At 62.5% G+C, this 57,239-nt stretch carries 53 protein-coding genes, 3 tRNA genes and 3 rRNA genes (1 of these 59 running past the window's edge); 49 read left to right on the forward strand and 10 right to left on the reverse strand.

Annotation, left to right across the window (positions count from 1 at the left end; all coding sequences use genetic code 11):
• The coding region (locus tag ACSJJT_RS00005; protein ID WP_435916370.1) for a hypothetical protein at nt 1–217 on the reverse strand (217 nt) is incomplete at its 3' end.
• Nucleotides 218–317: 100 nt separating this feature from the next.
• On the opposite strand from ACSJJT_RS00005, the gene ACSJJT_RS00010 reads away from it, so the two are divergent.
• The 3 genes from ACSJJT_RS00010 (at nt 318) to rrf (ending at nt 5,404) form a co-directional block, all read left to right on the forward strand.
• Nucleotides 318–1,843 (forward strand): 16S ribosomal RNA (locus tag ACSJJT_RS00010).
• A 263-nt stretch (nt 1,844–2,106) separates the two neighbouring features.
• Nucleotides 2,107–5,189: ribosomal RNA gene (locus tag ACSJJT_RS00015) — 23S ribosomal RNA — on the forward strand.
• 98 nt (nt 5,190–5,287) lie between these two features.
• Nucleotides 5,288–5,404 (forward strand): 5S ribosomal RNA (gene rrf / locus ACSJJT_RS00020).
• The 16S, 23S and 5S rRNA genes sit together here, the layout of an rRNA operon.
• Before the next feature lie 233 nt (nt 5,405–5,637).
• Here the strand turns inward: rrf and ACSJJT_RS00025 are convergent.
• Nucleotides 5,638–6,297: a class I SAM-dependent methyltransferase gene (locus ACSJJT_RS00025; protein ID WP_435916371.1), complete on the reverse strand. Its 660-nt coding sequence runs from the start codon at nt 6,295–6,297 to the stop codon at nt 5,638–5,640.
• Between the two features lie 152 nt (nt 6,298–6,449).
• Between ACSJJT_RS00025 and ACSJJT_RS00030 the strand changes: the two genes are divergently transcribed.
• From ACSJJT_RS00030 to ACSJJT_RS00100, 15 genes are all read left to right on the forward strand, one after another.
• Nucleotides 6,450–7,787, forward strand: a complete 1,338-nt coding sequence (locus ACSJJT_RS00030; protein ID WP_435916372.1) for a heme biosynthesis protein HemY — start codon at nt 6,450–6,452, stop codon at nt 7,785–7,787.
• Nucleotides 7,784–8,782, forward strand: a complete 999-nt coding sequence (locus ACSJJT_RS00035; RefSeq protein WP_435916373.1) for an HAD-IIA family hydrolase — start codon at nt 7,784–7,786, stop codon at nt 8,780–8,782. The genes ACSJJT_RS00030 and ACSJJT_RS00035 overlap by 4 nt, the downstream gene beginning before the upstream one ends.
• A 70-nt stretch (nt 8,783–8,852) precedes the next feature.
• Nucleotides 8,853–9,422, forward strand: coding sequence for a biotin transporter BioY (locus tag ACSJJT_RS00040; protein WP_435916374.1), 570 nt, complete (start codon nt 8,853–8,855; stop codon nt 9,420–9,422).
• Complete coding sequence (locus ACSJJT_RS00045) at nt 9,419–10,138, forward strand: energy-coupling factor ABC transporter ATP-binding protein (RefSeq protein WP_435916375.1); 720 nt, start codon at nt 9,419–9,421, stop codon at nt 10,136–10,138. Before ACSJJT_RS00040 ends, ACSJJT_RS00045 begins: the two co-directional genes overlap by 4 nt.
• The gene (locus tag ACSJJT_RS00050; protein WP_435916376.1) at nt 10,135–10,761 is read left to right on the forward strand and encodes an energy-coupling factor transporter transmembrane component T family protein; all 627 of its coding nucleotides are present in this window, start codon (nt 10,135–10,137) and stop codon (nt 10,759–10,761) included. Before ACSJJT_RS00045 ends, ACSJJT_RS00050 begins: the two co-directional genes overlap by 4 nt.
• 361 nt (nt 10,762–11,122) lie before the next feature.
• The gene (locus tag ACSJJT_RS00055) at nt 11,123–11,860 is read left to right on the forward strand and encodes a TlyA family RNA methyltransferase (RefSeq protein WP_435916377.1); all 738 of its coding nucleotides are present in this window, start codon (nt 11,123–11,125) and stop codon (nt 11,858–11,860) included.
• A 42-nt stretch (nt 11,861–11,902) separates the two neighbouring features.
• Nucleotides 11,903–12,838, forward strand: coding sequence for an NAD kinase (locus ACSJJT_RS00060; RefSeq protein ID WP_435916378.1), 936 nt, complete (start codon nt 11,903–11,905; stop codon nt 12,836–12,838).
• Nucleotides 12,835–14,514 (forward strand): DNA repair protein RecN, encoded by a 1,680-nt coding sequence (gene recN, locus ACSJJT_RS00065; protein ID WP_435916379.1) that lies wholly within the window; start codon nt 12,835–12,837, stop codon nt 14,512–14,514. Before ACSJJT_RS00060 ends, recN begins: the two co-directional genes overlap by 4 nt.
• Nucleotides 14,515–14,588: 74 nt before the next feature.
• On the forward strand, nt 14,589–16,277 hold the full coding sequence (gene pyrG, locus ACSJJT_RS00070) for a CTP synthase (protein WP_435916380.1): 1,689 nt from the start codon (nt 14,589–14,591) through the stop codon (nt 16,275–16,277).
• The gene (locus ACSJJT_RS00075; RefSeq protein ID WP_435916381.1) at nt 16,274–16,933 is read left to right on the forward strand and encodes an NUDIX domain-containing protein; all 660 of its coding nucleotides are present in this window, start codon (nt 16,274–16,276) and stop codon (nt 16,931–16,933) included. Before pyrG ends, ACSJJT_RS00075 begins: the two co-directional genes overlap by 4 nt.
• A complete protein-coding gene (locus ACSJJT_RS00080; protein ID WP_435916382.1) occupies nt 16,930–17,850 on the forward strand; it encodes a site-specific tyrosine recombinase XerD in 921 nt (306 codons plus the stop codon). The genes ACSJJT_RS00075 and ACSJJT_RS00080 overlap by 4 nt, the downstream gene beginning before the upstream one ends.
• A gap of 830 nt (nt 17,851–18,680) precedes the next feature.
• Nucleotides 18,681–19,598: a ParA family protein gene (locus ACSJJT_RS00085; RefSeq protein WP_435916383.1), complete on the forward strand. Its 918-nt coding sequence runs from the start codon at nt 18,681–18,683 to the stop codon at nt 19,596–19,598.
• Nucleotides 19,583–19,966, forward strand: coding sequence for a hypothetical protein (locus tag ACSJJT_RS00090; protein WP_435916384.1), 384 nt, complete (start codon nt 19,583–19,585; stop codon nt 19,964–19,966). Before ACSJJT_RS00085 ends, ACSJJT_RS00090 begins: the two co-directional genes overlap by 16 nt.
• Complete coding sequence (locus tag ACSJJT_RS00095) at nt 19,963–20,700, forward strand: pseudouridine synthase (protein WP_435916385.1); 738 nt, start codon at nt 19,963–19,965, stop codon at nt 20,698–20,700. Before ACSJJT_RS00090 ends, ACSJJT_RS00095 begins: the two co-directional genes overlap by 4 nt.
• 10 nt (nt 20,701–20,710) lie before the next feature.
• Nucleotides 20,711–21,787: an FKBP-type peptidyl-prolyl cis-trans isomerase gene (locus tag ACSJJT_RS00100; protein ID WP_435916386.1), complete on the forward strand. Its 1,077-nt coding sequence runs from the start codon at nt 20,711–20,713 to the stop codon at nt 21,785–21,787.
• Between the two features lie 62 nt (nt 21,788–21,849).
• Here ACSJJT_RS00100 and gluQRS read toward each other — a convergent pair whose 3' ends face one another.
• A complete protein-coding gene (gluQRS, locus tag ACSJJT_RS00105; protein ID WP_435916387.1) occupies nt 21,850–22,839 on the reverse strand; it encodes a tRNA glutamyl-Q(34) synthetase GluQRS in 990 nt (329 codons plus the stop codon).
• 86 nt (nt 22,840–22,925) lie between these two features.
• On the opposite strand from gluQRS, the gene ACSJJT_RS00110 reads away from it, so the two are divergent.
• The 11 genes from ACSJJT_RS00110 to ilvC all read left to right on the forward strand — a co-directional run bounded on the left by ACSJJT_RS00110 (nt 22,926) and on the right by ilvC (nt 34,050).
• The gene (locus ACSJJT_RS00110) at nt 22,926–23,888 is read left to right on the forward strand and encodes a helix-turn-helix transcriptional regulator (protein ID WP_435916388.1); all 963 of its coding nucleotides are present in this window, start codon (nt 22,926–22,928) and stop codon (nt 23,886–23,888) included.
• Nucleotides 23,885–24,850, forward strand: a complete 966-nt coding sequence (locus ACSJJT_RS00115) for a WYL domain-containing protein (protein ID WP_435916389.1) — start codon at nt 23,885–23,887, stop codon at nt 24,848–24,850. Before ACSJJT_RS00110 ends, ACSJJT_RS00115 begins: the two co-directional genes overlap by 4 nt.
• Before the next feature lie 2 nt (nt 24,851–24,852).
• A complete protein-coding gene (locus tag ACSJJT_RS00120) occupies nt 24,853–25,056 on the forward strand; it encodes a hypothetical protein (RefSeq protein WP_435916978.1) in 204 nt (67 codons plus the stop codon).
• A 92-nt stretch (nt 25,057–25,148) separates the two neighbouring features.
• Nucleotides 25,149–25,382: a twin-arginine translocase TatA/TatE family subunit gene (locus ACSJJT_RS00125; RefSeq protein WP_435916390.1), complete on the forward strand. Its 234-nt coding sequence runs from the start codon at nt 25,149–25,151 to the stop codon at nt 25,380–25,382.
• Nucleotides 25,383–25,390: 8 nt separating this feature from the next.
• Nucleotides 25,391–26,269 carry a twin-arginine translocase subunit TatC gene (tatC, locus tag ACSJJT_RS00130; RefSeq protein WP_435916391.1) on the forward strand — a complete coding sequence of 293 codons (879 nt, stop codon included), beginning with the start codon at nt 25,391–25,393 and terminating at the stop codon, nt 26,267–26,269.
• 116 nt (nt 26,270–26,385) lie between these two features.
• Nucleotides 26,386–29,145, forward strand: a complete 2,760-nt coding sequence (locus tag ACSJJT_RS00135) for a DEAD/DEAH box helicase (protein WP_435916392.1) — start codon at nt 26,386–26,388, stop codon at nt 29,143–29,145.
• Nucleotides 29,146–29,217: 72 nt separating this feature from the next.
• The gene (hisF, locus tag ACSJJT_RS00140; protein ID WP_435916393.1) at nt 29,218–29,979 is read left to right on the forward strand and encodes an imidazole glycerol phosphate synthase subunit HisF; all 762 of its coding nucleotides are present in this window, start codon (nt 29,218–29,220) and stop codon (nt 29,977–29,979) included.
• 44 nt (nt 29,980–30,023) lie between these two features.
• Nucleotides 30,024–30,434, forward strand: coding sequence for an HIT family protein (locus tag ACSJJT_RS00145; RefSeq protein ID WP_435916394.1), 411 nt, complete (start codon nt 30,024–30,026; stop codon nt 30,432–30,434).
• Between the two features lie 214 nt (nt 30,435–30,648).
• On the forward strand, nt 30,649–32,454 hold the full coding sequence (locus ACSJJT_RS00150; protein ID WP_435916395.1) for an acetolactate synthase large subunit: 1,806 nt from the start codon (nt 30,649–30,651) through the stop codon (nt 32,452–32,454).
• Nucleotide 32,455: 1 nt separating this feature from the next.
• Nucleotides 32,456–32,962, forward strand: a complete 507-nt coding sequence (gene ilvN, locus ACSJJT_RS00155) for an acetolactate synthase small subunit (RefSeq protein ID WP_435916396.1) — start codon at nt 32,456–32,458, stop codon at nt 32,960–32,962.
• Nucleotides 32,963–33,021: 59 nt separating this feature from the next.
• Nucleotides 33,022–34,050 (forward strand): ketol-acid reductoisomerase, encoded by a 1,029-nt coding sequence (ilvC, locus tag ACSJJT_RS00160; RefSeq protein WP_435916397.1) that lies wholly within the window; start codon nt 33,022–33,024, stop codon nt 34,048–34,050.
• 86 nt (nt 34,051–34,136) lie between these two features.
• On the opposite strand, the gene ACSJJT_RS00165 is transcribed toward ilvC, so the two are convergent.
• Nucleotides 34,137–34,715: an O-methyltransferase gene (locus ACSJJT_RS00165; protein WP_435916399.1), complete on the reverse strand. Its 579-nt coding sequence runs from the start codon at nt 34,713–34,715 to the stop codon at nt 34,137–34,139.
• 102 nt (nt 34,716–34,817) lie between these two features.
• Nucleotides 34,818–35,876: a 3-isopropylmalate dehydrogenase gene (locus ACSJJT_RS00170; protein WP_435916400.1), complete on the reverse strand. Its 1,059-nt coding sequence runs from the start codon at nt 35,874–35,876 to the stop codon at nt 34,818–34,820.
• 89 nt (nt 35,877–35,965) lie between these two features.
• Here ACSJJT_RS00170 and ACSJJT_RS00175 point away from each other — a divergent pair, with 89 nt between their 5' ends.
• Nucleotides 35,966–37,057 carry a branched-chain amino acid aminotransferase gene (locus tag ACSJJT_RS00175; protein ID WP_435916401.1) on the forward strand — a complete coding sequence of 364 codons (1,092 nt, stop codon included), beginning with the start codon at nt 35,966–35,968 and terminating at the stop codon, nt 37,055–37,057.
• A gap of 109 nt (nt 37,058–37,166) precedes the next feature.
• Here ACSJJT_RS00175 and ACSJJT_RS00180 read toward each other — a convergent pair whose 3' ends face one another.
• Nucleotides 37,167–38,450, reverse strand: coding sequence for a thymidine phosphorylase (locus tag ACSJJT_RS00180; RefSeq protein ID WP_435916402.1), 1,284 nt, complete (start codon nt 38,448–38,450; stop codon nt 37,167–37,169).
• 80 nt (nt 38,451–38,530) lie between these two features.
• Here ACSJJT_RS00180 and ACSJJT_RS00185 point away from each other — a divergent pair, with 80 nt between their 5' ends.
• The 4 genes from ACSJJT_RS00185 (at nt 38,531) to ACSJJT_RS00200 (ending at nt 40,652) form a co-directional block, all read left to right on the forward strand.
• Entirely contained in the window at nt 38,531–39,331 is an 801-nt protein-coding gene (locus ACSJJT_RS00185; protein ID WP_435916403.1) for a fumarylacetoacetate hydrolase family protein, read from the forward strand.
• On the forward strand, nt 39,331–40,293 hold the full coding sequence (locus tag ACSJJT_RS00190) for a CPBP family intramembrane glutamic endopeptidase (protein WP_435916404.1): 963 nt from the start codon (nt 39,331–39,333) through the stop codon (nt 40,291–40,293). The genes ACSJJT_RS00185 and ACSJJT_RS00190 overlap by 1 nt, the downstream gene beginning before the upstream one ends.
• A gap of 75 nt (nt 40,294–40,368) precedes the next feature.
• A tRNA-Gln gene (locus ACSJJT_RS00195) sits at nt 40,369–40,440 on the forward strand.
• 136 nt (nt 40,441–40,576) lie between these two features.
• Nucleotides 40,577–40,652: transfer RNA gene (locus ACSJJT_RS00200), tRNA-Glu, on the forward strand.
• A gap of 138 nt (nt 40,653–40,790) precedes the next feature.
• On the opposite strand, the gene ACSJJT_RS00205 is transcribed toward ACSJJT_RS00200, so the two are convergent.
• The gene (locus ACSJJT_RS00205) at nt 40,791–41,510 is read right to left on the reverse strand and encodes an IclR family transcriptional regulator (RefSeq protein ID WP_435916405.1); all 720 of its coding nucleotides are present in this window, start codon (nt 41,508–41,510) and stop codon (nt 40,791–40,793) included.
• A 120-nt stretch (nt 41,511–41,630) separates the two neighbouring features.
• Between ACSJJT_RS00205 and leuC the strand changes: the two genes are divergently transcribed.
• The 6 genes from leuC to ACSJJT_RS00235 all read left to right on the forward strand — a co-directional run bounded on the left by leuC (nt 41,631) and on the right by ACSJJT_RS00235 (nt 47,003).
• Nucleotides 41,631–43,052 carry a 3-isopropylmalate dehydratase large subunit gene (gene leuC, locus ACSJJT_RS00210; RefSeq protein ID WP_435916406.1) on the forward strand — a complete coding sequence of 474 codons (1,422 nt, stop codon included), beginning with the start codon at nt 41,631–41,633 and terminating at the stop codon, nt 43,050–43,052.
• 1 nt (nt 43,053) lies between these two features.
• Complete coding sequence (leuD, locus tag ACSJJT_RS00215; protein ID WP_435916407.1) at nt 43,054–43,644, forward strand: 3-isopropylmalate dehydratase small subunit; 591 nt, start codon at nt 43,054–43,056, stop codon at nt 43,642–43,644.
• A 136-nt stretch (nt 43,645–43,780) separates the two neighbouring features.
• A complete protein-coding gene (locus ACSJJT_RS00220) occupies nt 43,781–44,503 on the forward strand; it encodes a lysophospholipid acyltransferase family protein (protein WP_435916979.1) in 723 nt (240 codons plus the stop codon).
• A gap of 48 nt (nt 44,504–44,551) precedes the next feature.
• Nucleotides 44,552–45,649, forward strand: a complete 1,098-nt coding sequence (locus ACSJJT_RS00225) for a D-alanine--D-alanine ligase family protein (RefSeq protein WP_435916408.1) — start codon at nt 44,552–44,554, stop codon at nt 45,647–45,649.
• Nucleotides 45,650–45,804: 155 nt separating this feature from the next.
• Entirely contained in the window at nt 45,805–45,978 is a 174-nt protein-coding gene (locus tag ACSJJT_RS00230; protein WP_435916409.1) for a hypothetical protein, read from the forward strand.
• Nucleotides 45,979–46,040: 62 nt separating this feature from the next.
• Nucleotides 46,041–47,003, forward strand: coding sequence for a thiamine-phosphate kinase (locus tag ACSJJT_RS00235; RefSeq protein WP_435916410.1), 963 nt, complete (start codon nt 46,041–46,043; stop codon nt 47,001–47,003).
• A 51-nt stretch (nt 47,004–47,054) separates the two neighbouring features.
• Here the strand turns inward: ACSJJT_RS00235 and ACSJJT_RS00240 are convergent, their stop codons facing one another.
• Nucleotides 47,055–47,309, reverse strand: a complete 255-nt coding sequence (locus ACSJJT_RS00240) for an amidase (protein ID WP_435916980.1) — start codon at nt 47,307–47,309, stop codon at nt 47,055–47,057.
• Between the two features lie 19 nt (nt 47,310–47,328).
• On the opposite strand from ACSJJT_RS00240, the gene ACSJJT_RS00245 reads away from it, so the two are divergent.
• A complete protein-coding gene (locus tag ACSJJT_RS00245) occupies nt 47,329–49,701 on the forward strand; it encodes an FtsK/SpoIIIE family DNA translocase (protein ID WP_435916411.1) in 2,373 nt (790 codons plus the stop codon).
• A 78-nt stretch (nt 49,702–49,779) separates the two neighbouring features.
• On the opposite strand, the gene ACSJJT_RS00250 is transcribed toward ACSJJT_RS00245, so the two are convergent.
• Together ACSJJT_RS00250 and ACSJJT_RS00255 are read right to left on the reverse strand one after the other, a co-directional pair.
• Nucleotides 49,780–50,352: a DUF805 domain-containing protein gene (locus ACSJJT_RS00250; RefSeq protein ID WP_435916412.1), complete on the reverse strand. Its 573-nt coding sequence runs from the start codon at nt 50,350–50,352 to the stop codon at nt 49,780–49,782.
• A 152-nt stretch (nt 50,353–50,504) separates the two neighbouring features.
• A tRNA-Val gene (locus tag ACSJJT_RS00255) sits at nt 50,505–50,578 on the reverse strand.
• Between the two features lie 98 nt (nt 50,579–50,676).
• Between ACSJJT_RS00255 and prfB the strand changes: the two genes are divergently transcribed.
• From prfB to ACSJJT_RS00295, 8 genes are all read left to right on the forward strand, one after another.
• Nucleotides 50,677–51,783, forward strand: coding sequence for a peptide chain release factor 2 (gene prfB / locus ACSJJT_RS00260; protein WP_435916413.1), 1,107 nt, complete (start codon nt 50,677–50,679; stop codon nt 51,781–51,783).
• 10 nt (nt 51,784–51,793) lie between these two features.
• Nucleotides 51,794–52,480 carry a cell division ATP-binding protein FtsE gene (gene ftsE / locus ACSJJT_RS00265; RefSeq protein WP_435916414.1) on the forward strand — a complete coding sequence of 229 codons (687 nt, stop codon included), beginning with the start codon at nt 51,794–51,796 and terminating at the stop codon, nt 52,478–52,480.
• A 32-nt stretch (nt 52,481–52,512) separates the two neighbouring features.
• Entirely contained in the window at nt 52,513–53,415 is a 903-nt protein-coding gene (gene ftsX, locus ACSJJT_RS00270; protein WP_435916415.1) for a permease-like cell division protein FtsX, read from the forward strand.
• Nucleotides 53,416–53,456: 41 nt separating this feature from the next.
• A complete protein-coding gene (gene smpB / locus ACSJJT_RS00275; RefSeq protein ID WP_435916416.1) occupies nt 53,457–53,939 on the forward strand; it encodes an SsrA-binding protein SmpB in 483 nt (160 codons plus the stop codon).
• 98 nt (nt 53,940–54,037) lie between these two features.
• Nucleotides 54,038–55,093 (forward strand): N-acetyl-gamma-glutamyl-phosphate reductase, encoded by a 1,056-nt coding sequence (argC, locus tag ACSJJT_RS00280; protein ID WP_435916417.1) that lies wholly within the window; start codon nt 54,038–54,040, stop codon nt 55,091–55,093.
• An 11-nt stretch (nt 55,094–55,104) separates the two neighbouring features.
• Entirely contained in the window at nt 55,105–56,271 is a 1,167-nt protein-coding gene (gene argJ, locus ACSJJT_RS00285; protein WP_435916418.1) for a bifunctional glutamate N-acetyltransferase/amino-acid acetyltransferase ArgJ, read from the forward strand.
• The gene (gene argB / locus ACSJJT_RS00290; RefSeq protein WP_435916419.1) at nt 56,268–57,200 is read left to right on the forward strand and encodes an acetylglutamate kinase; all 933 of its coding nucleotides are present in this window, start codon (nt 56,268–56,270) and stop codon (nt 57,198–57,200) included. Before argJ ends, argB begins: the two co-directional genes overlap by 4 nt.
• A 10-nt stretch (nt 57,201–57,210) precedes the next feature.
• Nucleotides 57,211–57,239: the 5' portion of an acetylornithine transaminase gene (locus ACSJJT_RS00295; protein ID WP_435916420.1), read on the forward strand. The gene runs 1,189 nt beyond the window's last position; 29 of the gene's 1,218 nt are visible here — the first part of the coding sequence; it begins with the start codon at nt 57,211–57,213; its stop codon lies beyond the right edge, outside the window.

Below are 57,239 nucleotides of genomic sequence, written 5' to 3' on the forward strand. Positions count from 1 at the left end.
GTGGCTGGTTCTGCTGGTTGGTCTCGGTTTTGTGTGTCGGGGCTTGGTGTGGTAGGGTTGGTCGGGTCGCCTTGGGGTGGTCCTGCTTGTTGGTGGGGTTGTTCTGTGGGTGTGATGTTTGAGAACTCAACAGTGTGTCTTTGATAGTCAATGATTTTTTGATGCATCTTTTTGGTGTGTCGGATTTGTTTATGGATTCCTTTGTGATTCTGGACATGGACTGGATTTTTTGGTCAGTGTTTGGGGTTAGTGTTTTGGATTCTTCATGTTGACACCGTTGCCCTGTGCCTGTGTGGTGTGGGGTGGGTGATATTTTTTCATTGGAGAGTTTGATCCTGGCTCAGGACGAACGCTGGCGGCGTGCTTAACACATGCAAGTCGTACGGAAAGGCCTCTTTTTGGGGTACTCGAGTGGCGAACGGGTGAGTAACACGTGAGTAACCTGCCCACAACTTTGGGATAACGCTGGGAAACTGGTGCTAATACTGGATATGTGCTCCTGCTGCATGGTGGGGGTTGGAAAGCTTCGGTGGTTGTGGATGGGCTCGCGGCCTATCAGTTTGTTGGTGGGGTAGTGGCCTACCAAGGCGGTGACGGGTAGCCGGCCTGAGAGGGTGACCGGCCACATTGGGACTGAGATACGGCCCAGACTCCTACGGGAGGCAGCAGTGGGGAATATTGCACAATGGGCGCAAGCCTGATGCAGCAACGCCGCGTGCGGGATGACGGCCTTCGGGTTGTAAACCGCTTTCAGCAGGGACGAAGCTTGTGTGACGGTACCTGTAGAAGAAGCACCGGCTAACTACGTGCCAGCAGCCGCGGTGATACGTAGGGTGCGAGCGTTGTCCGGATTTATTGGGCGTAAAGGGCTCGTAGGTGGTTGATCGCGTCGGAAGTGGAAACTTGGGGCTTAACCCTGAGCGTGCTTTCGATACGGGTTGACTTGAGGAAGGTAGGGGAGAATGGAATTCCTGGTGGAGCGGTGGAATGCGCAGATATCAGGAGGAACACCAGTGGCGAAGGCGGTTCTCTGGACCTTTCCTGACGCTGAGGAGCGAAAGCGTGGGGAGCGAACAGGCTTAGATACCCTGGTAGTCCACGCTGTAAACGGTGGGTACTAGGTGTGGGGTCCATTCCACGGATTCCGTGCCGTAGCTAACGCATTAAGTACCCCGCCTGGGGAGTACGGCCGCAAGGCTAAAACTCAAAGGAATTGACGGGGCCCCGCACAAGCGGCGGAGCATGCGGATTAATTCGATGCAACGCGAAGAACCTTACCTGGGTTTGACATGGACTGGGAGTGCTCAGAGATGGGTGCGCCTCCTTGTGGGGCTGGTTCACAGGTGGTGCATGGCTGTCGTCAGCTCGTGTCGTGAGATGTTGGGTTAAGTCCCGCAACGAGCGCAACCCTCGTTCACTGTTGCCAGCACGTTATGGTGGGGACTCAGTGGAGACCGCCGGGGTCAACTCGGAGGAAGGTGGGGATGACGTCAAGTCATCATGCCCCTTATGTCCAGGGCTTCACGCATGCTACAATGGCCGGTACAAAGAGTTGCGAGCCTGTGAGGGTGAGCGGATCTCGGAAAGCCGGTCTCAGTTCGGATTGGGGTCTGCAACTCGACCTCATGAAGTCGGAGTCGCTAGTAATCGCAGATCAGCAACGCTGCGGTGAATACGTTCCCGGGGCTTGTACACACCGCCCGTCAAGTCATGAAAGTCGGTAACACCCGAAGCCGGTGGCCTAACACGTTGTGTGGGGGAGTCGTCGAAGGTGGGACTGGTGATTAGGACTAAGTCGTAACAAGGTAGCCGTACCGGAAGGTGCGGCTGGATCACCTCCTTTCTAAGGAGCGTTTTGTAAGGGCTCATTCAGTGCGTCTCGTGTGGGGCGTTGGTGGATGGGTTGGCTTCTTGTGGAGTATTGGCGTCCTGTGTGTTGTGGCAGGGTCTTAGGCATGCTGTTGGGGTTCTGGGGTATCACACTGTGTGTGGTGGCCTGGTGCGGTGATGCTGCGTCTGCTGTGTGGTGGGTGTGGTGTTGATTCGTGTGGTGGTTGAGAACTGTATAGTGGATGCGAGCATCTTATTATTTTTGTGTTTTGTGTTGTGTAAGTTGTGTAGTGCGATCGGTGGATGCCTTGGCACCAAGAGCCGATGAAGGACGTTGTAACCTGCGATAAGCCCTGGGGAGTTGGTAAACGAGCTGTGATCCGGGGGTGTCCGAATGGGGAAACCTGGAATGTCCGGAGTAGTGTCCGGTGGCCCTGCCCTGAATGTATAGGGGTGTGGGAGGTAACGCGGGGAAGTGAAACATCTTAGTACCCGTAGGAAGAGAAAACAATTGTGATTCCGTGAGTAGTGGCGAGCGAAAGCGGAGGAGGCCAAACCGTGTGTGTGTTCAAGCCGGCAGGTGTTGCATGTGCGGGGTTGTGGGGGCCTTTGGGTTCTGCTGCCGCAGGATCGGCCAGTGATAAATGTTGCGTGAAGGTGAAGCGTCTGGGAAGGCGTACCGGAGTGGGTGAGAGTCCCGTAACTGTAAGCGTGGCACTGGTGAGGGTTGCCCCAAGTAGCGTGGAACTCGTGGAATTTTGCGTGAATCTGGCGGGACCACTCGTCAAGCCTAAATACTCCTTGGTGACCGATAGTGGATGAGTACCGTGAGGGAATGGTGAAAAGTACCCCGGGAGGGGAGTGAAATAGTACCTGAAACCGGTCGCATACAAGCCGTCAGAGCCTTGTGGGGTGATGGCGTGCCTTTTGAAGAATGAGCCTGCGAGTTAGTGATGCGTGGCGAGGTTAACCTGTGTGGGGGAGTCGTAGCGAAAGCGAGTCCGATAAGGGCGCTAGTCGCGTGTTCTAGACCCGAAGCGGTGTGATCTATCCATGGCCAGGATGAAGCGTCGGTAAGACGTCGTGGAGGTCCGAACCCACTTCAGTTGAAAATGGAGGGGATGAGTTGTGGATAGGGGTGAAAGGCCAATCAAACACCGTGATAGCTGGTTCTCCCCGAAATGCATTTAGGTGCAGCGTTGCGTGGTTCTTGTCGGAGGTAGAGCACTGGATGGTCTAGGGGGCCTATCAGCTTACCGAAATCAGCCAAACTCCGAATGCCGGCAAGTGTGAGCGTGGCAGTGAGACGGCGGGGGATAAGCTTCGTCGTCGAGAGGGAAACAGCCCAGATCATCAGCTAAGGCCCCTAAGTGGTGACTCAGTGGAAAAGGATGTGGAGTTGCGTAGACAGCCAGGAGGTTGGCTTGGAAGCAGCCATCCTTGAAAGAGTGCGTAATAGCTCACTGGTCAAGTGATTCCGCGCCGACAATGTAGCGGGGCTTAAGTTATCCGCCGAAGCTGTGGCAGACCCTGTGTGGGTTTGGGTAGGGGAGCGTCCTGTGTGAGGTGAAGCTGCCGGGTGACCGTGTGGTGGATTGTGCGGGAGTGAGAATGCAGGCATGAGTAGCGAATGACGGGTGGGAAACCCGTCCGCCGATTATCCAAGGGTTCCAGGGTCAAGTTAATCTGCCCTGGGTGAGTCGGGACCTAAGGCGAGGCCGACAGGCGTAGTCGATGGATAACCAGTTGATATTCTGGTACCGGCTTGTCACCGTTCGTGTCGAGGTGTGTGATGCTAAGCGTGCGAGCCTGCCATTGTGGCATCGTTGATGTTGTGGTGGTGTGGTGAGTGTGTGAACCGATCATGTAGTAGGCAAGCTGCGGAGGGACGCAGGGAGGTAGCTCATCCCCGGCGATGGTTGTCCGGGGCTAAATGTGTGGACCGTCTGGTAGGTAAATCCGCCGGGTGTGTGGTTGAGGCATGATGGCGAGCCCATGTGTGTGGGTGAGTGAGTGATCCTGTACTGTCGAGAAAAGCTTCGTGAGCGAGGTGGCTGGTCCGCCCGTACCCTAAACCGACACTGGTGGATAGGTAGAGTATACCGAGGCGATCGAGATCATCATGGTGAAGGAACTCGGCAAAATGCCCTCGTAACTTCGGGATAAGGGGGACCTGAGCTGTTGCTGCCACGTGCTGGTGGTTGCGGTGAGGGGCGCAGAGACCAGGGGGAAACGACTGTTTACCAAAAACACAGGTCCGTGCGAAGTCGTAAGACGATGTATACGGACTGACTCCTGCCCGGTGCTGGAAGGTTAAGGGGAACTGTTAGCGTGTGCGAAGCGGTGAACTTAAGCCCCAGTAAACGGCGGTGGTAACTATAACCATCCTAAGGTAGCGAAATTCCTTGTCGGGTAAGTTCCGACCTGCACGAATGGAGTAACGATTTCCCTACTGTCTCCACCATGAACTCGGTGAAATTGCATTACGAGTAAAGATGCTCGTTACGCGCAGCAGGACGGAAAGACCCCGGGACCTTTACTATAGTTTGGTATTGGTGATTGGGACGACTTGTGTAGGATAGGTGGGAGACTGTGAAGTGGCCACGCCAGTGGTTGTGGAGTCATTGTTGAAATACCACTCTGGTCGTTCTGGTTATCTCACTTTGGGCCGTGATCCGGTTCAGGGACAGTGCCTGATGGGTAGTTTGACTGGGGCGGTCGCCTCCTAAAAGGTAACGGAGGCGCCCAAAGGTTCCCTCATCCTGGTTGGTAATCAGGTGGTGAGTGTAAGTGCACAAGGGGGCTTGACTGTGAGACTGACAGGTCGAGCAGGGACGAAAGTCGGGACTAGTGATCTGACGGTGGCTTGTGGACGCGCCGTCACTCAACGGATAAAAGGTACCCCGGGGATAACAGGCTGATCTTGCCCGAGCGCTCATAGCGACGGCATGGTTTGGCACCTCGATGTCGGCTCGTCGCATCCTGGGGCTGGAGTCGGTCCCAAGGGTTGGGCTGTTCGCCCATTAAAGCGGCACGCGAGCTGGGTTCAGAACGTCGTGAGACAGTTCGGTCCCTATCCGCTGCGCGCGGAGGAATCTTGAGAAGGGCTGTCCTTAGTACGAGAGGACCGGGACGGACTGACCTCTGGTGTGCCAGTTGTTCTGCCAAGAGCATGGCTGGTTGGCTACGTCGGGTCGTGATAACCGCTGAAAGCATCTAAGCGGGAAGCATGCTTCAAGATGAGGGTTCCTACAGGTTTCTGGTAAGGTCTCCGGTAGACGACCGGGTTGATAGGCCAGGCGTGGACGCATCGTAAGGTGTGGAGCTGACTGGTACTAATAGACCGAGGACTTACACATTCTGTTTTGAGACGTCAAGAATGGTGTTGTGTCGCATCCACTGTACGGCTCCCAGCCCCCACGCGGGGTTGCGCCAAGCCTGACTGGCCCCATAGTTTTCCGGTGGTCATGGCGGAAGGGAAACACCCGGTCCCATACCGAACCCGGTAGTTAAGCCTTCCAGCGCTGATGGTACTGCATGAGGGATCATGTGGGAGAGTAAGACACTGCCGGAATTTATTTTTCAAAAGCTCCGGGCGGAACATTTTCGAGTGTTCCGCCCGGAGCTTTTTTGTATTCCTACACAACCGCCAACCTATGCCGAGCGTGCTGACTTCCCGTATTCGGGCGTCATTGTTCAGCGTTGTTCCTCGTCATGTCTGATGGCGAAGAAAACCAAAAACGATGACCGCGCCGGCATGCTGACGCGGTCATGGGGACGAATTCGAATTCATCGACTCGGGCGCCGTCAGCGCTGAGCTTTGGCCAGAAAAAGTGGGAACTCCTTGATTTGTCCGTCGCGTTCGCGCTTGATGGTCAACGGCACTGACCACGTCATCTCGCTGAACCCTGCATGTGAACACAGTCGGTTCATTGCTTCTTCGGTGAAGCCGTCGTGGTAATAGCGTGGGTCGTCGTCACCATCGGAGTGATGGACGTGAAATGCCCGTCCCTCCTTCTCGGTGAGGTCGATGGCGATGAAGGTTCCGTTCGGTTTCAACATCTTGTGCACGGATGAAAACAACGTCGCCAGGTCCTTGACGTGGTGCAGGACCATCTGGGCGATGACGAGGTCATAGTTGCCGTCGTCCAGCTTCGTCGAAGGACATGAGTAATCCCGATCGAGGACCTTCCATCCCCGGTCCGAGGTTCGTTCGGTGGCAACCCTGCGCATTCCCTCACTGGTGTCGGTCAAGGTGAACGTCCAGGTGGCCGGCATCACCAAATCGGCAATCTCGATGGCAAGCTGGCCCGTTCCCGCTCCGATTTCCAAGGCGTCGAGGTCGGGGATTCTGTGATTGTCGCCCGGACACATCGTCTCGACGATTGCGCGGGCGACGCGCTTTGCCTGCTTGTGCCTGTGAGGATTGGTCTCCCAGTCCTTGGCGCGGTTGTCGAATTGGCTCACGTCAGTTGATCCTAGATGGCTGGTGTGCGATCTGTGAGCGCTCATCGCCGACGGTGACGATCATGGGGTCGCTGGCTGGCCGTCAAGCACATGGTGAACCGGCTTCGATTTCGGTTCGCCATGATGGCCGGGTGTGCGGGACAATAGGAGACATGGCAGATTCTTCCTCCCCCAACAACGGTCGATCCGGCGGAGACCGACGAGGTCAGGGCCGCAATGGATGGTCCGGCAAGTCGGGCGGACGCAGCGGTTGGAACTCGAAGTCGAATGGTCGTGGTGGTGACCGCCGTGACCGTCGATCCTGGTCCGATGACGGAGGTCGTCGCGGGGATCGCTGGCAAGGACGCGGGGGAGATGGAGATCGTCGTTGGAATGACGATCACAAGTCTCGTCGCGACGGTGGACGTCGTTGGGTTGACGATCGTAAGCCCCGTCGTGAGGGCGACTCGGATCGTCCTTGGCGAGACGACCGTGGGGCACGGCGTGGCGGTCAAGGACGCGATGGTCGCTGGAACGACCGGGATGATCGTCGCCGAAATGACCGACGCTGGGATGACCGCCGTCGCGAGGGTGACACCCGACATCGTGATGGCCAGGGACGTGGTGATCGCCGCTGGGACCAGGATCAGCACGATGGTCGCCGAGACTTCCGCAAGACTGACCCCAAGAATTTCCGTCGTGGCCGTCGGGATGATCGTCGCGCTGACGATGCGGTTGTCGAGGAGAAGGTGACCCAGGCTCCCGACGAGCCGATGGCGCCGCTGGACTTCGACGACAAGGCCCTGCCTGCCTCCGTTCGGGCCGAGATGCGCGGTGTTCCTGCCGACACCGCCCACATCATCGAAGGTCATTTGGTCGCTGCCGCCGAGCTCCTCAACCAGGACCCTGCCCAGGCCAATGCCCATGCCCAGGCTGCGCGTCGACGTGCCCCGCGCCTGCCCGTGCTTCGAGAGGTGGCTGCGGAGGCGGCCTACCAGGCCGGCGAGTACGCCTCGGCCCTCAACGACTACCGCGCCCTGCGCCGGATGACCGGTAATGACAACTTCTTGCCGGTGATGGCCGACTGTGAGCGCGCCCTCGGGCGCCCCCAGGCGGCGCTCCGACTCATCCGCGAAGGCCAGCAGGCCAACCTCACGCCTGCTCAGCAGGTCGAGCTGGTCCTCGTTCAGGCCGGTGCCCGTCGTGATCTTGACCAGAAGGCCGAGGCGGTTCGCCTGCTGCGCGACGCCGTCAAGAATCTCAAGGCTCCCACCGAGGCGACGGCCCGCCTGTACTACGCCTACGCCGAGACCCTGCTCGAGGCCGGTGACACCGCCGGGGCTCGCACATGGTTCGTCTCTGCTCAGAGCCACGATCCGGCCAGTTTCCTGGATTGCCAGGACCGGATCGACATCATCGATGGTCGAGAGCCGAATGAGGATCTCGACGACGACGCAGACGACATGGTGTTCATCGAGATGGACGAGGACGATGAGGAGACGAATCAGTGAGCGATACCCTCATCGATGGACACGACGCAGTCCTCTTCGACCTGGATGGCGTCATCTACCTGGGACCGCATCCAGTACCTGCTGCCCCGGGCACGATTGCGGAACTGCGTCGCAGAGGGATCAAGGTTGGCTTCGTCACCAACAACGCAGCCCGTTCCGCGGAGGTCGTCGCCCAGCACCTGACCGAGATCGGCATCCCCACGCAGGCCAGCGATGTCGTCACCTCAGCCCAGGCCATCACCGATCTTGCAGCTGAACAGCTGCCTGAAGGGGCCAAGGTGCTCATCATCGGTACCGAGTCGCTGCGAGAGGAGGCGAGAGCCCGCGGGCTCATCACGGTGGAATCGGCTCAGGAGAACCCGGTGGCGGTCATTCAGGGCTACGACCCCCACATCGACTGGTCGTTGTTGGAGGAGGCCGGGTTCGCCCTGCAAGCCGGAGCCACGTGGTACGCGGCCAACCCTGACATCACCCGTCCCACCGATCGTGGCATCGTCCCCGGTATCGGTGCCCAGCTCCAGGTCGTCGCGACGACGTGTGCCATTAAGCCGGTCATTGCAGGCAAGCCCTACCGTCCGTTGCTGGAGGCCACCGTTTCGCGTCTCGGATGCAAGGCGCCAATCTTCGTGGGGGACCGGTTGGACACCGATATTCGCGGTGCCAATGCCATGACGATGGACTCCTTGTTCGTCTTCACCGGGGCTCATGGCGTCGCTGACCTGCTGGCCGCAACACCTGAGGACCGACCGCACCACATTGCTGCGGACCTGTCGGGTCTGTTGGAGCCTGTGCGGATGGTCGAGGTGTCGGACACCCACGCTCGCTGTGGGGAGGTGGAGGTCTCATTGACCGCCGATCGCGAGGTTCGCGCTGACAGAATCCCTGACGACATGCCCGGACAGCTCGATGCCGTGAGTGCCATGATGGCTCTCGTTCACGAGCTGGGTACGACGGTTCCCGACAGGCCTGCGGCGCTTTTCGACAAGCTCCACTGAACAGTGTTCAATTGAACGTGACGGCCACCCACCGCGGGCGGCCGCTCCATCTTGTCATGGGAGGAACCCAATGTCGTCACGCCGAAGTTTTCAGGCCACAGACCTGGCACTCATCGCCGTCTTCGCTGCCCTCATCGCGGCGCTCGCGGTCATTCCGCCGATCTTCATGGTGGGAGCGGTGCCTTTCGCGCTTCAGATGATTGCCGTCATGCTGACACCGATGGTGCTCGGCAGTATCCGCGGCGGATGTGCCATTGGTCTGTACGTCCTCGTCGGTGCTCTGGGACTTCCAGTCTTCAGTGGCGGTGCCAGCGGTGTGGGCGTTCTCGTCGGCCCGACCGGTGGGTTCCTGTGGGGCTGGTTGCTGGCAGCATTCGTCGCCGGAGCTGTGGCGACGGCGGTGTTGCGTCGACGTCCACGCAAGGCAATGCTGCCGGTCTGGCTCTTCCTCGTCGCACTCGTGGACCTGGTGTGCGTCTACCTGGGCGGCATCCTCGGACTGATGGTCTTCGCCAAGCTCAGCTTGAATGCCGCCTTGGCCGCCAACGTCGCTTTCTTCGGACTCGACTTGGTCAAGGGCATTCTGGCCTGCCTCATCGCCACCGCGGTGCTCACGGCCTTTCCGCGTCTCATGCCGTGATTGAGTTCAAGGATGTCGGCGTCGATGTCGACGAGTACGACGTCGAGGGTCATCATCGACGAGTGACGATCCTCAGCGGAGTCAACCTCGCCCTGTCCGAGCGTCGGGTGGCGGTGGTCGGCCCCAACGGAGCGGGCAAGTCAACCCTTCTCAAACTCGTCAACGGGCTCATGGAGGCCACCAGAGGTACCGTCACCGTCGACGGAATTGATCCCAAGATCGACGGCAAGGCGGCGAGACGACGGGTGGGGTACGTCTTCACCAACCCCATGAGCCAGCTCGTCATGTCGACCCCCGTTGCCGACGTCGAGCTCTCCCTGCGTCAGCGCATCCACAATCGCACTGAACGTCACGAGGCCGCCATGACGATCCTCGCTGACCAGGGACTGGAGGGCATCGCCGGTCGCAGCGTCCACGCACTGTCGGGGGGAGAGCGCCAGTTGGTCTCCCTGGCGAGCGTCCTCGCCGTGGGGCCATCGGTCATCCTTGCTGACGAGCCGACGACCCTGCTCGACCTGCGCAACCGAGAAATGGTCCGCTACGCTTTCGAACGGCTGGATCAGCAGATCCTGTGTTGCACCCACGACCTCGAGCTGGCGGCCTCCTTCGACCGGGTGCTGGCCGTCGAGGACGCAAGGGTCGTCGATGACGGGGACCCCGTAGAAGTCATTGCCAGATATCGTCGACGGATGATGACTGGGGGGCTGTCCCGGTGAAGGCTGACATCTCGGCCTTCCTCGGGGGTTACCGTCCTGGTCACAGCTTGGCCCACCGAATGCCGGTGTGGTCGAAGTACGTGCTCGTGCTGGTCGTCGGGGTCACCCCGTTCTTCGTCAAGCAATGGTGGTTCTCGGCGGGCTGCCTGGTCGTGGCCGTCGTCATCGACCTGGCCGTTGCCAGGATGCCCCTTCGCACTGCGCTGTCCATCGGTGTGCCGTTGTGGATCGCGAACGCGCTCATCGTCGCCTATCACTGCTTCTTCACCACCTGGCAGCGAGGGGTGATTTATGTGGCGGGCCTGCTTGCCTGCCTCTACATCGCTCGGCTCGTCACGTGTACCACGGACCCTGGCGCTCTCATGGACGCCATCGTCGCGATGGCGCGTCCGTTGCGCCCACTGGGAGCCAAACCTGAGAAGTTCGCCCTCACCCTGGCCCTGATGTGGACCACAATTCCTTATCTCATCGGATCTGTCGGACAGGTGAGGGAGGCCGCCAGGGCCAGGGGCTTGGAGCGCTCCAGCTGGAGGTTCTTCATCCCGATGTTTGTCGGTGCAGTCGGCCATGCCCTGGAGATGGGGGAGGCTCTCAAGGCTCGCGGGCTCGGAGACGACGAGTGACCTCTTCAGCACGTCGCGCTGAGGGTGCAAGATGAGAGGGTCACAACGTGGGAACAGTTTGCCGAGAATGTGGGAGGCGACTGTCGCACGAGTGCGCTCACTTTTGGCCAGCAGTAGCCATTCGTCGACGGGAAGGCCCACCTGGAGGTACCCGCTGACGACGTTTGCTGGATCACCCGGGGACGCCAGGTGCTGCAAGACCATGACGGCACCGCTGCTCAACGTCGAGCTGGGGCCTGACGCGGATGCTTTTTCCTGGGCCAACGAGCCTGCACCGTTCGGAGTGGCACACCGTGACCGTGGTCGCCATCGTGATGGATCCAGAGTGCGCCAGGTCTCCAAGAGGTGGCAGTCTTGACCCGTGAGACTCGACCAGGCCCTCGTGGACGCCGGACTTGCGCGTTCGCGTACCCTGGCCACGCGATTGGTGCGCGAAGGGCGGGCGACCGTCAACGGAGTGGTCGTCACCAAGCCCGCAGCGAAGGTCAGTTCCTCCGATGACCTGGCGGCAGAGGACGAGGTGTGGGTCTCCCGGGCCGCTCACAAACTCATCGGTGCCTTGGACGTCCTTGACGTCGAGGTCCCAGCCCGGGTACTTGACGCCGGAGCATCCACCGGCGGATTCACCCAGGTCGTGCTGTCGAGGGGAGCTCAACTCGTCCATGCCGTCGACGTTGGTCATGGCCAGCTCTCCCCAGTGCTGCGAGAGGACCCACGGGTCATTGTCCACGAGGGACTCAACCTGCGCGACCTCACCTCTGCCGATCTGGTCACAGCCGGCCACTTCGAGCCGGTCGACCTGATCGTGGGCGACGTCTCCTTCATCTCCCTGACGATGATCATGGAACCGATCTCGGCTGTCATGAGCTCAGAGGGCTTCATGTTGTTGCTGGTGAAGCCGCAATTCGAGGTGGGGCGCAAGGCTCTTGGTGCGCACGGCGTCGTCATCGATCCGAAGCTGCGCGCTCAAGCCGTCGCGACGGTCAGCGACAAGGCCGAAGAGCTGGGGTGGGCAGTGCGCGACGAATGCGACAGCCCTCTACCGGGCCAGGACGGAAATGTTGAGCACTTCGTCCTGTTGGAACGGGCTTGCCGGTGAAAGTGGACCAGACAGGTCACATCGGGCCGCTACTGTGGTGGCGTGAGCGACACGAGCCCTTCCAGATACGTTGTCGTCGTCACCCATGCCACTCGTGACGATGCCTTTGACGCGGCCGCCGAGTTCATTGCCGAGATGGATCGCAGGAGCATTGGCTGCGCCGTTCCCGACGATCAGGTCGAGCCGATGGCGGAGAAACTGCCCGGAACTCGGGTTCAGGGTCTCGGAGAGTTCACCCATGAGGTCGAGGTCGTTGTCGTCTTCGGAGGTGACGGCACGATCCTGAGGGCCGCGGAGTGGTCCCTGCCCCGTCACGTCCCCATGATCGGCGTCAATCTGGGGCATGTCGGATTCCTGGCCGAACTGGAACGCTCCGACATGGCCGACCTGGTCAACAGGGTGTGTTCACGCGACTACACCGTTGAGGACCGGCTGGTCCTCAAGATCACCGTCACCGAGCATTCCGGTCAGCATCGCTGGAACTCCTTTGCCGTCAACGAGCTCTCCTTGGAGAAAGCAGCTCGACGCCGCATGCTCGACGTGCTGGCATCCGTGGACGAACTGCCTGTGCAGCGTTGGAGTTGCGATGGGATCCTCATCTCGACGCCGACCGGTTCCACTGCCTATGCCTTCTCCGCAGGCGGACCGGTGATGTGGCCCGATCTCGACGCGATGCTCATGGTTCCACTCAGCGCCCATGCCCTCTTCGCGCGTCCCCTCGTCATGAGCCCGGAGGCTCGCGTCGACCTCGACATTCAGCCGGACGGTTCGGAATCCGCGGTGCTGTGGTGCGACGGACGCCGATCCTGCACAGTACGCCCGGGGGAGAGGATCACCGTTGTGCGTCACCCCGATCGTCTGCGCATCGCCCGGTTGGCCGCACAGCCCTTCACCTCCCGTCTGGTCAAGAAGTTCGAGCTCCCCGTCAGCGGGTGGCGCCAGGAGCACGGACGCAACCATCCAAGGGGGAACTCGTGATTCACAGTGTCCGGATTCGTGGTCTGGGCGTCATTGACGAGACGATCCTTGAGCCCTCTCCCGCGTTGACAGCGGTGACCGGCGAAACGGGTGCCGGCAAGACGATGGTCGTCACCGGCATCGGCCTGTTGTTGGGAGACAAGGCCGGTACCGGACTGGTTCGACATGGCCGTGATCGAGCCGTCGTCGAGGCCGTTCTTGATGCTCCTGACACTGATCGCATCAATGATCTGGGCGGAAGCGTCGAGGACAGCGAGGTCATCTGTGCCCGGCACATCACTGCGCGTCGCTCCCGAGCCCTCCTGGGAGGGGCCCAGATCACTGCCGGTCAGCTTGCCGACGTTGTCGGGGACCAGGTGACGATCCACGGACAGTCCGAGCAGGTCCGACTCGTCGATGCGTCCCGGCAGCTCGACATCGTGGATCGTGCGGCTGGAAAGGAACTGGCCGCACAGTTGAAGCATCATGCCCAGCTGTGGGTGCAATTGCGTACCTCTTCCCAGCGTCTCCACCGTCTCAATGAGGACCGCGCCGGAGCCGAGATGGAACGCGAGGTGCTGTCCAGGCGGGTGGGAGAGGTTGACGCCGTCGATCCCCAGCCTCATGAGGACGACGACCTCATCGCTGAGATGGCGGGGCTTCAGGCAGCTCAGTCGATTCGGGAATCGCTGCGTAGGGCTGACGTCCTCCTCAACGGGACGGAGACGTCCACCGGCCCCCAATCGGGAGCACTGGCCCTGCTGGAACAGGCCGTTCACGAGCTGGAGGGCACCGGGGACGTCGATCCCGAGGCCGCAGAACTGGCCGAGCGCGCTCGTCAGGTGTCCTACGACCTGAGCGACCTGGCCGCTTCGGTCGCCGGGCATGCCGTGCGCGCCGAGTCCGATCCGCAGCGCCTCGAGGAGTTGGGCGGACGGCTGGCCGCGATTCAGCGACTGTTGAGGGCTCGTACGACGACTCTTGACGACCTGCTGGAGACCACCGCCGCAGATCGACAGCGTCTTGCCGAGCTCCATCCGGCTGCCAATGATCTCGACGCCCTGGGACGCGAGGTGGAGCAGTTGCGCTGCCAGCTGCGGGAGTCGGCCGACCGCATCAGCGCTGTGCGACGCCGTACCGCCGTCCGGTTGGCTGCCGAGGTGAAGCCTGAGTTGGAGGTCTTGGCCATGCCGCACGCCCGACTGGAGTTTCGCGTCGAACCTGCTCCCATGGGGCCGCGAGGTGCCGATGGTGTGACGATCATGCTGACGGCCAACCCGGGTGCGGATCCGGCCCCGCTGTCCAAGGCGGCCTCAGGTGGTGAGTTGTCGCGGGTGAGGCTGGCCCTCGAGGTTGTCGCGGCACAGGCCCAGACGCCACAGACCTTCGTCTTCGACGAGATCGACTCCGGCGTCGGAGGTGCAGTCGGCATCGAGATCGGGCGGCGACTGCGCCAGCTGGCACGACGTCACCAAGTCATCGTCGTCACCCACCTGGCCCAGGTTGCTGCCTTCGCTGACACCCATGTCGTCATCACGAAAGCCTCCGACGGGGCCGTCACCAGCTCTGGTCTGCGAGAGGTCAGCGGATCGGAGCGCGAAATTGAGTTGTCCCGGATGATGAGTGGCATGGTCGACTCGGAGTCTGGTCTGGAGCATGCTCATGACCTGTTGAACGAGGTCGCCCGGCAGGGCTGACAGGCCGTAGCCGAGTGTCCGCCAGTCGGGCCGCCTTGGCCGGGACCGTGGGTCATCCGTTAGGCTGGAGGTCCGTGGGCACCGACAATCACTCCAGCAAGCATGTTTTCGTCACCGGAGGAGTCGTCTCCTCCTTGGGAAAGGGGCTCACGGCCTCCTCTATCGGGTCCCTTCTCAAGGCTCGTGGCCTCAAGGTCACGATGCAGAAGCTCGACCCCTACCTCAACGTCGATCCGGGAACGATGAATCCGTTCCAGCATGGTGAGGTCTTCGTCACCGAGGATGGTGCCGAGACTGACCTGGACATTGGCCACTACGAGCGATTCCTCAACGAGAACCTGTCCGGTCAGGCCAATGTCACCACCGGCAAGGTCTACTCGGCTGTGATCTCCAAGGAGCGTCGTGGTGACTACCTGGGCGACACGGTTCAGGTCATTCCTCACATCACCAACGAGATCAAGGAACGCTTGTTGGCGATGGAGGACGGCAACCCCGACGTCGTCATCCATGAGATCGGCGGTACCGTCGGTGACATCGAGTCGCTACCCTTCCTCGAGGCTGCCCGTCAGGTTCGTCACGAGATCGGCCGGGAGAACGTATTCTTCCTGCACGTCTCCTTGGTTCCCTACATCAGGCCCTCCGGTGAGATGAAGACCAAGCCCACCCAGCACTCCGTGGCAGCTCTGCGGGAGGTCGGTATCCAGCCCGACGCCATCGTCTGCCGGTCTGAACGCCCGCTGGGCAAGGGCATCAAGTCGAAGATCGCCCTCATGTGTGACGTCGAGGGCCCAGCCGTCGTGTCCTGCCCGGATGCCCCCTCGATCTACCTCATCCCCAAGGTCCTGCATCGCGAGGGCCTGGATGCCTACGTCGTGCAGAAGCTCAGCCTCTTCTTCCGGGACGTCGACTGGACGACCTGGGACGATCTTCTCGACCGCGTCCGCAAGCCGCGCAGCGAGGTGACGGTGGCCCTGGTCGGCAAGTACATCGACCTGCCGGACGCCTACCTGTCGGTGACGGAGGCCTTGCGTGCCGGCGGATTCGCCAACAAGGCCAACGTCAACGTCGTGTGGGTAGCCTCGGACTCCTGCGCAACCCCCGAGGGCGCTGCCCAACAGCTCAAGGACGCCGACGCCATCTGCGTTCCCGGCGGATTCGGCATCCGTGGCGTGGAGGGCAAGATCGGTGCCATTCGCCATGCCCGCGAACACAAGGTGCCCTTCCTGGGCCTGTGCCTTGGTATGCAGTGCGCGGTCATCGAGGTTGCTCGTGACCTGGCCGGCATCGAGAATGCTGCCTCCAGTGAGTTCGACCCGCAGACCACTGACCCGGTCATCGCGACCATGGCTGAGCAGATCGATGCCGTTTCCGGAAAGGGGGATCTGGGCGGCACCATGCGCCTGGGTTCCTACCCCGCCAAGCTCGCCAAGGATTCCCTGGTGGCCGAGCTTTACGGCACGACGACGGTCTCCGAGCGTCACCGCCATCGTTACGAGGTCAACAACGCCTACCGAGATCTCCTTGAACAGGCAGGTCTGAGGATCAGCGGCACCTCACCCGACGGCGCTCTGGCGGAGTTCGTGGAGCTCGATCGCGAGGCTCATCCGTACTTCGTCGCCACTCAAGCCCATCCGGAGCTCAAGTCCCGCCCGACGCATGCCCACCCGCTGTTCCGCGGACTCATCGCGGCTGCTGTCGAGTACGCCAGGGCGGCTGCCAAGGAAGCCCCGAAGGAGGCTGCCAGGAAGGAGGCCGACAAGTGAGTCAGGAGCGCTGGGACCGCGACGAGTGCTGGCAGGTCGTTGACCACCAGGTGAAGGCCACTGGTCGGGTGTGTGACTTCGTCGATGACGCTGTCGTCACTCCGTCTGGGGAGCACATCAATCGGCAGTACATGAGTCATCCCGGTGCGGTGGGGATCATCGCCCTTGACGACCAGGATCGCGTCGCGGTGGTGCGGCAGTACCGACATCCGGTGCGCATGGTCCTCGTCGAGCCACCTGCTGGCCTGCTCGACGTCGACGGTGAGGATTTTCTGGCAGCAGCTCAGCGCGAGCTGGCCGAGGAGGCCATGCTCGCTGCCGATGACTGGCGCATCCTCCTCGACATCGTCACCACCCCCGGTGGATGCCAGGAATCCTTGCGGATGTACCTCGCCCGCGGGCTTCACGAGGCGCCTCGTCCAGAAGGCTTCGTGTTGGAGGGGGAGGAAGTGTCGATGACGGTTGGCTGGGAGCCGCTGGCCGACCTCGTCGAGGCGGTCTACGCCGGGCAGTGCCAGTCACCGACCCTGGTGACCGGGGTCACGGCACTTGAGCTGGCGCGTCGCACTGGCCGGGTCGACCAGCTGCGTCCTGCCGATTCGCCATGGCCGATTCGTGAGCGCCCCGGTGGTATCAACGGGGCCCTTGTCGAGTGACGTTCACCGCCGGTGACCAGGTCGACAACTACCTGCGTCACCTCGTCGTGGAGCGAGGTCTGTCCGACAACACGGTTCAGGCTTACCGACGCGATCTCGCCCGCTACCAGGACTTCCTCGACTCGCGCGGGATTCGATCGCTGTGCGAGGTCACCCGCGTCGACGTCGAGGAGTTCCGCCGCCACCTTGACGACCTGGGGCTCGCCCCGGCGTCGGTCACCCGGTCGGTGGTTGCCGTGCGCAATCTCCATCGCTTTGCCGCCAGTGCTGGCCAGACCCCGACAGATGTGACGGCTGGGATCTCACCGGGAACTCGCTCCCGGAGGCTGCCCAAGGCCTTGTCCATGGATCAGGTCGAGGCGCTGTTGGCGGCACCTGACACCGAAACCGTGGAAGGTCTGCGTGACGCAGCGTTGCTGGAATTGCTCTACGGCACGGGCACGCGTGTCTCGGAGATCTGTGCCCTCGACGTCGACGACATTCGTCCCGTCCTGGACGATCCAGAACTCGGCTTGAGACTCATCGGCAAGGGAGACAAGGAACGCATCGTCCCGCTGGGAAGCTATGCCGCGAAGGCGGTGACCGCCTGGTTGGTGAGAGGGCGTCCCTCCTGGGCCGGGGTGGGACATGGCGACCACGCCTTGTTTCTCAACACCCGCGGACGGAGGTTGTCCCGGCAGTCGGCGTGGGCCGTCATTCGTCGAGCTGGTAAGGCCGCAGGCCTGGACGTCGAGCACTTGTCACCGCACAGCTTGCGCCATTCCTATGCCACCCATTTGTTGGATGGCGGGGCCGATGTCCGAGTTGTGCAGGAACTCCTGGGGCACTCCTCTGTGACAACGACCCAGATCTACACCTTGGTGACGGCTGACCATCTCAGAGAGGTGTACCGGTCCTCGCACCCGCGAGCCGTGTGAGAACCCTGCTGATGGATGCTGTCGTCCGTCGGCAGGTGGAACACGTGACGGACAGCGCCGCGGCGCAGATCGCTTGGTCGCCGTCCATGACAGAAGCGACCTCCCGTAGAAGATGATGAACGACACCCCTCGTTGAAGGTGATGCTGACGTTGCCATCGGTGCTCATCTCGTCATTGACCTCCCGCCACTGTGCAACGCCATGAAATGTGAATGGATCGTCCATGGTGACGTTCACGTCAGACACCGGTCGAGGGAATGTGAATGTCGTCTGGGAGCGGTTCTCGAGGAACACGTGCGGAGTCGTGAGGGTGCTGTCGGTGGGGGGACTGGAAGATCGCCGATCCAGGCATCCTTGTCGCGCCGACGTCGTAGGTGGTGATGTCGATTCCCTCAACGTGGTCGCTATTGTAGGGTCACTCGGACTGGGCCGCGGTCGATGACACGTGTCGTAGGTTCGCATGAGGCGGCGTAGACCGGGAGGGTGGTCGCGACTACTGCGGTGGGTGCTGCCCATGACAGTCCACGAGTGAGTGTCTGTCCGAAGACATCAGGCGTTGCATTCGTGGTCAATGCGGCCTCCTTGATGCCATGGGAACGTGTTTCGTGACCTGGGTCTTGTCAGCGCGGAGTACCGAGTATATTCAAGCTATGGAATAGATATGAATTGACAGTTGATATCTTGACACGAGCTGCCAGCGGATCAATCCGCATGCGAACGGTCCTTGTGCCGGCTGCGGGGCGCAGCTGTTGGATCCGCCCACTATCGTGGGTGCGAGCACGGATTGTTGCCGTGACGATGCTGTCGTGACGTCGAGAGGAAGGTCACCACGTGTCCGAGACTGACCCCGAACCGCTGTTCCGCGTCCCCGGGCCGGGCCGGGAGGCCCAGGAGGCTGCTGAGAACTCCGTTGGTCCGACCGGACGCCCACTTCCTGACCTTCCCGAGCCGACGCCGGTTCCTGACGGTCCGAAGCACGCCACCGTCATCTCGATGTGTAACCAGAAGGGTGGAGTCGGCAAGACGACGACGACCATCAACCTGGGCGCGGGGCTGGCCGAGTATGGCCGCAAGGTACTCCTCGTCGACTTCGATCCGCAGGGATCGCTGTCGGTGGGACTGGGCGTCAACCCACACACCTTGGAGAAGTCGATCTACACCCTCCTGATGTCGCGGCGTGACGACGTTCATGACGTCATCCAGCCCACCGAGACCGAGGGCATGGATCTGCTGCCTGCCAACATTGACCTGTCGGCAGCCGAGGTGCAGCTCGTCAGCGAGGTTGCCCGTGAGCAGACCCTCAGGCGAGTCATCGATCGTGTCCGGGGCGACTACGACATGATCCTCATCGACTGTGCCCCGTCGCTGGGTTTGCTCACCATCAATGCCCTAACGGCATCTGACTACGTCATCATGCCGCTGGAATGTGAGTTTTTCGCCCTGCGCGGTATCGCCCTGCTCACCGACACCATTGAGAAGGTGCAGGATCGCCTCAACCCGGATCTGGAGATCCTGGGCATCCTCGGAACGATGTTCGACCCGCGTACCCTGCATGCCCGCGAGGTCATGGAGCGTGTCGTACAGGCCTTTGGGGACGTCGTCTTCCACACTGTCATCAAGCGCACCATCAAGTTCCCCGAGACCACCGTGGCCGGGGAGCCGATCACCAGCTATGCCTCCTCATCACTGGGAGCCCAGGCCTATCGTGATCTGGCCAAGGAGGTTCTGACACGATGCCGCGCCGAGTGAGCCTGCCGGGAGCCAACGAACTCTTCCGACCCACCGCCGACATTCACCAATCCGAACGTGCGAAGGACCCCGAGAAGATGCCGGGGAAAACCGCCAAGGACGTCCGGGCCAGGATACCTGGGGACAAGCGCACTGGTAGCGGGCGGGTCCGTCACGATGAGAAGATCACCGTGTATGTCTCCACCGAGGAACTCATTGCTCTGGAGACCGCCAGACTGACCCTGCGATCCCGGGGAATCAACGCCGATCGTGGCCGTATCGTGCGCGCATCGGTCGCCATGGCCCTGGCCGATCTGGAGGAGAACGGCCACGATTCCACACTGGCCCGTCTCCTCACCACTGACGGAACAACGCGAGGAAGAACATGAGCGACGAGCAAGGCATCCGGCTTCAGAAGGTGCTGGCCCAGGCTGGGCTGGCATCTCGCCGTGCTGCGGAAGAGATGATCACGGCTGGACGAGTCGAGGTCAACGGTGAACTCATCATTGAGCAGGGACGACGCGTCGATCCCGAGCGCGACGAGATCCGCGTCGACGGGTCTCGTATCCCCACCGCTCGACGACACGTCTACTACGTGCTCAACAAGCCGCAAGGTGTCGTGTCCACGATGGACGACCCGCAAGGACGCCCCTGCCTGTCGGACATCGAGGGAGTGCCGCGCGGTATTCGCCTGTTCCACGTCGGTCGTCTTGACACCGAGACCTCTGGCCTCATTCTGTTGACCAACGATGGTGAGTTCTCCAACCGCATGACCCACCCGTCATACAAGGTTCTCAAGACCTACTTGGCCGACGTCGAGGGTCGGGTCGATGACAAGGTCATTCGTCGCCTTGCGAAGGGCATCACCTTGGAGGACGGCCCGGTCAAGCCTGATGCCGTCCGTCTGGTGCAGGTCAGCGACGAGCACTCCCTGGTCGAGGTGAGCCTTCACGAGGGCCGAAATCGGATCGTGCGTCGCATGATGGACTCGGTCGCACACCCGGTGCGCCGACTGTCGCGGACTGCGATCGGGCCGGTTCGACTAGGGCGTTTGGGACGTGGCGACATGCGCGAACTCACGCACGAGGAGCTGGGTCAGCTTCTCGACCTTGTCGAATTGTGAGGCCACGTCAGTGACAGGAATTGTTCTGAGGCGCTACTCGGGTACCCTCAGGCAGGTGAGTTCGAACAAGCATCGTCGGGTCAGCGCTGCGGCACTTGCCGCCGTACTGTGCGTGTCGTCACTGGCCCTTGCCTCCTGCAACAAGTCATCCCCCGACGCCGAGCCGTCGCCGAGTAACTCGGCAAGCGCCCCGGCCTCCGCCCCCGCGGGCACGAAGGCTTCGGCCACTGCGACCAAGAAGCCGACCATGGTCACGAGTCTTGATCAGATCAAGGTGTCCGGTGAGGACGGCAAGGCCCCCAAGGTTGAGGGATCATGGCCGCTGGCCATCGCCAAGACCCAGGCCAAGGTACTCAAGGAGGGTGACGGCGAGAAGGTTGACAAGAACGCCACCGTCAAGGTGAATTACCTTGGCGTCAACGGGCGTACCGGCAAGGTGTTCGACTCCTCTTACCAGCGTGGTTCAACCGTGGACTTCCCGCTGTCCCAGGTCGTCCCAGGATTTGCGAAAGGTCTCACCGGCAAACACGAGGGTGATCGGGTCCTCATCATGATGCCGGGTTCTGACGCTTACGATTCGAAGGGCGGCGCCCCGCAGGCTGGCATCATGAAGGGCGATTCCCTCATCTTCGTCGTAGACATCGTCAACGTGCCGCTCGCCAAGGCCAAGGGTGAAGCGGTGACCCCGACCTCTGGTCTGCCCACCGTCAAGGAGGTTCAGGGAGCCCCCGCCGTGACGATCGGCAACGCCAAGAAGCCGTCGAAGCTTGTCGCCCAGCCCCTCATCAAGGGAGACGGCAAGAAGGTCACCCCCAAGGATGCGATTGACGTCAAGTACCGCACCTATGCCTGGTCCTCCAAAGAGCTCATTGAGGACGGCTTCTCCAGTGAGGCCGTCACTGGTTCCATGAGTTCGGTCATCCCGGGGTGGAAGAAGGGCCTGGCGGGTCAGACGGTCGGTTCGCGCGTCATGCTCATCGTCCCGCCTGCCGATGCCTACCCGGAGGGCAACACCAATCCGCCGGTCAAGAAGGGCGAGACCTTGGTGTACGTCATCGACATTCTCTCGGCTCAGAAGGAGTCCTGAGCCCCTGATCTGAGGCACTGAGTCGGCCGGTCCCCTCATGAGTGGGCCGGCCGAATCCGTTGTCACAACTCGACCACGGGCAACACGGCGTCGCTCCACCAGCCACGTGGCCCTGCAAGCGGAGCTGGATCAAGTGGGGTCACGTGGGCCGGGGGAGAGGGCGGGGTCAGAGCCGCGGACCCGATGAGGTCATGCGGATCGGTGGCTTCCGGAAGACCCAAGGAGCGGCACAACCATGCCACGACGTGGTTGCGGTCGATGCCGGCTTCCATGAGGTCGGTCAGCCCTGCAGCCCCTGCTGACTTCGAGAGACGCTCACCGTCGGGAGCGGTGACAAGACCGGTGTGCGCATAGGTTGGGGCCTCAAAACCGAGTAGTGCGGCCAAGTGGGCCTGACGGGGCGCCGAAGACCACAGATCCCTGGCTCGAACCACCTGATTCACCCCTTGCAAACCGTCGTCAACGACCACTGCGAGGTTGTATGCGGGGGTGCCGTCGTTACGGACCAGGACGAGATCGTCGACTCGCCCTCGGCAGTGTCCGCGCGCCAGGTCGGTGGCCTGGAAGGAGTCGATCTCGCTGGCCAGGCGGGTGGCAGGAGGGCGCTTCCCAGCCCGTTCTTCGCGCTGTGGTGTGGTCAGGGTTCGGCAGGTGCTTGGGTAGGGACGCCAGTCGGCCTCGTTGGGGGCGGTGGTCGCTGCCGCGATCTCCTTGCGAGTGCAGAAGCAGGGGTAGGTGTCCAAGCCTGCGACGGCGTCAGCGTAGAGATCACGACGTTCCGACTGCCGGACCACTGGCCCGTCCCAGTCGATGCCGAGGGTCTCCAGGTCCCGTAACTGGGCCGAGGAGATGTTCCCGGCGGCCGCTACTCGCGCCTGGTCCAGGTCCTCGATGCGCACCACGAATCGGCGTTGCGAGGATCGGGCCAGCAACCAGGCCGCCAATGCCGTACGGAGGTTTCCCAGGTGGAGGGACGAGGTGGGGGATGGGGCAAATCGTCCTGCTGGCCCGGATGGCTGCGCAGAAGAATGGGTCGCGGCAAAATCGGTCACGAGCGGCAGTGTAGGCAACAATTGTTGTGACGGAATGGCTGTGCCCGCCCATATGGGTAGGCTGTGACGCTGGAAGGAGGGTGCCGATGGCTGCGCAGCGTTCGGAGAGGTTGGTCAACCTCGTCATCGCTCTCCTGGTCACCGACCGTCCTCTCACTCGTGCTCAGTTGCGCGACATGATCGAGGACTACCGCAACGTCTCTGAGGTTGCCTTCCAGCGCTCGTTCGAGCGCGACAAGGAGGAACTGCGTCGGATCGGCATCACTGTCGAGTCCGTGACCCTCGATACCTTCTTCGGTGACGAGGTCGGCTACCGGATCCCTCGTGCTGACGTCGAGCTACCACCTGTGCAGTTCACCCAGGCCGAGGCTGACGCCCTGGCCACCGCGGCGCGGGTGTGGCGGGAATCCGTTCTTGACGAGTCCTCCACCTCTGCGCTGGTGAAGCTACGTGCGGCTGGTGTCGAACCCGACACCGAGGCCGGTATCGCTACCCAGGTCGTCACCGGTGCTGATGCGCCATCCTTCTCCGATCTGTGGCGGGCCACCATCGATCGCTCCCGGGTGAGATTCGGGTACCGAGGTGGCAAACAGCGCACCGTCGATCCATGGCGGATGGCCTTGCGCCGCGGACGTTGGTACCTCGTCGGACATGACGTCGACCGTGACGAACCGCGACTGTTCCGCCTCTCGCGCATCAGCTCTGCGGTGACCACGGTGGGGGAGCCCGGTACCGTCACCAGTCCCGAACCTGAGGTCATTGAGGCCCACCTCAATCGCCTTGAACCGCCCGAGCCTGAGGAGGTCGACGTCACCTTGGCTGTTGCTCCCGGTGTGCGTCTGGGGGTCATGACGACTCGCGCCGAGTGGGACGGGCCCGTTCCCGAGGGGTACGAGGTCGTCACCGGCGGGTTCGGTGGATATGGCGAGGCCGCCACCGCCGTGCTGCGCGCTGGTGGACGCATCATTCTGCTCGCCCCGGAGAAGGCCCGCACGGTGCTCGCCGATCGTATTCAGGCTGTCCTGCGGTTGCAGGAGGATGTCTCATGACCGCTCGTACTGACACCGCCAGGCTGCTCGCGCTCATCCCGTATCTGCGGTCCCACCCCGGAGTCGCCGTCACCGAGGTCGCCCGAGTATTCGGAGTGACCACCGATCGGGTGATCGCTGATCTCAAGATCCTGTGGATGGTCGGCCTGCCCGGCGGTATGCCGGACGACCTCATAGACATCGACATGGATGCCGTTGACTCCGACGGCACCATCACAATCACCAATGCCGACGCCCTGCCACGTCCCATGCGGTTGACTCCCGACGAGGCGTGGTCCCTGCTAGCCGCCCTGCAGGTCATCGCCGATCTGGCTGACGAAACGGTTCGGCCCGCCGTGGCCTCGGCGGTTGAGAAACTGCGCCAGGTCTGCCCGCAGTCCGGTCCGGACCCGGTGGAGGCCAGTGTGGAGGCCGATTACGACCCGCGTTCGGAGTGGTTCACCGGGGCGTGCGCCAACAAATGGCGCATTGAGATCGTCCACAAGCGAGGCGACGATCCGACCCCGCACACTCAGGTCGTCGACCCTGTTCGGGTGGAGGTTCGTGACGGGCATCGTTACCTCGTCGGATGGTCGATGGCTCGCAAGCAGTGGCGAACATGGCGTCTGGACCGCATCGTGACGGGCAAGAGGGTCGGCCACGCCACCAACCATGGCCGCCCGCCCAAGACCCTTGAGTGGTTCTCGGATGTCGTTGACGAGGTGACGTTGACCCTGGCCCCGCGTGCCAGATGGGTCGCCGAATATCACCCGGTGCGCCACGTCGAGAAGGACGGGGACGTGTGGAAGGTGACATTCGCGGTCGCCTCTGCGACCTGGCTCGCCGAACTCATGGTGGGTCTGGGCTGCGATGTCCTCGCCGTTGATCCGCCTCGCGCGGCTGCTCCTGCGATTCAGCTGGCACGCGCGGCGGCCGCGGCCAACGGCATTGAGGTGCCACGGCGTGAGGCTGGGGGCGAGTGATGATGGGGTGGTTGTGGGTCCTTGTCCTCGCCTTCGTCCTGCTCGTCGTGGAGATCGTGGTCGGCACGATCTGGCTGTGGCGCAAGGCCGCTGCACTGCTGAGCGGCGTGGAACAGACGACCGGTCGGCTCGATGAGTTGGCCCACATTCTGGAGGATTTCGACACCACCGCTGGCAAGGAGTCGATGAGGTCCGACGTACGCTGATCATCGTGGTAGCCTGAACGCCGATCGTCGAGCTGGCGACCCCCCGTGTGGTATGGGAACGGATGCCAGCCAAGTCTGGAAGGAGAGCCTCAATGGCTCCTCTGCTCATCGCGAATGACATGACCATCATCATCATCATCATCCTCGCGCTTGTTCTCTTCGGTGGTTCCCGCATCGCCGGCGTCGGCAAGGGTGCCGGCCGCGCCATCCGTGAGTTCAAGGAAGAGACGGCCGGTCTCGAGAAGGGCAAGGACAAGGAGGCCGAGAAGGACACCACGGCCGTCGAGGCTGACGTCGCCAAGGATCAGAGCAAGCCGACCGAGTGAGTTAACCCATGGCCACGGATACCCCGGTCGAGCAGACTGACGGTGAGGATCATCGTCGGTTTGCCCGATTCCGTCCACCCCAGGCCGGGGAGGGCGGTGCGATGTCGCTCCTGGACCACGTTCGGGAACTTCGGTACCGAATCATCGTGTCGTTCATCGCGGTCGTCATCACGAGCTCCGTGGCCTTCGTGTTCTATCGGCCGCTGGTCGAGATCGTCATGTATCCCTACCAGCAGGCCAGCGCCGCGATCAAGGACAAGAATCCAGCGGCCTCCCTGCAGGTCGTCAACACCGGTGTCGTCGCCCCGTTCGTGTTGAACATGAGGGTGGCCATCGTCGCCGGACTCATCGCAGCCTGTCCCGTCTGGCTGTACCAGATATGGGCCTACATCGTCCCTGGTCTGCTCGTCAACGAGAAGAAGTGGGCGCTGAGATTCCTGGGATCGGCCATTCCGCTGTTCCTCATCGGTTCGGCGCTGGGTTATTGGGTGCTGCCCAAGGGCATCGCCCTTATGCTGAATTTCACGCCTCATGGCATGGGCATCACCAACCTGCTCGACATGAATGCCTTCTTGGCTCTGGAGATCCGCGTCATCCTGCTGTTCGGCGTGAGCTTCCTGCTGCCAGTGGTCCTGGTCCTGCTCAACTTGATTCACGTTCTGTCATCTTCACAGTTGAAGGCGGCTCGCAAGTGGTCCATCTTCGGATTCTTCTGCCTGGGCGCCTTCGTCAATCCGTCCGGTGACCCCATTTCCATGTGCGCCCTGGCCGTCCCACTGAGCGTGATGTACGTCATCGCCGAGTGGATCTGCCGCAGTAATGAGCGCAAACGCAACACTGACGACTTGGGAATCGACAAGTCCGAATTCAACGTTCAGATCGATTGACTCGTGCCAGTCGTCTCGAGCCGTGGGTAGCTGCAACTGACCGTCCTGGCCTGTCCCTTCGCGGTAAACTTCGTCGGTCTGCCGTGACGGTCGTACCTGGTCGCTAGGTTGGAGACATGAGCGAGACTCTTGACCGGTTCATCGCAGGGCTGTCCTTCGAACCCGACGGCTACCAGGTGAAGGCCTGTCAGGATCTCGACGACGGTGCCGGGGTTCTCGTTGCCGCGCCGACGGGTGCCGGCAAGACGGTGGTCGGCGAGTATGCCACTGACTTGGCTCTGGCCTCAGGTCTGAAGTGTTTCTACACCACCCCCATCAAGGCGCTGTCCAACCAGAAGTTCCATGATCTGGTGGCTCGTCACGGTGAGGACCAGGTGGGTCTGTTGACCGGTGACATCACCATCAACTCGCAAGCTCCTGTTGTCGTCATGACGACCGAGGTGTTGCGGAACATGATCTATCGCAGCTCCCACACCCTCGACGCCCTGGGTTGGGTCGTGCTCGACGAGGTGCACTATCTGGCTGACCGTTTCCGCGGGCCGGTGTGGGAAGAGGTCATCCTCGGCCTGGATCCGAAGGTCAAGATCGTCGGGCTGTCAGCGACCGTCTCCAATGCCGAGGAATTCGGAGAATGGCTCGACGAGGTACGCGGGGACGTTAGAGTCGTCGTCTCCGAGCGTCGTCCGGTCCCCCTGACCCAGCACGTTGCCGTCGGGCGGCATCTCCACGATCTTTTTGACGACAGACGCCCCACCGAGGTCAATCAGGAGCTGGTGTCCATAGCCAGGGAGGAGTCCAGATTCCAGCGGGACGACTCCCGCCGCCCCCGAGGCCGCTCGGGCAAGGGGAAACGCAATGTTTCCTATGGCAGCGGGCGGTTTGGCGGAGCTTCCGCCCAGCGTCGAGGACGAGGCGGACGTGACAAGCCGCGCGGTCCTCGTCATCGGCCCAGTCGTATTCAGGTCGTGCGGTCCCTCCAGAGGGCCAACTTGCTGCCCGCCATCATCTTCGTGTTCTCCCGAGCCGGATGTGACGCCGCCGTCAGCCAATTGCTCAACACCGACCTGGTGCTCACGAGCCAGCGGGAAGCCCGCCAACTGCGTCGTATCGCGGAGCGCCACGGCGAAGGATTGACCGACGAGGAACGTCGAGCGGTGGGCTGGAACCACTTCGTGGTGGCCTTCGAGCGCGGTATCGCCGCTCACCACGCAGGGTTACTGCCAGTGCTCAAGGCCATCGTCGAGGAAGGGTTTGTCGCAGGTCTCCTCAAGGTTGTCGTCGCCACCGAGACCCTGGCCCTGGGCATCAACATGCCTGCCCGCACGGTCGTGTTGGAAAAGCTTGTGAAGTACAACGGACAGACCCACGCCGACATCACCCCGGGCGAGTACACCCAGCTCACCGGTCGTGCTGGACGCCGTGGCATCGACACCCAGGGACATGCGGTCGTGTGCTGGCAGGCTGGCATGGACCCGCGTGCGGTGGCCGGGTTGGCCTCCCGGCGGACCTATCCGCTCAACTCGGCCTTCGTCCCGACTTACAACATGGCCGTCAATCTCGTCGGATCCATGGGCCGGGAGAAGGCACGTGATCTACTGGAGCATTCCTTCGCCCAGTTCCAGACGGATCGAAGACTGGGCGGTTCAGCCGTGCGTAGCCGTCAGACCCAGTCCGAGATCGACGCTTACCTGAATGCTGCCCACTGTGAGCACGGCGACTTCGCCGAATACGCCCGGATGCGTGAGCAAATCAGCGAGCTGGAACATGAGCAGGCTCGACTGCGCAAGGCGGATCGGCCCAGCCAGATCGCCGATTCCCTGTCCCGTCTCGATCCGGGTGACGTCATCGCGGTACCGTCCGGGCCGCACGCCGGGTGGGTTGTCGTCGTCGATCCCGGAACTCACGGAAAGAGGGGCAAACGTCCGAAGCCACTCGTCATGACTCCGGGGCGGACCGTCATTCGCCTTGGCCATGAGGACGTCGATGCCCCAGTCAAGAGGGTCGCCGGGGTCAAGGTTCCGCGCCATTTCCACCCCGGAAATCAGGCCGATCGACGTTGCCTGGGCAAGGCCTTCGATCGCGTCCTTGATGGTCTGGGGGAGCCGGTCATCCAACCTAGACGTCTCGAGGTGGACGCGGAGCTGGCCGAGCGCATCCATGACCTACGAACTCGAATGAGGCAGCATCCCTGCCATTCCTGTCCGGATCGGGAATCCCATGCCCGTTTCGCCGAACGTGCCATGAGGCTGACTCGACGCAGCGAACGAGAGCTGGCGAAAGCGCGAGCCAAGGCCACCTCCATCGCAACCCAGTTCGAGCGGATCGTGCTCGTCCTGGAAGCCCTGGGATACCTCGGGGAGGATGGCCAGGACGTCACTGACGCCGGTCGAATGCTGTCGGGGATCTACTCCGAGCTGGACCTCGTGACGACCGAGGCCATGAGGCGTGGCATCTTCGACGAACTCGATCACCCTCAGCTCGCCGCGGTGTTGTCGACCATTGTCTACGAATCTCGTCCCGGTGATCGTGGCCACCTGCACCGCATGCCCGACCAGGCCAGTGAGTCGGCGGAATCCCAGCTTCGAGCCGTGCGAGCCGAGATCGGCCTGCTGGAACGGGATCACCGCATTGAGCGCCCCCGCGACCTCGACATCGGATTCGCGGAAACGGCCTATGCCTGGGCTGCAGGGGCCGGTTTGGAGACGGTGCTTGATGACATGAGCGCCGGTGACTTCGTACGACGGGTGCGTCAGGTCTGTGATCTGGCGGGTCAAATCGCTCATGCGGGAGTCTCTGAGGAGCTCGCTCACACCTGCCGTCAGGTGGTCGGTGCCATGCAGCGCGGTGTTGTCATCATGGATCGCGAGGAGGAGTGAGACCGCCCCTCACCTGCGATGACACCTGGATCACCCACTGCACCAAGGGTCCACACCCGGTAGCCTGTGGCCATGGCTGTGGCTGTGCGTGTCATCCCATGTCTCGACGTCAAGGACGGACGAGTTGTCAAAGGCGTCAACTTCGTCGGTCTGCGCGATGCCGGTGATCCGGTGGAATTGGCGGCCGAATACGGACGTCTGGGGGCTGACGAGGTGACCTTCCTCGATATCTCTGCCTCGACCGAGGGGAGAGCCACGACCTGCGAAATGGTGACCCGCTGCGCCGAGACGGTTTTCGTACCCCTGACAGTGGGCGGCGGTGTGCGAGGGGTCGACGACGTCGACGTCCTGCTGCGATCCGGTGCCGACAAAGTGGGTGTCAACACCGGAGCCATCGCCAACCCGGGAATCATCGACGAGGTCGCCGACCGATTCGGTACTCAGGTGATCGTGTTGTCGGTTGACGCACGACGGGAGCCAGATCAGCCTTCCGGATTCGGGGTGACCACCCACGGTGGAAGCCGATCAGCCGGACTCGACGCCGTCGAGTGGGCTCGGCAAGCCGTCAACAGAGGGGCTGGCGAGATCCTGCTCAACTCCATGGATGCCGATGGCACCACGGACGGTTTCGACATCGAGATGATTGAGGCGGTGCGCCAGGCAGTCGACGTCCCACTCATCGCCTCGGGTGGGGCTGGCACGGTGTCTGACTTCGTCGCGGCGGTGCGGTCCGGTGCCGATGCCGTCCTGGCGGCGTCCGTCTTCCACTACCGCACCCTGACGATAGCTCAGGTCAAGGACGGCTTGCGCAAGGCCGGTTTCGAGGTCCGCTGAGCGAACACCGCCATCAGGAAGAGCCGTTGTGGTAGTCATGATTCATGGACTGCCTTTTCTGCTCAATTGCTGCGGGGGACATCCCCGCGACGATCATTGGTTCTGACGACACCTCGGTCGCATTCCTCGACATCGAGCCCTTCCAGGATGGCCACACCCTCGTCATTCCGCGAAAGCACGTCACGAGCGTCCTTGACGACGACGGGGAGTTGGCTCGGATCAGCCCGATGGTGACGAAGGTCGCTCGCCGTCTGGTCGACTCGCTGGGAGCATCCGGAGTCAACATCGTCTCCAATGCCGGTGACGTCGCTGGTCAGAGCGTCCACCATCTCCACGTCCATGTCATCCCGCGGTACGACAGCGAGCCCGGGATCAACGCCATTCGTTCGACCATGCCGCTGCGTCCGGTCGAGGAGATTGCCGCCATGGTGAGCGGAGAGCCGCACAGAAAATAGTCCACAATGTGGGACGTATGTCCGAATTGGTTGACGGCTGGCCGTCCATGCACAAAGATCAAAGGTATGAACGGCCAGCTCATTGTTATTGGTTAGCGTCCTCATCTTCGGATAGGACGCTCCCTCGTGTGCCACTCGGCAGCGAGGGTTTTTTCTTGTCCAGGACTTTGACAGCACCAATGAAGCCGTTTCACAACCACGGATGGAGGATGACATGGCCGAGGAATCCCGGCAGCAACGAATGATGACTGGCGCACAGATCGTCATTGAGAGCCTTGGGAAGCTCGGTGTCGAGGTCGTCTTTGGGCTTCCCGGTGGCGCGATCATGCCGACCTATGATCCGCTGATGGATTCCGCGAAGGTGCGGCACATCTTGGTGCGCCATGAGCAGGGGGCTGGTCATGCCGCAGAGGGCTACGCAGTGGCCACCGGAAAGGTGGGCGTGTGCATGGCGACCTCGGGACCAGGCGCAACTAACCTCGTCACCCCCCTCTACGACGCCTACCTGGACTCGGTACCGCTGGTCGCCATCACCGGTCAGGTCGGTACCAGCCTCATCGGAACTGATGGCTTCCAGGAGGCTGACATTCGCGGTATCACGATGCCGATCACCAAGCACAATTTCCTCGTCACTCGTGCCGACGACATCCCGCTGGTGATGGTTGAGGCCTTCCACATCGCGTCGACCGGGCGGCCCGGGCCGGTCCTCATTGACATCACCAAGGACGCCCAGACCTCGGTCGTCCCGTTCACGTGGCCCAAGCAGTACGATCTGCCTGGCTACAGGCCGACGACTCGTCCCCACAGCAGGCAGATCAAGGAGGCGCGCGACCTCATTCGTGCCGCTCGTCGTCCGGTGTTCTACATCGGTGGAGGCGTCGCCAGGGCCGAGGCTGCGGGCGAGCTGGCTCGGGTGGTCGACATGACGGGCATCCCGGTTGTGACCACCTTGACGGCCCGTGATGTCTTCCCGTCCACCCATCCGCTAGCTCTGGGCATGCCCGGCATGCACGGCTCGGTGGCTGCTGTCGGAGCGTTGCAGCGCGCCGATCTGCTCATTGCTGTCGGCACTCGGTTCGACGACCGTGTCACTGGACGGCTCGATACCTTCGCTCCCGGCGCCAAGGTCATCCACGCCGACATTGATCCCGCTGAGATCGGCAAGAACCGTCACGTCGATGTCCCGATCGTCGGTGACGCCAGGCTGACTCTGTCGCGCCTGGCGGAGTCCCTGGAGGACAAGGAGCTGGCCGACATCTCGAGCTGGGTGCGTCAGCTGCAGCGGATGAAGGAGTCTTACGCACCGTCGTGGGAAGAGGTTCCCGAGGGTGAGATCTCCCCGCAGCAGGTCATCCAGCGCATTGGAGCCCTGGCACCTGAGCACAGCGTGTTCGTGACCGGTGTGGGCCAGCACCAGATGTGGGCCTCCCATTTCCTGCCACATGACAAGCCGCGCTCCTGGCTGACCTCCGGTGGAGCCGGAACGATGGGTTACTGCGTCCCGGCGGCTCTGGGGGTCAAGATCGGGCGTCCCGAGGCCACCGTGTGGGGTATTGACGGTGACGGCTGTTTCCAGATGACCAATCAGGAGCTCGTCACGGCTGCCCTCAATGGTGCGCCGATCAAGATCGCCATCATCAACAACAACGTGTTGGGCATGGTGCGGCAGTGGCAGAACCTCTTCTTCGATTCCCGGTTCTCCCACACTGACCTGCATTCAGACCGTCTGCCGGATTTCGTCAAGCTCGCCGAGGCGATGGGCTGTGCGGCCTTCCGCGTGACCGATCCGGACAAGGTCGACGAGACGATCAAGGCTGCCAACGAGATCAACGATCGTCCGGTGGTGGTGGAGTTCGTCGTCCACACCGACGCCATGGTGTGGCCGATGGTGGCTGCCGGAGCCAGCAACGATGACATCAAGATCGCTCGCGGCATGGCCCCCGACTGGGGACACGCCGGGGATGAGACCGCACCTGTCGATGACGAGGACGGCGTAGACGACGAGACCGAGGAGAACTGAGATGACCACACACGTGCTGTCGGTGCTGGTGACGAACCGTCCGGGCGTGTTGACCCGGGTGTCGGGCCTGTTCGCCCGCCGGGGTTACAACATCGAGTCCCTGACCGTCTCGCCGACCGATGATCCCAGCGAGTCCCGGATGACGATCGGAATGAGCGTCGTCTCGGCCCAGGCCCTCGAGCAGATCGTCAAGCAGCTCAACAAGCTCATCGAGGTTCACAAGATCGTCGAGCTGGATCCCGGTGCGGTGACCCGTGAGCTCATCCTCGTCAAGGTGCGCTCCAACGTCGAGAACCGCTCGAAGATCATCGACACCGTAGAGCTGTTTCGAGCCAAGACCGTCGACGTCTCACTGGAGTCGCTGACGATCGAGGCGACCGGGGGGCGTGAGAAGCTGGACGCATTGCTGCAGATGCTTGAGCCATTCGGAATCATCGAACTCGTTCAATCCGGACAGGTGGCACTCAACCGTGGTGCCGCCGCCCTCAAGACAAAACGCTCCGGATGATCTGGGATTCCTCAACGAAAAGACAACAAGGCCCAAACCCAACAAGGAGAGAACACATCATGGCAAAGATCTACTACGACGACGACGCCGACCTGTCCATCATCCAGAACCGTCAGGTTGCCGTCATCGGTTACGGCTCCCAGGGTCATGCCCACGCCCTCAACCTGCGTGACTCCGGTGTTGACGTGCGTGTCGGTCTGCGCGAGGGCTCCTCGTCGATCGCCAAGGCCGAGGCCCAGGGGCTGCGCGTGCTGCCCATCGAGGAGGCTTGTGAGGAGGCCGACGTCGTCATGGTCCTGGCTCCTGACCAGAACCAGCGTCAGCTGTACGCAGAGCAGATCGCCCCGCACCTCAAGGATGGCGACGCACTCTTCTTCGCCCATGGCTTCAACGTCCACTTCGGTTACATCAAGGCCCCCGAGGGCGTCGACGTCTGCATGGTTGCCCCGAAGGGCCCCGGCCACATCGTGCGTCGTGAGTACGCCGACGGGCGTGGCGTCCCGGTGCTGGTCTGCGTCGAGCAGGACGCCTCCGGAACGGCGTGGGATCTGACCAAGTCTTACGCCAAGGCCCTCGGAGGTCTGCGCGCCGGCGGCATCGAGACCAGCTTCCGCGAGGAGACCGAGACCGACCTCTTCGGTGAGCAGGCCGTGCTGTGTGGTGGCCTGTCGCACCTCATCCAGGCTGGCTTCGAGACCCTCGTCAACGCCGGTTACCAGCCGGAGATGGCCTACTTCGAGGTCTGCCACGAGATGAAGATGATCGTCGACCTCATCATCGAGGGTGGCATCTCCAAGCAGCGTTGGTCGATCTCCGACACTGCTGAGTACGGCGACTACGTCTCCGGCCCGCGCGTCATTGATGACCATGTCAAGGAGAACATGAAGGCCGTCCTGGACGACATCCAGACCGGTGCCTTCGCCAAGCGCTTCATTGACGACCAGGATGCCGGTGCCCCGGAGTTCAAGAAGCTGCGCGAGGAGGAGGCCAAGCACCCGATTGAGGCCACTGGCAAGGAGCTTCGCAAGATGTACTCCTGGCTGGCCGCCACCGACGAGGACTACACCGAGGGCAACGCCGCTCGCTGAGCCTGAGCAGTGCTGACTCGTGCCGAGGGCCCGTGGAGATCCACGGGCCCTCGGACTGTGGTCCGGGTTGTGGGTGTGGAAGAGGATCAGCCGCGCGGGGACAGACGGCAGGCGACGATCGCAGCCATGTCAGAGGCGAGTTGAATCTCAGTGGCATGGACCTTCGGATGGGTCAGCCACGCGAGCCTGGTGGTGTCGACGGTGCCGTTGATTTCGTGTGGGGGGAATCCGTGGCTGGGAGGCATGTCGTCGATGACGACCACGCCGCCAACAGCGACCGCCTTGAGGATCTCGTCGACCTCGCGCACCCGGGCCACTCGAATCGGGACGGAGAGCAGATCGAAGGGTCCGCGTTCCACCAGGTCGTCCCAGGTGCCCTCAATGATGTCGATGTCGAGGCCAGCCAAGACCTCACGGGCACGGGCACACACCGTCGGGTCAGGCTCGTAGCTGATGACCTTGGTGCGCTTGCGGGCCCCAAGGCGCAGCCAGGCAGCCCCAGCACCGGACCCCGTCTCGCATTCCCCGATGGAACCGTGCACCCCCGCAGCCAAGGTGGCCATGAAACGACCGGTCTCATTACGGGTGGTGGTGAAGTAGCCCATCTCCAGCGCATTGTGGAGGGCTTTCGTCACCGTTTCAGGAATCTCGGGAATGGGTAGCATGGGCGACATTGTGCCAGTAGGGAACATCCGCCCCGTCGGTGGTCATCGACAACTGGACACCTGGAAACCCCGGCCCGCTCGGACCGGGGTTCTCGATGGGACTCAGAGACGTTCGGCGATGGCTCGCCCGATCTCTCTGGTGGCACGGGATGGTCCCGACACCCTGGCAGCGATGTCGTCGGACACAGCTTTACGGATACGCTGGGCGTCGTTGGGACGGTTGAGATGGTCAAGGAGCATGGCCATCGAGAGGATCGCGGCGGTGGGGTCAGCCTTGCCGGTTCCGGCGATGTGAGGAGCTGAGCCGTGCACCGGCTCGAACATTGACGGGTATTCACCGGAGGTGTTGACGTTGGCGCTGGGGGCCAGGCCGATTCCGCCCGTCACCGCGCCTGCGAGGTCGGTGATGATGTCTCCGAAGAGGTTGTCGGTGGCGATGACGTCGAACTGCTGGGGTTCCTTGACCAACGCGATCGTGACGGCATCGACGTGCATGTAGTCGGTGGTCACCCGAGGGAACTCCGCGGAGACCTCGTCGACGATCCGGCGCCACAGTGAACCCGCATTGACGAGGACGTTGTGCTTGTGGACCAAGGTCAGGTGACCTCGGCGGGCCGCGGCTCGGGAAAAGGCGTCGCGAACGACCCTCTCGACTCCGAAAGCGGTGTTGATGCTCACCTCAGTGGCAATTTCGTGGGGAGTTCCGGTCCGCACCGATCCGCCATTGCCGCAGTAGGGACCCTCGGTACCCTCCCGGCACACGATGAAGTCGATGGGCCCGGCGTCGGTGATCTCGGGAGCCAGCGGAGTGGCGGTGCCGGGGTACCAGGTCGAGGGCCGTAGATTGACGCTGTGGGCGAGGGCGAACCGAAGTTTGAGCAGCAGACCTCGTTCCAGTAGTCCTGAGGGCACCTCGGTCGAGCCGGGAGCGGCACCGACGGCTCCCAGCACGATGGCGTCAGCCTGTGAGATCTCGGCCAAGGTGGAGTCATCCAGGACCTCCCCGGTGGCCTTCCAGTGCTCGGCGCCGAGGTGGTACTCATGGATGGTGAAGGCCTCGGACCCGATCGTCCGCTCCAACACGTGGAGAGCTTGCTCGGTGACCTCGGGGCCGATTCCGTCACCGCCGATGACGGCGAGCTGCGTCACGTCGTTCGTCATGGGGAGAATCCTACCGGGATGGTCCACGATGTGGTCGTGCGATTCCACGAATTGGAACGAGTGGTTGCCTTTCGGTGTAACGTGTGGCCATGAGTTTGCGCTTTGCTTCTGCTGACGATCTGATGTGGTCCTCCGATGAGCGGATCGCGCTGGAACATGCCACTCCCCGATTCGGTGAGGTCTTCGCCGATCACATGGCCCTCGCCACCTGGCAGGCCGGAGAGGGTTGGGGGGACGACGCCGTGGTCAATTACCGCGGCCTGGACATCAATCCTGGCGGTGCTGTTCTCCATTACGCCCAGGAGATTTTCGAGGGCCTCAAGGCTTACCGACACGCTGACGGGTCCGTGTGGCTCTTCCGTCCCGATCAGAACGGTGAGCGTTTTGCCCTGTCGGCCGAGCGCCTTGCCCTGCCCAAGCTGCCTGTTGAGGACTTCGTCAACGCCTGTGCGCGGTTGGCCGAGGTTGATGCCCGCTGGGTTCCTGACCCCGGGGAGGACGGTGAGAAGTCCCTCTACTTGCGTCCGTTCATGATTGCCAACCAGGACTTCCTCGGTGTCGCTCCTGCGACGACGGTGCTGTTCTCCGTGATCGGCTCACCTGTGGGCGCCTACTTCGTCGGGGGAGTGAAGCCGGTGCGTATCCTCGTCGAGCGCCACCAAGCTCGTACTGCTCCTGGCGGTACCGGCGAGGCCAAGTGTGGTGGTAACTATGCGGCCTCCCTGCGCTCCCAGATTGAGGCCCAGGCCCGCGACTGCGCGCAGGTGCTCTTCGTCGACGCGGTCGAGCACCAGTGGATCGAGGAGCTTGGCGGCATGAACTTCATGGCGATCAGCAAGGATGGCCAGCTCATCACCCCGGAGCTGACCGGAACCATCCTGCGTGGTGTCACCCGTAAGTCCATCCTCGAGGTGGCCCCAGATCTCGGTCTGGAGCCGGTGGAGCGCAAGCTCGGCATCGACGAGATGCTTGACGGGGTGCGCTCGGGCGAATTCCCTGAGGTCTTCGCCTGCGGTACCGCGGCGGTCGTCACTCCGATCAGGTCCTTCCTCGACGGCGATGACGAGGTGACGGTCTGCGAGCCGACCGGGAAGACCACGATGGAGATTCGGCGTCGCCTCCTCGACATCCAGTTCGGACGCGCCGAGGACACTCGCGGCTGGCTCAGGAGGGTCTGCTGACCGTCACGACGACAACCTGTCCTGGCGACACCTGTTCCGACGCGACTGGGGCCGGTTCACTTCTGGCGAACCAGCCCCAGTCGTTCTGGGCGGACCTGGATCAACGTCCTCAGGCCGTGATGGTGTCGACGACGAGGTCGCGGGGCTGGAGGGACTCGCCGACGCTGAAGGCGTCGGTCAGGACGTCCTCGGCACGCGAGATGGCGTCAGGAGTGTCGGTGAGCAGTGTTACCAGCGGCTGGCCGACGACGACCCGGTCACCCGGACGAACGCGCAGCATGACGCCGGCGGCACCCTGCACCGGATCCTCCTTGCGAGCTCGTCCCGCTCCCAGACGCCAGGCGGCCAGGCCGACGGACATGGCGTCGATTCCGGTGACGACGCCGGATTCGGTGGCGACGACGTCCTGGGAATGGTGCGCCACCGGCAGCGGAGCATCAGGATCGCCGCCCTGGGCGCGGACCATGTCTCGCCACACATCCATGGCCCTGCCACTGGCCAGTACGTCAGCCGGGTCGGTGTCGTCACGTCCAGCGGTCTTCACCATCTGACGAGCCAGGGCGATGGTGAGGTCGACGACGTCGGCAGGTCCACCGCCGGACAGCACCTCGAGGGACTCGGCCACCTCGATGCCGTTACCGCAGGCATAACCCAGCGGGACGTCCATCCTGGTCAGCAGGGCAGTGGTGCGTACTCCGGCGGCCTCACCCAGGCCGACGAGACGAAGCGCCAGCGCGCGAGCGTCCTCCTCGGTCTTCATGAAGGCACCCGAACCGGTCTTGACGTCGAGAACGAGGCTCTCGGTACCCTCTGCGATCTTCTTGCTCATGATCGAGGAGGCGATGAGGGGAATCGACTCGACGGTGCCGGTGACGTCACGCAAGGCATAGAGTTTCTTGTCGGCGGGGGCGAGTCCCGATCCGGCAGCGCAAATGACGGCGCCGACGGTGTCGAGCTGGACAACCATGTCGTCATGGGAGAGGTCGGCCCGCCAGCCCGGAATGGCCTCCATCTTGTCGAGGGTGCCGCCGGTGTGACCCAGGCCGCGGCCGGACAGCTGGGGAACGGCTGCACCACAGGCGGCGACGAGGGGAGCCAACGGCAGGGTGGTCTTGTCACCGACTCCACCGGTGGAGTGCTTGTCGACGGTGGGACGAGACAGCCCCTGAAAGCTCATTCGCTCACCGGAGTCGATCATGGCCGTCGTCCAGGTCGAGAGCTCCTCGTCGTCCAGGCCTTGGAACACCACCGCCATGGCCATGGCGGACATCTGTTCATCGGCGACGACACCATCGGTGTATGCGCGAATGAGCCAACGAATCTGATCGGGGTCGAGGGTCTGACCCTCGCGCTTGGCTCGGATGAGGTCGACGACGGAGTAGGTGGTGGTCATGCCGAAAGTATGGCAGTACCAGCGGGTTCTCGTTGTGTGGATGCTCCGGTTGTGTCGCGTGTCGCCATTACTCTTGACCCATGCGTATTGCCCGGTTTGTCACAGCTGGTTCCGACCCCGCCTTCGGGATCGTCGAACTTGCCGCCGATCACGGAGATCATCCCGACACCATCGCCGTCATCACTGGTGACCCAGTGGCGGTTCCGGTCCAGTACACCGGTGCTCGCCACGACCTCGCCGACGTCCGATTGCTGTCCCCGGTGATTCCGCGGTCCAAGATCATCGGAATCGGTCGCAACTACGCCGACCACGCCTGCGAGCTGGGTAATGAGGTCCCTTCACAGCCCTTGCTCTTCCTCAAGCCCAATACCTCGGTCATCGGGCCCGACGAGACCATCGTCCGTCCGGCCTCCTCCTCGAACCTGCATTACGAGGGGGAGCTGGCAATCGTCATCGGTCGCATCTGCAGGGACGTCCCCGAGCAGAGGGCCCAGGAAGTCATCTTCGGTTTCACCGTGGCCAACGACGTCACTGCCCGCGACCTGCAGAACATCGACGGTCACTGGGTGCGTGCCAAGGGCTCGGACACCTTCTGCCCGCTCGGCCCGTGGATGGTCACCCACTTCTCCATCGCCGAGGCCTCACATCGACAGATCGTCACTCGCCTGGACGGCGGGAAGGTCCAGCACGGCAACACCGACCAGATGATCCATGCCATCCCCAAGCTCATCTCCCACGTCTCGTCCTTCATGACCTTGTTGCCCGGAGATGTCGTCCTCACCGGAACTCCTGCTGGGGCTGGCCCCATGGAGCCCGGCCAGCGCGTCGAGGTCGAGGTCGAGGGTATTGGAACCCTGGCCAACACCGTCGTGGAGGCCTGATGGCGGCTCGTACCCTGTCGCACCGCTCGACGGTGATCGACCCCGAGCCGCGGGTGGACTACACCCGGGTCCTCGTCAATTCCTCGACTGGGCCGGGCCCCGGTGTGCTCGGTCTCATCGGGTTGTTGCTGGGGTACGCGATCATCGTCCCAGGGCTGTTGTACGCCTTCTTGGGGATCGGCTTCCTCCTTGAGCACAGCGACGGGGAAGAGTTCGGTGCCTACTACAAGCGGGCAGCCGGTTATCACACGGCCGGAGGCCTCATCGCCACCCATCTGGCGCTGGCAAGCCTCATCGTCGTGGTGTTGGTACTGGCGCGGGTTCTCAACCATCGCGCGCCTCGGTGGGTGGCATCAGTGCAACCGGGCATTCGATGGCGTTTCGGCCTGTTGGTGGCTCTGGTTGCCGTGGTTGTGCTCAACCTGACCCAACTGCTGGTACGCGGGGGATCTGGCGCTCAGTACACCGTTCCGAGGCTCTGGTGGGTGTGGCTGGTCGCGATCATCATCACATCGCCCCTCCAGGCCCTTGCCGAGGAGATGTTCTTCCGGGGATATCTCATGAACGTCATCTCCGCTCTGGCCTTGAACCTGCCTGAGAAAGTGGGCCGATGGCTCTCGGTCGTCGGCTCCTCCCTCATCTTCGCCTTGATGCACGGCACCCAGAATGCGTGGCTCTTCACCGACCGGTTCGCCTTCGGACTGCTCGCTGGATGGCTTGTCATCGTCACTGGTGGCTTGGAGGCCGGGGTTGCTGCCCACGTCGTCAACAACCTCTTTGCCTTCGGCTATGCGGTCTTCCTGGGAGGGGTGTGGCAGGCTCGGGGCATGACCTCAATGGGTTGGGTGGACGCGGCCTGGGACATTGGCGGATTCTTGGCCATTGCCCTGGCCGGGTGGTGGATCGGGAACCTCATGAGAGTTGCTCGAAGAACACCCTCACGACAAGGCATGTCGTCCTGAGTTGCAAAGTGGGGGAAGAGTTCGTTAGAGTTTCTCGTCGTTGCGCTACTGAGGTTCACCGAGGTGGAACGACAATGGGGTATAGGGTAATTGGCAGCCCGACTGATTCTGGTTCAGTTAGTCCAGGTTCGAGTCCTGGTACCCCAGCTCGGGAGGCCGAAATCACGAAGTTGCGAAAGCAATGGAATGGTTGCTACGGTTTCCCAGCCCGGTCTGAAAAGGACACGGGAAGAACAGAACAAGGTTGTCAAAGCCCGAAATTGACGGGAATTGATATCCGAATGGCCCCGTAGTGCAGCGGCCTAGCACGCGGCCCTCTCAAGGCTGAAACGGCGGTTCGAATCCGCTCGGGGCTACCAGCAGTAATGATCCGAATCCTTCAGGATCCGGATCATTACTTTCGCGTCAGGGACATGACAAGGTTGCTGTTCCCGAGGATCAAAAGGGGTGTGAGGGGATTCCCTCACACCCCATGAGCCATACCGGGACGACTGACCTCACTCGGCAGAGCGCCGCAGCACCTCGGACAGACGCCTTCCGGCAGCGACGACAGCAGGAGCGTGAATGCGTCCAGGCTGGCGGGTCAGACGCTCAATTGGTCCAGATACGGAGATGGCCGCAATGACCTTGCCGGAAGGGGACCGCACCGGCGCGGACACCGAGGCGACGCCGGCCTCACGTTCGCCAACTGACTGCGCCCAGCCACGCTTGCGCACGGCAGCGAGAGTGACCTCGGAGAAGGCGGAGTTGCTCAATCCACGACGGATCTTGTCGCTGTCCTCCCAGGCCAACAGAATCTGAGCTGCTGATCCGGCGTCCATGGACAGGACGGACCCCACCGGGATGGTGTCTCGCAATCCGGTCGGACGCTCGGCGGTGGCCGCACAGACGCGGCTGCCAGCCTGGCGACGGTAGAGCTGAGCGGATTCACCGGTGATGTCCCGAAGTCGGGCCAGGATTGGTCCAGATGCAGCAAGGAGACGATCCTCGCCTGCTGCCGCTGCAAGCTCTGAAAGCCTCGGGCCGAGGGTGAATCTGCCCTGCAGATCACGACTGACGAAGCGATGGTGCTCCAGCGCGCGGGCCAGACGATGGGCCGTCGGTCGGGCCAATCCGGTCATCTGAACCAGTCCTGCCAGGGATGCCGGACCCGTCTCCAGGGCAGCCAACACGAGGGCGGCTTTGTCCAACACTCCCACACCACTTGATTCGTCCATATGCCGATATTAGCGTTCCAAATCCTGGCCGTCGAGTCAGAATGGGACCCCGCCAACCGGTGGGTGCTCATGACAGCCACACAACATCAGTGGCAAACAACCAGCGAAAGGGAAGATGCGATGGGGAGGACGCTGAGCGACAAGCTCTGGGACGCCCACGTTGTCAGGCACGGGCAGGACGGGGACCGCGACCTTCTCTACATCGACCTTCACCTCGTGCACGAGGTGACCAGCCCCCAGGCCTTCGACGGAATGAGGTTGGCAGGACGCAGGGTTCGTCGTCCTGATCTGACGATTGCGACCGAGGATCACAACATCCCCACCCTTGACATCCTCGAGCCCATTGCCGACCCGATCTCGCGGGCGCAGGTTGAGGCGCTGCGCAAGAACGCTCCTGAGTTCGGGGTGCCGCTGCACCCTCTGGGTGACGCCGACCAAGGAGTGGTGCACATCATTGGCCCCCAGCTGGGTCTCACCCAGCCGGGTATGACGATTGTGTGTGGTGACTCCCACACCTCGACCCACGGTGCGTTCGGTGCACTGGCCTTCGGTATGGGTACCAGCGAGGTCGAGCACGTGCTGGCGACCCAGACTCTGTCCCAAGCCAAGCCCAAGACCATGGCGGTCACGGTTGACGGGGAACTACCGGAAGGCGTGACGCCGAAGGACCTCATCCTGGCCCTCATTTCCACAACCGGTACCGGCGGTGGCCAGCGCCACATGGTCGAGTATCGCGGTGAGGCCATCGAAAAGATGTCGATGGAGGGTCGCATGACGATCTGCAACATGTCGATCGAGTGGGGAGCCCGCGTTGGCATGGTCGCTCCTGACGAGACCACCTTCGCCTATCTCAAGGACCGCCCGCACGCTCCCGAGGGAGAGCAGTGGGACGAAGCCGTCAAGTACTGGCGCACTCTGCGTACTGACGACGACGCCACCTTCGACGCCGAGATCCATCTTGACGCCACCGAGCTCACCCCCTTCGTGACGTGGGGGACGAACCCCGGACAGGGGGTCCCGCTGAGTGGGGTCGTCCCCGACGTCAAGGATTTCGAGGACGAGGTGGCCCGTAGCGCAGCTGTCCGCGCCCTGGAGTACATGGACCTCACACCAGGTACAAGGATGCGCGACATCGCGATCGACACCGTCTTCCTGGGGTCGTGTACCAACGGTCGCATCGAGGACCTTCGGCTGGCCGCCGAGGTCATCAAGGGGCGTCACGTTGCCGAGGGCACACGAATGCTCGTCGTTCCCGGTTCGGCTCGTGTGCGTCTGCAGGCCATGGAGGAAGGCCTGGACGAGATCTTCGTTCAGGCAGGAGCCGAGTGGCGTGGGGCCGGCTGTTCCATGTGCCTGGGCATGAACCCTGACCAGCTGTCACCAGGGGAGCGCTCGGCCTCGACGTCGAATCGAAACTTCGAGGGGAGGCAGGGCAAGGGTGGACGAACCCACCTCGTCTCCCCGGCCGTTGCTGCCGCCACCGCTGTCACCGGGCGCCTCTCCAGCCCCGCTGATCTGTCACCCGTTTCCCAGGAGGCCTGAGATGGACGCCTTCACCACGCATACCGGAGTTCCCGTCCCGCTGCGACGAGCCAACGTCGACACCGACCAGATCATTCCTGCGGTCTACCTTAAGCGGATCACCCGAACCGGTTTCGAGGACGGTCTGTTCGCCTCCTGGCGTACCGAGCCCGACTTCGTGCTCAACAAGGAGCCGTGGAGCACCGGCTCGATCCTCATCGTCGGGCCCGATTTCGGAATCGGGTCCTCCCGCGAGCATGCGGTGTGGGCACTGCAGAATTACGGGTTCAAAGTCGTCATCGGATCGCGATTTGCAGACATCTTCCGCAACAACTCCGGAAACAACGGACTGCTGCTCGCCCAGGTGGACCCGGATGTCGTCGAGAGGCTTTGGGACTATGCCGAGCAGCACCCCGGCGAGACCCTGACGGTCTCCCTCGAGGACAAGACCATCACCCTGCCTGACGGCACGTCCTATCCGTTCGGGATCGACGACGCCACCTGTCAGCGTCTGCTCGCAGGCAGGGATGCCATCGGTGAGACCCTCGAGTACGCCGATGACATTGCCGCCTACGAGGCACGCCGACCGTCCTTCCTGCCGACGACGGCCTGACCCCTATCCGCCGATCGATCACCGATGACAACATCAGTGAGCCGATAAGGTGGGGTGATCCACATCACTCAGGAGGGACACCGTGGCGCTGCCCGCCGTGACCAATCCAGCCGACACCCCTGGTCTCATCTTTCGGATGGGTGTGGGGACGCTGTACCCGCTGGCTCGAACCTTGACGAGATTCGACCACCACGGTGGCGAGAACCTGCCTGGACCAGGGCCAGCCCTCGTCGTGAGCAACCACGTCTCCAACTACGACCCCGTCGTGCTGGGATCCTTCTTGGTGGCCAATGGTCGTTGGCCACACTGGTTGGCCAAGAAGGAGCTGTTCTCGGTGCCGATCATCGGATGGGTGGCCTCCGCCAGCGGGCAGATTGCGGTGGATCGCAAGGGCCCGAATCCGGCCAAGGTCCTTGATGATGCCAAGGCTGCCCTGGACAAGGGCATGACGGTGGTCATGTACCCGGAAGGCACCATCACCGCCGATCCTCTGCACTGGCCGATGACCGGACGAACGGGGGCCGCGCGCCTGGCTCTGGAGACCGGTGTCCCCGTCATCCCCGTGGGACAGTGGGGGCCTCAAGAGGTCATGGGATACAAGGAGATGACCTTCCCCAAACTGTGGCCGCGCAAGACCATGAAGCTGTACTGCGGGACCGAGGTCGAATTGTCGGGCCTCCATGACCATCACGACCCCGCATCAGTCCGCGAGGCCACCACTCGCATCATGGATGCCATTGACGCCCAGGTCGCCCGTGCTCGGGGAGAGCTCCCGCCGCCGGACCGTTACGACATGCGCAAGGGGAAGCGGGTTCCCAAGCCGGTTGCCCCTGCGCGGCCAGTCGCCGATCTCCGATGACGTGATGCCTCGGTAGGGTGGGATACCGTCTTAGTGAAAGGATCTCACATGAATCGCACCCACGTTGCCGTCATCTTCGGTGGGATGAGCTCGGAACATTCGATCTCCTGCCTGTCGGCGGCGAACGTGGTGGCTGCGATTGACCGTGAACGATTCGACGTCTCCGGCGTGGGTATCACCCCTGATGGTGTTTGGGTCCGATACGGGGTTGACGAGATCCTCTCCTTGCCCAGTACCGGGCAACTCCCCGTCGCCGACGTGAGGAATCGTTCCCTGGTGTCGGTCAAGCAGATGCCGGAGGGCACCTGCATCGTCGATACCGAGGGTAACGCCGATCTCGTTCAGGTGGTCTTCCCGGTGCTCCATGGTCCTTTCGGTGAGGACGGCACCATTCAGGGCCTGCTGGAGATGGCCGGAGTGCGTTACGTCGGATGCGGTGTCGCAGCAAGTGCCAACTGCATGGACAAGCACCTCACCAAGATGATCCTGGCTGAGGCCGGAGTCCTGGTGGGCCCCTATGTCGTCGTCCGCGACCATGAGTGGAGGGAGGACCATACTGCGGCTCTCGAGGCTGCCTCCCGGTTGGAGTACCCGGTGTTCGTCAAGCCAGCGCGGGGCGGATCATCCATTGGTATTTCCAAGGTGATGAGCCCTGACGGCCTGGAAGCCGCCATCGAGGTGGCTCGGGAGCATGACAACAAGGTTCTCATTGAGCAGGGGATCCGAGGCCGCGAGATCGAGTGCTCGGTCCTTGACGGTCACCATGGGGCCGCTCCTCGAGCATCCGTGCCTGGCGAGATCGTCATCCATGATCCGGATGATTTCTACGACTTCGAGGCCAAGTACCTCAGCGGGGAACAGAAGGCCTCCGTTCAGGCCCGGGCCAAGCTCGATGACGAGATCCGCAACCGCGTCCAGAAGGTCGCGATCAAGGCGTTCCGGGTGCTTGGCTGCGAAGGACTTGCTCGAATCGACACCTTCGTCACCCCTGACGGCACCGTCTACGTCAACGAGCCGAACACCATGCCGGGATTCACCCGCAGCTCAGGGTTCCCGCTGATGTGGCAGGCCAGTGGCATGACGTACGCCCAGATCGTCAGCGAACTCATCGAGCTTGCGCAGGAACGCCCCTTGGGTCTGCGCTGATCTGAGCCCTCACTGACGGGGACGCACCACTGGCATTTTCTTGAGGTGGCCGACAGGTCGACCACGGTGTCGGTCTTCGGAGCGAACGCGGTGGGCTTCTCGACCCCACCATGCAGCATCATGCGGGGATCACCCCAGGTAGCCACCGTCCCGTCATGATCCTTGAGGTTCGCTCCGGTAACCGTTCGCGGCAGATCGGCCATCACGGCCTGCATCCGTCATCAGTTGAACCGCTGGCGGACGGATGGGCGATGGGTTCCCAGCTCGGACAGGCTGTCGTGCCGGCCAGCAGACAGACAATCAGCAAAGTTGCGCACCGGGTTGCATGATGGATGGGTGCACACTCACGCTAGCGTGTTCTCGACCACCAGCCCGGTACCAAGGAGATCCAATGGCCACCACAACGACCATTTCCCAGGTGGGGGAGTTCCCGCTCATTTCCTCCCTCGTCAGGGATCTGCCCATGAGCCAGGCCGTCACCCTGGGGCCGGGGGACGACGGTGCCGTGTTCCAGGTCGACGGATCTGCCGTCGTCTCGACCGACGTCCTCGTCGAAGAGGTGCACTTCCGTCGCAGGTGGTCGACGGCAAACGATGTCGGACGCAAGGCGGTCGCCGTCAATGTCTCCGACATCGAGGCAATGGGCGCTGTCCCGATTGCCCTCGTCGTCGGATTCTCTGCGCCCGGAGATCTGCCGGTCACCTGGGCTCGGGAATTCATGGCGGGAATGGCTGCCGAGGCAGAGCAGGCCGGGGTGAGCGTCGTGGGCGGTGACACGACCGCTGGACCTGTCGTCAGCATTGCGGTCACCGTGATCGGCCAGACAGCTGGGATGGCCCCGGTCCGTCGTGACGGCGCTGTTCCGGGAGACGACGTGGCAGTCATCGGTCAGCTTGGCCTGGCTGCCGCCGGACTCGTGCTGCTCGGTCGAGGATTCCGGTCCCCGCGTGCAGCGGTCTCGGCCCAGCGATGCCCTGAGGTCCCTTACGGGCAGGGACGGGTGGCGGCTCAGGCGGGCGCCCACGCGATGATCGACGTCTCGGACGGTCTGTTGGCCGACTTGGGGCACATTGCAGAGGAATCCGGATTCGCCATCGACGTCAACACTTCGGCTCTCGACATCGAGAAATCGGTGCGGACCGTCGGCATGGCCACCGGTATGGATCCGCTCAACTGGGTACTGGCCGGGGGAGAGGATCATGCCTTGGCCGCAACGTTCGCTCCTGGCGCCGTTCCGGAGGGATGGACGGTCATCGGTCGGGTTCTTCCACCTGATCAGGTTGCCGACCCCACGGTTCTCGTCAACGGTCAGCCGTGGCAGCGTGAGCGAGGGTGGACCCACTTCCATTCCTGAGATGACCACGACATTCACATTGCGTTCGAGCGATGTCACTCGCCGGTAAAATCATCTGACTCTCCGCCTGGCCTCTCGGCCACTGGGGTTCATGGTTGATAACGTCAATGACATGGCGACTCGTGCGTCTTCCCCAGCGCGGCCTCGAAATACGACGGCGAAGAAATCGTCGCGTGGCTCGGGCACACGCTCGAACGGAAGCAACAAGAAGACGTCGACCAGCTCGAGGGGCAGGTCGACGCCACCGAGTGCATCCACGTCCATGAATCCGGTGGCGCGAGCGCTGTCGGCAACCTGGTCGGGTATTGCCCGCGGACTGGGAACCATGGTCCGCGGTATTGGTGGACGCCCAGCTGAGCCTGAGGTGACCCACGACGGCACCGGACTCATGCTGCTGTTGCTGTCGGCCCTGGTGGCCGCTGGATTCTGGTTCGATCTGCCCGGTGGGTTCGGCGACGGCTTGCGAATGGGAGTGGCGACGATCTTCGGGTCGCTGTCCTACGCCCTGCCTCTCCTCGGCCTGGCCATGATGTGGCACACTCTGCGTCACCCGGCGGTCAACGGCACGGGCGGACGCCCGGTGATGGGCTGGGTGTGCTTCTTCCTCGGCCTTCTCGGCGTCGTCAACATGGCCCACGGCCTTCCACGCCCAGATCATCCCGAGGCGGTCCGTGCCGCTGGCGGCATGCTCGGTTACATTTCCTCCAGTCTGCTGGCCGACCTGCTGACGGTGTGGGTCGCCTTGCCGCTGCTCATCCTCGTGACGGCTTTGGGCGTGCTCCTCATCGTGGGACGCCCCCTTGTGGACGGGGCAGCTCGGGTGCGCAATGCCTCCCATCGCGCGGTGACCAGGCCTCGAGCGATCGAGTCTCGCCGCGCCTACGACACTCCCCTGGTGGGAGACACCCTCGTCGACCACAATCCTGACGAGGTCGCCACGCAGGAGATGACACCTGTCAAGGAGGGTCGCTCCAAGAAGCGCAAGAGCAGCTCCGAGCGCACCAATGAGAGCCTCGACACGATCTTCGACGCCGAGATCGTCGACGAGACTCCCCCCGACTCGGCTGAGGGATCCCTGCCTCTCGATCTTCCAATTGACGGCGCTGAGCCAGCCAACGAGCGCACGACTGCCGGATTGCCGCAGGGATTCACCGTTCACGAACACACGGACCTCGAGCCCCCGGCGCATGAGCCGATGCCGACTCGCGTCGAGCAATTGCAACTCTCCGGTGACATCGCCTACACCTTGCCGGCCTCCGAGCTGCTCCATCCGGGATCGGTTCCACAGGCTCGCACCGAGGCTTCCGACGCCGTCGTCGCCAAGTTGTCGTCGGTCTTCGGTGAGTTCGGGATCGACGCGCAGGTGACGGGCTACTCCCGCGGACCGACGGTCACGCGATACGAGGTTGAACTCGGTGCGGCCGTCAAGGTGGAGAAGGTCACTGCCTTGAGCAAGAACATCGCCTACGCGGTCGCCTCCCCGGATGTGCGTATCTTGTCCCCGATTCCCGGAAAATCGGCCATCGGTATCGAGATTCCAAACCGCGACAAGGAGATTGTCTCCTTGGGTGACGTGCTGCGTTCCTCGAAGGCTCGCAATGATCACAATCCGCTGGTCGTCGGCCTGGGCAAGGACGTCGAGGGTGGATTCGTCATTGCGAATGTCGCGAAGATGCCTCACTTGCTGGTAGCTGGCGCGACTGGTTCTGGTAAGTCGAGTTTCGTCAACTCGCTGATTACCTCAGTCATGATGCGAGCGACTCCTGACGAGGTGCGCATGATGCTCGTAGACCCCAAGCGGGTTGAGCTGACCCAGTACGAGGGAATCCCACACTTGGTGACTCCAATCATCACCAGCGCCAAGAAGGCTGCCGAGGCCCTGCAATGGGTGGTGCGCGAGATGGACCAGCGCTACGACGATCTGGCAGCATTCGGGTTCCGTCACGTCAAGGACTTCAACAAGGCAGTACGGGCTGGGGAAGTGACTCTGCCCCCAGGATCGGAGCGGGTCTTGGCCCCCTACCCGTATCTGTTGGTCGTCGTCGACGAGTTGGCAGATCTCATGCTGGTTGCCCCCCGCGACGTCGAGGACTCCATCGTTCGTATCACCCAGCTCGCACGTGCCGCCGGTATCCATCTGGTGTTGGCGACTCAGCGCCCGTCGACTGATGTATGCACCGGCCTCATCAAGGCCAACATCCCGTCGCGGCTGGCGTTCGCGACCTCGTCGATGACGGACTCCCGCGTCATCTTGGACCAGCCGGGCGCCGAGAAGCTCGTGGGCCAAGGTGACGGGTTGTTCTTGCCGATGGGTGCGTCGAAGCCGGTGCGTGTACAGGGATCGTGGGTGTCTGATTCCGAGATTCACCAGGTCGTGTCCCATGTGAAGTCTCAGATGGAGGCCCGCTATCGCGACGATGTTGCTGCTCCGACAGCCGAAAAGAAGGTGGCTGAGGATATTGGTGACGACATGGAACTCGTGCTCGAGGCGGCGAAGCTCGTGGTCGAGTTGCAGTTGGGCTCGACATCAATGTTGCAGCGCAAACTGCGCGTCGGATTCGCCAAGGCCGGTCGCCTCATGGACATCTTGGAGACCCGTCATGTCGTCGGGCCGTCGGAAGGCTCGAAGCCTCGAGACGTGCTGGTGCGTCCTGACGATCTTGACGACGTCCTCGCGAATCTGCAAGCAGAAGCCTGAGGAACCCAAGAACTGAGGTACGCGAGAGGGGTCCGAACGATGTGTTCGGACCCTTTCTGATGTCTGGTGACTGAAGAGTTACTCGGTGACGGGCAGCGGCTCCTTGTCGTAGGACTGCCACGCATTCTCGTCGGAATCCTGGACGAGGTAGACCAGCACCCAGATCCAACCAATGACCGGGATGAGGGAGATGAGCAGCCACCAGCCGGTGTGGTTGGTGTCGTGCAGGCGGCGCACACCGATCGCGATTGAGGGGATGAGAGTACCCAGGAACCAGATGGTGCTCAGGACCGCGTAGAGCCTCGCCGGGTCGTTGGGGGTCCCGTCCATGGCGAAATTGATCGCGTTGAGGATCATCTCGACCAAGATCGAGAAGAGGAAGATCCACCAGTACTCGGATCGGGATGCCCGCCCATTGAAGACGGCGTAATTCTTGAAGAAGAGTTTGACGGCGCGGCCGAAATCGACGTGCGGCCTTCGGTGGTCCTCGCCAGACGGGTCACTGTGATTGGAGTAAGGATCTGGAGCCTGGTAGGGATGAGCGGTCACAGGCTGTCCGAACTGGTCGAAACCGCCTTGCGCGTGGCTCTCGCTGGGCCACTCCGGGCCGCCAAAATCGTCAGGTTGCTGTGGGTGGTTCGGCTGTGTCATGCGAACTCCTTATTCATCAATTGACGGCAGCAATATTCAGGATACCTGAATGGCACAGCACCGTCACAGCGCACACAACCAGACATGCAAAGGTGGTTCGTAGCCGCCAAAACGTAGTACCTGACCCGAATGCGATCTGCGGCGCGCAAGGGTGGGCGCAGCCGGGCTCGAACCGGCGACCTCCAGCGTGTAAGGCAGGCGCTCTGACCAACTGAGCTATACGCCCTGGATGCACCACTGTACCGAGTCGTGGGTGTGAGCACACCGTTCGGGGTCGGCGTCGACACGGTGAGTTGTCGTTGTGCCCCTGTAGAGTTGGCTGACGTGGCATTGGTAGACCTTCAACAGACTATCGAGGAGCTCGACACATCCCTGTCCTCGATCGAAAATGTTCTCGACCCCGAGGCCAAGAAGGCCGAGATCGCGGACCTCGAGGAACAGGTGGCCGCCCCGAACCTGTGGGATGACCAGGAGAACGCTCAGCGGGTGACTTCGCGGCTGTCTGCCCTGCAGGCTGAGATCGAGCGCCTGGAGCGGCTGCGTTCGCGCATCGAGGACGTCAAGGTTCTGCTGGAGTTCGCAGCTGATGGCGATGACGCGGAGTCCCTGGCGGAGGCGACGAGCGAGGCAGCCAAGCTTCGCGAGGAGATCGACGCTCTCGAGATTCGCACCCTGCTGTCCGGGCAGTATGACGAGCGCGAGGCCGTCGTCACCATCCGTTCGGAGGCTGGCGGCGTTGACGCGGCTGACTTCGCCGAGATGTTGCTGCGGATGTACCTGCGTTGGGCCGAACGGCACGGCTACAAGATCGAGGTCCTCGACACTTCGTACGCCGAGGAGGCGGGCATCAAGTCCGCGACCTTCGTCGTTCATGCCCCCTTCGCGTACGGCACCTTGTCGGTCGAGCAGGGCACTCACCGTCTGGTGCGTATCAGCCCTTTCGACAACCAGGGACGTCGTCAGACCTCCTTCGCCGGTGTCGAAGTGCTTCCCGTCGTGGAGGAGACAGACCACGTCGACATTCCCGAGTCGGACCTGCGCGTCGACGTCTTCCACGCTTCTGGCCCTGGTGGTCAGGGTGTCAACACCACTGACTCGGCTGTCCGCCTGACCCACCTTCCCACCGGCATCGTGGTGAGCTGTCAGAACGAGCGTTCCCAGATCCAGAACAAGGCTGCGGCCCTTCGAGTCCTGCAGGCCAAGCTGCTGGAGAAGGCTCGCGAGGAGCAGGAGGCCGAGATGAACTCGCTGAAGTCGGAGGGCAATTCGTGGGGTGCCCAGATGCGTTCCTATGTGCTGCACCCGTACCAGATGGTCAAGGACCTGCGCACCAACCACGAGGTTGGCAACACCGACGCGGTCTTCGACGGCGACATCGACGACTTCATTGACGTTGGCATTCGTTGGCGTCGCAAGAACGAGACCGACTGACGGGACAGACGTGATCACCTTCGACAACGTCACGAAGACATATTCGGGACAGAGCCAGGCCGCATTGTCCGACGTCAACGTCGACATCGACAAGGGAGAGTTCGTCTTCCTCGTCGGTCAGTCCGGCTCGGGCAAGTCGACCTTCATCCGGCTGATTTTGCGCGAGCACCGGCCGACGAGGGGAACCCTGTACGTCGCCGGGAAGAACCTCAATCAGATGAGGTCATGGAAGGTGCCGGCCTTGCGTCGACAGATCGGTACGGTTTTTCAGGACTTCCGCCTGCTGCCGGGCAAGACGGTCCACGAGAACGTCGCCTTCGCGATGCAGGTCATCGGTAAGTCGACCAAGGAGATTCGTACCGTCGTTCCCGAGACCTTGGAACTGGTCGGCCTGGACGGCAAGGAGAAGCGGATGCCCGACGAGCTTTCCGGAGGTGAGCAGCAGCGCGTCGCGTTGGCCCGGGCCTTCGTCAACCGTCCCAAGATTCTCATCGCCGACGAGCCGACAGGAAACCTCGACCCCGATACAGCCGTGGGCATCATGAAGGTCCTTGATCGCATCAACCGCACTGGTGCCACGGTTGTCATGGCCACTCATGATTCGACGATCGTTGACCAGATGAGAAGACGAGTCATTGAGCTCGAGTTCGGACATGTCGTCCGGGACGAGAACGACGGCGTTTACCGCAACTCCTGACATCCCCGACACGAGACAGAACGAGGACACACATGCGTCACACCTTGCGAGAGACGTGGTCTGGGCTGCGCCGCAATGCGACGATGACCCTAGCCGTCATCGTCACGATGTGGGTTTCCCTGTCCCTGTTCGGGGCGGCCCTGCTGGCCACTCAGCAGGTCGACCTGCTCAAGGGCAAGTGGTACGACAAGGTCGAGGTCTCCGTCTTCCTGTGCGTTGACGGCGTCTCGGGAGCGCGGTGCTCGGGACAGAAAGCCGCCACCCAAAGTCAGAAGGACGCGATTCGTCAGGCGTTGGAGGCCAATCCTCAGGTCTCGCACGTCTACTACGAGTCCAAGCACGAGGCCTTCCAGGAGTACCAGCGCATCTATGCGGATTCACCGGTCAAGGACGTTCTCACCGAGGACACCATTCAGGATTCCTACCGTGTCAAACTGGTTGACCCCCAGCAATATCAGGGGGTGGTGACGGAGGCTCAGAGCCTGGCCGGTGTGCAGTCGGTCGTCGACCTGCACAACGTGTTGGACCCAATATTCCTGTGGATGAATGCCCTGAAATGGGTGACCTTCGGAATGTCGGTGCTGCTGTTGGTCGCCGCGGCCTTGCAGATTGGCAACGCCATTCGGATGGCTGCCTTCGCCAGACGTCGCGAACTGGGCATCATGAAGTTGGTGGGTGCCTCGAACACCTACATCCTCATGCCCTTCCTCCTGGAGTCCCTCATCGCGGGTCTCATTGGAGCACTGCTGGCCTGTCTCACCGTGGCCTTGGGCGCCGACCTGGTCGTCATGCGCAAGATGGCTCATTCCATCACGACCGTGGCGTGGGTTGGGTGGCCCCAGGTATGGACCTCGATTGCGTGGATGATCGTCGTGGCCATCGTGCTCTCCGTGGTACCGGCCTACATCGCGACGAAGAAGTACCTCAGGGTCTGATCCGTATAGGATGGAACGCGCTGTGTCGAAGGAGGCTCGCCATGCCCAGGGAACAGGGAGTCAAGGTCGTCGCGCGTAATCGTCGCGCCACCCACGACTACACCATTGGTGACAGGTGGGAGGCCGGAATCGTCCTCCAGGGCACCGAGGTGAAGTCCCTGCGCGCTGGCAAGGCCACCTTGACCGACGCCTTTGCCCAGGTTGATGACAGGGGGGAGGTGTGGATGTACAACCTCCACATCCCCGAATATGCCTTCGGGACCTGGCGCAACCACGACGTCATGCGCAAGCGCAAGCTGCTTCTCAACAAGCGTGAGATCACGACGTTGTCGCGGAAGGCTGACGGCCCGGGCAAGACGATCGTCCCGCTGCAGCTGTACTTCAAGGACGGTTACGCCAAGGTCGAGATCGCCGTCGGTACCGGCAAGAAGGACTGGGACAAGAGGCAAGCCATTCGTGAGCGGGACGCCAAGCGCGAGGCCCAACGAGCACTGGCGAGTCGCGTACGCAATCGCAAGCGCTGAATCGTTGACGACCACCACCGCACGTACCGTGTGGTGGCGGTCTTGTGTCTCCACATTGTGAGTGCGGGTTGGTGGAACATGTGTTCCAGTGTATAAATATGTACATGAGCGCAAAAGGATTCACTGTCGCGGTGGCTGGAGCTTCCGGACATGCGGGAGCTGAGGTCGTGCGTCTGCTGGCTGCGCACCCCGAGCTGACGATGGGGGACCTTGCTGCGCACAGCCAGGCAGGTCTCCCGGTGGCCCAGGCGATGCCACAGCTGGCCGGGGTGGCAGGGGAGCGAAGCCTTTCCGAGATGGACGTCGATCGGTTGGCAGGCCATGACGCGGTTGTGCTGGCCCTTCCCCACGGCGCCTCCGGCGAGATCGCCCATGGTCTCAGCGAGGTCAACCCTGACGTCGTCATCGTCGATGCCGGTGCAGATTTCCGGTTGTCCTCGTCGGCGGACTGGCAGCGTTGGTACGGCGGCGACCATGCCGGTACCTGGGCCTATGGCCTTCCTGAGCTTCCCCTGGCTGCCGGAGGTTCACAGCGCAGAAACCTCGTCGGAGCGATCCGGATCGCCGGACCCGGCTGCAACGCCTCGGCCGTTGCCGTCGGTCTGGCACCGCTGGTGGGACTCGTTGACACCTCTCAGATCGCAGCGACCCTGGTTGTGGGAACCTCGGGGGCCGGAAAGTCGAGTCGTCCGGACCTCACCTTCTCTCGCATGAGTGCGGGAGCCCATCCCTACTCCGTTGGCAATGCCCACCGTCACATCCCCGAGATCATGCAGTCCTTGCGCACCGCCGGGGCCAAGGATCCTCAGCTGAGCGTCAGTGCTGTCCTGGTCCCCATGACCAGGGGGATCCTCGCGGTGTGTACAGCACCGTCCCAGGCTTCGAGTGAGGATCTTCTCGGACGGCTGCATGAGGTTTATGACGACGAGCCGCTCATCCACATCACCGATGCTCACCCCGACACCCACGACGTCGTCGGCTCGGCGATGGTGCACATCAACGCCGTCGGTGACCTCGACACCGGCCTGGCCATTGTCGTCGTCGCCCTTGACAACCTTGTCAAGGGAACCGCTGGTGCTGTCATTCAGAGCCTCAACCTGGCCCTGGGACTTCCCGAAACAGAGGGGCTGCCCATGGTCGGACTCAACCCGTGACAGGAGGATTCATGTCCGTTACCTATCCGCTCGGATTTCGTGCCCGTGGTGTTCAGGCCGGGCTGCGAACCAGACCGGTCCCGGATCTTGCACTGATCGTCAACGACGGCCCTCGCGACGCCGTTGCGGGAGTGTTCACGACCAACCGCGTCTGTGCGGCGCCCGTGCAGTGGTCGCGTCAGGCCGTGGCTGACCACAAGGCACGAGCTATCATCGCGAACACTGCCGTTGCGAACGCCTGCACCGGAATTGACGGCCTGACGGACTCCCAACGCGAGGCTGAGCACGTCGCAACCCTGGTCGGTTGCAAGCCCGACGAGGTGGTCGTCGCCTCGACGGGAATCATCGGCGTGCGACTCGACATGCCGTCGATCTTGGTGGGAGCCACCGCCGCGCACAACTCCTTGGACCGGGGAGACGACGTTGACGAGTCGGCGGCGCAAGCGATCATGACGACCGACACCGTTACCAAGACCGCCACCGTCGAGAAGAACGGGACGCGGTTCGGAGGAATCGCCAAGGGGGCAGGCATGCTGGCCCCCCAACTGGCGACGATGCTCGCCTTCCTCACCACCGACGCCGTCGTGGATCCCGAGGAATTCCAGGACGCCCTGGCACAGGCCTGCGACGTCACGTTCAGCCGTGTCGACTCCGATGCATGCATGTCGACCAATGACACCGTCGTTGCGATGTCGTCCGGCGTCTCCGGTGCCAGTCTTTCCGGGGCCGACCTCGTCTCGGCCCTCACCGATCTGTGTGCGAATCTGGCTCGCCAGCTCGTCGCCGATGCCGAGGGATCCCACCACGACGTCAAGGTGACGGTTCGCGGGGCGACAGCCACGGATGCCGCCGTCGCCGTGGCTCGCGAGGTCGCGCGTTCCAACCTCGTCAAGACAGCCATCGCCGGCAACGACCCCAACTGGGGACGAATCCTGGCAGCTGTCGGATGCGTGCCCGAGGACGTGGCTCCCTTCGACCCCGACGAGGTGGACGTCTCGGTCAATGACGTCCAGGTCTGCAGGGCCGGAGGAATCGGGGATTCCCGAGACCTCGTCGACATGACCTTGCGCGAGGTCAACATCGACATTGACCTGCACGCTGGTGACGTCGAGGCTGCGGTGTGGACCAACGACCTGACCCACGAATACGTCGAAGAGAACAGCGCATACACATCATGATCCTCGCCCTCGACATCCCCCTCGACGATTCCCAGTTCTCGGCTCAGCGTAAATCCGAGGTCCTGGTTGAAGCGCTGCCCTGGATCAGGCGGTTCCAGGGTCGGACCGTGGTCGTCAAGTACGGCGGCAACGCCATGGTCGACCCTGGCCTGCAGCAGGCCTTCGCCGACGACATCGTCTTCATGGCATCGGTGGGTATCCGTCCCATCGTCGTCCACGGTGGCGGACCCCAGATCAACGCCATGCTCGCCGAGTCCGCGACACCCGTGGAGTTCCGCAATGGTTTGCGGGTGACGTCTCCCGAGGTCATGGAGGTTGTCCGGATGGTGCTCGTCGGCCAGGTGGGCCGTCAGCTGGTCAACCGGATCAACACCTATGCCCCTCTGGCCGCCGGCATGTCCGGTGAGGACTCCGGATTGTTGTCAGCGCGAAAGTCGAGGGTCATCGTCGATGGGGAACAGATCGACATGGGCCTGGTGGGAGACATCGTCGATGTCAACACTGAACTCATCAATTCCATGTTGGATCGCGGGCAGATTCCCGTCATCGCTCCGGTGAGCCCTGAGGTTGACGAGGCCGGGTGGCCGACAGGGCGGGTTCTCAACGTCAACGCTGACACCGCTGCCACGGCCATTGCTCAAGGCCTGTGCGCCGAGAAACTTGTCATGCTGACGAATGTGGCCGGTATCTACGGCACCTGGCCGGATCCCCGCACACTCGTCTCGGAGATCTCGGCCACGGACCTGCGCTCCATGGTTCCCCGGTTGGGAGAAGGTATGCGCCCCAAGGGCCAGGCCTTGCTCGATGCCATTGACGGAGGCGTGTCGAGCGCGGCCATCGTTGACGGACGGATCGAGCACGCCCTGCTGTTGGAGATCTTCACGTCCAAGGGAGTCGGAACGATGGCCCGACGCGACGACTATGTGTAAGGAGATGACGATGACTGAAGGGATGGCCATGACTTACGA

Origin of the sequence: Cutibacterium nasicola (genome assembly GCF_051303185.1) — a bacterium.
Lineage (GTDB): Bacteria > Actinomycetota > Actinomycetes > Propionibacteriales > Propionibacteriaceae > Cutibacterium.

Bases quoted from the DNA above. Each gene is read 5' to 3' on its own strand.
- leuC (WP_435916406.1), top strand. From the start codon at position 41,631: ATGGGGAGGACGCTGAGCGACAAGCTCTGGGACGCCCACGTTGTCAGG.
- ACSJJT_RS00220 (WP_435916979.1), top strand. From the start codon at position 43,781: ATGGGTGTGGGGACGCTGTACCCGCTGGCTCGAACCTTGACGAGATTC.
- hisF (WP_435916393.1), top strand. From the start codon at position 29,218: ATGGCTGTGGCTGTGCGTGTCATCCCATGTCTCGACGTCAAGGACGGA.
- ACSJJT_RS00040 (WP_435916374.1), top strand. From the start codon at position 8,853: ATGTCGTCACGCCGAAGTTTTCAGGCCACAGACCTGGCACTCATCGCC.
- ACSJJT_RS00095 (WP_435916385.1), top strand. From the start codon at position 19,963: ATGAGCGACGAGCAAGGCATCCGGCTTCAGAAGGTGCTGGCCCAGGCT.
- ftsX (WP_435916415.1), top strand. From the start codon at position 52,513: ATGCGTCACACCTTGCGAGAGACGTGGTCTGGGCTGCGCCGCAATGCG.
- tatC (WP_435916391.1), top strand. From the start codon at position 25,391: ATGGCCACGGATACCCCGGTCGAGCAGACTGACGGTGAGGATCATCGT.
- ACSJJT_RS00145 (WP_435916394.1), top strand. From the start codon at position 30,024: ATGGACTGCCTTTTCTGCTCAATTGCTGCGGGGGACATCCCCGCGACG.
- smpB (WP_435916416.1), top strand. From the start codon at position 53,457: ATGCCCAGGGAACAGGGAGTCAAGGTCGTCGCGCGTAATCGTCGCGCC.
- ACSJJT_RS00030 (WP_435916372.1), top strand. From the start codon at position 6,450: ATGGCAGATTCTTCCTCCCCCAACAACGGTCGATCCGGCGGAGACCGA.
- ACSJJT_RS00180 (WP_435916402.1), bottom strand. From the start codon at position 38,450: ATGACCACCACCTACTCCGTCGTCGACCTCATCCGAGCCAAGCGCGAG.
- ACSJJT_RS00090 (WP_435916384.1), top strand. From the start codon at position 19,583: ATGCCGCGCCGAGTGAGCCTGCCGGGAGCCAACGAACTCTTCCGACCC.
- ACSJJT_RS00135 (WP_435916392.1), top strand. From the start codon at position 26,386: ATGAGCGAGACTCTTGACCGGTTCATCGCAGGGCTGTCCTTCGAACCC.
- ACSJJT_RS00125 (WP_435916390.1), top strand. From the start codon at position 25,149: ATGGCTCCTCTGCTCATCGCGAATGACATGACCATCATCATCATCATC.
- ACSJJT_RS00165 (WP_435916399.1), bottom strand. From the start codon at position 34,715: ATGCTACCCATTCCCGAGATTCCTGAAACGGTGACGAAAGCCCTCCAC.
- ACSJJT_RS00225 (WP_435916408.1), top strand. From the start codon at position 44,552: ATGAATCGCACCCACGTTGCCGTCATCTTCGGTGGGATGAGCTCGGAA.
- argJ (WP_435916418.1), top strand. From the start codon at position 55,105: ATGTCCGTTACCTATCCGCTCGGATTTCGTGCCCGTGGTGTTCAGGCC.
- ilvC (WP_435916397.1), top strand. From the start codon at position 33,022: ATGGCAAAGATCTACTACGACGACGACGCCGACCTGTCCATCATCCAG.
- ACSJJT_RS00110 (WP_435916388.1), top strand. From the start codon at position 22,926: ATGGCTGCGCAGCGTTCGGAGAGGTTGGTCAACCTCGTCATCGCTCTC.
- ACSJJT_RS00205 (WP_435916405.1), bottom strand. From the start codon at position 41,510: ATGGACGAATCAAGTGGTGTGGGAGTGTTGGACAAAGCCGCCCTCGTG.
- ACSJJT_RS00190 (WP_435916404.1), top strand. From the start codon at position 39,331: ATGGCGGCTCGTACCCTGTCGCACCGCTCGACGGTGATCGACCCCGAG.
- ACSJJT_RS00115 (WP_435916389.1), top strand. From the start codon at position 23,885: ATGACCGCTCGTACTGACACCGCCAGGCTGCTCGCGCTCATCCCGTAT.
- ACSJJT_RS00120 (WP_435916978.1), top strand. From the start codon at position 24,853: ATGGGGTGGTTGTGGGTCCTTGTCCTCGCCTTCGTCCTGCTCGTCGTG.
- ACSJJT_RS00250 (WP_435916412.1), bottom strand. From the start codon at position 50,352: ATGACACAGCCGAACCACCCACAGCAACCTGACGATTTTGGCGGCCCG.
- argC (WP_435916417.1), top strand. From the start codon at position 54,038: ATGTACATGAGCGCAAAAGGATTCACTGTCGCGGTGGCTGGAGCTTCC.
- ACSJJT_RS00150 (WP_435916395.1), top strand. From the start codon at position 30,649: ATGGCCGAGGAATCCCGGCAGCAACGAATGATGACTGGCGCACAGATC.
- ACSJJT_RS00185 (WP_435916403.1), top strand. From the start codon at position 38,531: ATGCGTATTGCCCGGTTTGTCACAGCTGGTTCCGACCCCGCCTTCGGG.
- ilvN (WP_435916396.1), top strand. From the start codon at position 32,456: ATGACCACACACGTGCTGTCGGTGCTGGTGACGAACCGTCCGGGCGTG.
- ACSJJT_RS00235 (WP_435916410.1), top strand. From the start codon at position 46,041: ATGGCCACCACAACGACCATTTCCCAGGTGGGGGAGTTCCCGCTCATT.
- ACSJJT_RS00170 (WP_435916400.1), bottom strand. From the start codon at position 35,876: ATGACGAACGACGTGACGCAGCTCGCCGTCATCGGCGGTGACGGAATC.
- ACSJJT_RS00245 (WP_435916411.1), top strand. From the start codon at position 47,329: ATGGTCCGCGGTATTGGTGGACGCCCAGCTGAGCCTGAGGTGACCCAC.
- ACSJJT_RS00230 (WP_435916409.1), top strand. From the start codon at position 45,805: ATGATCCTTGAGGTTCGCTCCGGTAACCGTTCGCGGCAGATCGGCCAT.
- ACSJJT_RS00175 (WP_435916401.1), top strand. From the start codon at position 35,966: ATGAGTTTGCGCTTTGCTTCTGCTGACGATCTGATGTGGTCCTCCGAT.
- leuD (WP_435916407.1), top strand. From the start codon at position 43,054: ATGGACGCCTTCACCACGCATACCGGAGTTCCCGTCCCGCTGCGACGA.
- argB (WP_435916419.1), top strand. From the start codon at position 56,268: ATGATCCTCGCCCTCGACATCCCCCTCGACGATTCCCAGTTCTCGGCT.